42 protein-coding genes, 7 tRNA genes, 3 rRNA genes and 1 riboswitch (2 of these 53 running past the window's edge) are annotated in these 57,671 nt (G+C 38.0%); of the genes, 44 read left to right on the top strand and 8 right to left on the bottom strand.

From position 1 onward, the window contains the following. The 20 genes from NST98_RS11165 to NST98_RS11070 all read left to right on the top strand — a co-directional run. A protein-coding gene (locus tag NST98_RS11165; RefSeq protein ID WP_340715130.1) for a Tex family protein crosses the window boundary here: on the top strand, positions 1-1,419 show its 3' portion. It extends 771 nt beyond the left edge of the window; only the last 1,419 of its 2,190 coding nucleotides appear in the window; its start codon lies off the left edge, out of view; the stop codon is at positions 1,417-1,419. 156 nt (positions 1,420-1,575) lie between these two features. Then, on the top strand, positions 1,576-2,031 hold the full coding sequence (locus tag NST98_RS11160) for a SprT family protein (protein ID WP_340715728.1): 456 nt from the start codon (positions 1,576-1,578) through the stop codon (positions 2,029-2,031). 195 nt (positions 2,032-2,226) lie between these two features. Further along, positions 2,227-2,301: transfer RNA gene (locus NST98_RS11155), tRNA-Asn, on the top strand. 1 nt (position 2,302) lies between these two features. Then, positions 2,303-2,374 (top strand) — tRNA-Glu (locus NST98_RS11150). Between the two features lie 9 nt (positions 2,375-2,383). Next, positions 2,384-2,459, top strand: a tRNA-Asp gene (locus NST98_RS11145). A gap of 4 nt (positions 2,460-2,463) precedes the next feature. Continuing rightward, a tRNA-Gln gene (locus NST98_RS11140) sits at positions 2,464-2,538 on the top strand. Between the two features lie 9 nt (positions 2,539-2,547). Then, positions 2,548-2,619, top strand: a tRNA-Lys gene (locus tag NST98_RS11135). A gap of 67 nt (positions 2,620-2,686) precedes the next feature. Beyond that, positions 2,687-2,772, top strand: a tRNA-Leu gene (locus NST98_RS11130). A gap of 39 nt (positions 2,773-2,811) precedes the next feature. Continuing rightward, positions 2,812-2,885 (top strand) — tRNA-Gly (locus NST98_RS11125). A gap of 132 nt (positions 2,886-3,017) precedes the next feature. Continuing rightward, a 16S ribosomal RNA gene (locus NST98_RS11120) occupies positions 3,018-4,570 on the top strand. A gap of 303 nt (positions 4,571-4,873) precedes the next feature. After that, positions 4,874-7,800, top strand: a 23S ribosomal RNA gene (locus NST98_RS11115). Between the two features lie 69 nt (positions 7,801-7,869). Next, positions 7,870-7,985: ribosomal RNA gene (rrf, locus tag NST98_RS11110) — 5S ribosomal RNA — on the top strand. Together the 16S, 23S and 5S rRNA genes with 7 tRNA genes alongside form the textbook arrangement of a ribosomal RNA operon. A gap of 158 nt (positions 7,986-8,143) precedes the next feature. Continuing rightward, on the top strand, positions 8,144-8,341 hold the full coding sequence (locus NST98_RS11105) for a hypothetical protein (RefSeq protein ID WP_096550383.1): 198 nt from the start codon (positions 8,144-8,146) through the stop codon (positions 8,339-8,341). Further along, entirely contained in the window at positions 8,331-8,684 is a 354-nt protein-coding gene (tnpB, locus tag NST98_RS11100; RefSeq protein WP_222837117.1) for an IS66 family insertion sequence element accessory protein TnpB, read from the top strand. Before NST98_RS11105 ends, tnpB begins: the two co-directional genes overlap by 11 nt. Before the next feature lie 48 nt (positions 8,685-8,732). Then, the gene (gene tnpC / locus NST98_RS11095; protein WP_445684030.1) at positions 8,733-10,307 is read left to right on the top strand and encodes an IS66 family transposase; all 1,575 of its coding nucleotides are present in this window, start codon (positions 8,733-8,735) and stop codon (positions 10,305-10,307) included. A gap of 1,545 nt (positions 10,308-11,852) precedes the next feature. Further along, positions 11,853-12,302 (top strand): tRNA (adenosine(37)-N6)-threonylcarbamoyltransferase complex ATPase subunit type 1 TsaE, encoded by a 450-nt coding sequence (gene tsaE / locus NST98_RS11090; protein ID WP_096549783.1) that lies wholly within the window; start codon positions 11,853-11,855, stop codon positions 12,300-12,302. After that, positions 12,299-13,006: a tRNA (adenosine(37)-N6)-threonylcarbamoyltransferase complex dimerization subunit type 1 TsaB gene (gene tsaB, locus NST98_RS11085; protein WP_096549782.1), complete on the top strand. Its 708-nt coding sequence runs from the start codon at positions 12,299-12,301 to the stop codon at positions 13,004-13,006. The genes tsaE and tsaB overlap by 4 nt, the downstream gene beginning before the upstream one ends. Then, the gene (gene rimI / locus NST98_RS11080; RefSeq protein ID WP_096549781.1) at positions 13,003-13,446 is read left to right on the top strand and encodes a ribosomal protein S18-alanine N-acetyltransferase; all 444 of its coding nucleotides are present in this window, start codon (positions 13,003-13,005) and stop codon (positions 13,444-13,446) included. The genes tsaB and rimI overlap by 4 nt, the downstream gene beginning before the upstream one ends. Further along, positions 13,446-14,477 (top strand): tRNA (adenosine(37)-N6)-threonylcarbamoyltransferase complex transferase subunit TsaD, encoded by a 1,032-nt coding sequence (gene tsaD, locus NST98_RS11075; protein WP_016839628.1) that lies wholly within the window; start codon positions 13,446-13,448, stop codon positions 14,475-14,477. The genes rimI and tsaD overlap by 1 nt, the downstream gene beginning before the upstream one ends. A gap of 240 nt (positions 14,478-14,717) precedes the next feature. Then, positions 14,718-15,992, top strand: coding sequence for an ISL3 family transposase (locus NST98_RS11070; RefSeq protein ID WP_340715043.1), 1,275 nt, complete (start codon positions 14,718-14,720; stop codon positions 15,990-15,992). A 440-nt stretch (positions 15,993-16,432) separates the two neighbouring features. Here the strand turns inward: NST98_RS11070 and NST98_RS11065 are convergent, their stop codons facing one another. After that, complete coding sequence (locus tag NST98_RS11065) at positions 16,433-18,376, bottom strand: ABC-F family ATP-binding cassette domain-containing protein (RefSeq protein WP_340715129.1); 1,944 nt, start codon at positions 18,374-18,376, stop codon at positions 16,433-16,435. Between the two features lie 130 nt (positions 18,377-18,506). Between NST98_RS11065 and NST98_RS11060 the strand changes: the two genes are divergently transcribed. The 3 genes from NST98_RS11060 (at position 18,507) to tatC (ending at position 20,338) form a co-directional block, all read left to right on the top strand. Then, positions 18,507-19,139 carry a redox-sensing transcriptional repressor Rex gene (locus NST98_RS11060; RefSeq protein WP_340715128.1) on the top strand — a complete coding sequence of 211 codons (633 nt, stop codon included), beginning with the start codon at positions 18,507-18,509 and terminating at the stop codon, positions 19,137-19,139. Between the two features lie 90 nt (positions 19,140-19,229). Then, positions 19,230-19,484 carry a twin-arginine translocase TatA/TatE family subunit gene (gene tatA / locus NST98_RS11055; RefSeq protein WP_016839631.1) on the top strand — a complete coding sequence of 85 codons (255 nt, stop codon included), beginning with the start codon at positions 19,230-19,232 and terminating at the stop codon, positions 19,482-19,484. 23 nt (positions 19,485-19,507) lie between these two features. Continuing rightward, the gene (gene tatC, locus NST98_RS11050; RefSeq protein ID WP_340715727.1) at positions 19,508-20,338 is read left to right on the top strand and encodes a twin-arginine translocase subunit TatC; all 831 of its coding nucleotides are present in this window, start codon (positions 19,508-19,510) and stop codon (positions 20,336-20,338) included. Between the two features lie 68 nt (positions 20,339-20,406). Here the strand turns inward: tatC and NST98_RS11045 are convergent, their stop codons facing one another. Then, positions 20,407-21,168, bottom strand: a complete 762-nt coding sequence (locus NST98_RS11045) for a CPBP family glutamic-type intramembrane protease (RefSeq protein WP_168412398.1) — start codon at positions 21,166-21,168, stop codon at positions 20,407-20,409. 218 nt (positions 21,169-21,386) lie between these two features. On the opposite strand from NST98_RS11045, the gene groES reads away from it, so the two are divergent. From groES to NST98_RS11025, 4 genes are all read left to right on the top strand, one after another. Further along, the gene (gene groES, locus NST98_RS11040; protein WP_016839634.1) at positions 21,387-21,668 is read left to right on the top strand and encodes a co-chaperone GroES; all 282 of its coding nucleotides are present in this window, start codon (positions 21,387-21,389) and stop codon (positions 21,666-21,668) included. A 104-nt stretch (positions 21,669-21,772) separates the two neighbouring features. Beyond that, the gene (groL, locus tag NST98_RS11035) at positions 21,773-23,392 is read left to right on the top strand and encodes a chaperonin GroEL (RefSeq protein ID WP_016839635.1); all 1,620 of its coding nucleotides are present in this window, start codon (positions 21,773-21,775) and stop codon (positions 23,390-23,392) included. Between the two features lie 510 nt (positions 23,393-23,902). Beyond that, complete coding sequence (locus tag NST98_RS11030) at positions 23,903-24,052, top strand: hypothetical protein (protein WP_172597782.1); 150 nt, start codon at positions 23,903-23,905, stop codon at positions 24,050-24,052. Between the two features lie 232 nt (positions 24,053-24,284). Continuing rightward, the gene (locus tag NST98_RS11025; protein WP_340715127.1) at positions 24,285-25,742 is read left to right on the top strand and encodes a DHA2 family efflux MFS transporter permease subunit; all 1,458 of its coding nucleotides are present in this window, start codon (positions 24,285-24,287) and stop codon (positions 25,740-25,742) included. A gap of 97 nt (positions 25,743-25,839) precedes the next feature. On the opposite strand, the gene NST98_RS11020 is transcribed toward NST98_RS11025, so the two are convergent. After that, positions 25,840-27,201 carry an IS4 family transposase gene (locus NST98_RS11020; RefSeq protein ID WP_096550514.1) on the bottom strand — a complete coding sequence of 454 codons (1,362 nt, stop codon included), beginning with the start codon at positions 27,199-27,201 and terminating at the stop codon, positions 25,840-25,842. Positions 27,202-27,603: 402 nt separating this feature from the next. Between NST98_RS11020 and NST98_RS11015 the strand changes: the two genes are divergently transcribed. The 4 genes from NST98_RS11015 to NST98_RS11000 all read left to right on the top strand — a co-directional run bounded on the left by NST98_RS11015 (position 27,604) and on the right by NST98_RS11000 (position 34,076). Next, entirely contained in the window at positions 27,604-28,809 is a 1,206-nt protein-coding gene (locus tag NST98_RS11015; RefSeq protein ID WP_340715126.1) for an EAL-associated domain-containing protein, read from the top strand. Between the two features lie 756 nt (positions 28,810-29,565). Next, positions 29,566-30,855, top strand: coding sequence for a glycoside hydrolase family 18 protein (locus tag NST98_RS11010; protein WP_340715726.1), 1,290 nt, complete (start codon positions 29,566-29,568; stop codon positions 30,853-30,855). A gap of 374 nt (positions 30,856-31,229) precedes the next feature. Next, positions 31,230-33,464, top strand: coding sequence for an S-layer homology domain-containing protein (locus tag NST98_RS11005; RefSeq protein ID WP_340715125.1), 2,235 nt, complete (start codon positions 31,230-31,232; stop codon positions 33,462-33,464). 468 nt (positions 33,465-33,932) lie between these two features. Next, a complete protein-coding gene (locus tag NST98_RS11000; protein ID WP_340714232.1) occupies positions 33,933-34,076 on the top strand; it encodes a hypothetical protein in 144 nt (47 codons plus the stop codon). Between the two features lie 73 nt (positions 34,077-34,149). Here the strand turns inward: NST98_RS11000 and NST98_RS10995 are convergent, their stop codons facing one another. Genes NST98_RS10995 through NST98_RS10985 form a run of 3 tightly spaced genes read right to left on the bottom strand, consistent with a single transcriptional unit; the run spans position 34,150 to position 37,614 of the window. Next, entirely contained in the window at positions 34,150-36,156 is a 2,007-nt protein-coding gene (locus tag NST98_RS10995) for a TRAP transporter permease (protein WP_340715124.1), read from the bottom strand. After that, positions 36,153-36,644, bottom strand: coding sequence for a DUF1850 domain-containing protein (locus tag NST98_RS10990; RefSeq protein ID WP_340715123.1), 492 nt, complete (start codon positions 36,642-36,644; stop codon positions 36,153-36,155). The genes NST98_RS10995 and NST98_RS10990 overlap by 4 nt, the downstream gene beginning before the upstream one ends. Next, entirely contained in the window at positions 36,625-37,614 is a 990-nt protein-coding gene (locus NST98_RS10985) for a TAXI family TRAP transporter solute-binding subunit (protein ID WP_340715122.1), read from the bottom strand. The genes NST98_RS10990 and NST98_RS10985 overlap by 20 nt, the downstream gene beginning before the upstream one ends. Before the next feature lie 170 nt (positions 37,615-37,784). On the opposite strand from NST98_RS10985, the gene NST98_RS10980 reads away from it, so the two are divergent. From NST98_RS10980 to NST98_RS10970, 3 genes are all read left to right on the top strand, one after another. After that, positions 37,785-39,218: a DDE-type integrase/transposase/recombinase gene (locus NST98_RS10980; protein WP_340714442.1), complete on the top strand. Its 1,434-nt coding sequence runs from the start codon at positions 37,785-37,787 to the stop codon at positions 39,216-39,218. Between the two features lie 506 nt (positions 39,219-39,724). Then, positions 39,725-40,063 carry an ArsR/SmtB family transcription factor gene (locus tag NST98_RS10975; RefSeq protein ID WP_340715121.1) on the top strand — a complete coding sequence of 113 codons (339 nt, stop codon included), beginning with the start codon at positions 39,725-39,727 and terminating at the stop codon, positions 40,061-40,063. A gap of 49 nt (positions 40,064-40,112) precedes the next feature. Then, on the top strand, positions 40,113-41,072 hold the full coding sequence (locus NST98_RS10970) for a cation diffusion facilitator family transporter (RefSeq protein WP_096549770.1): 960 nt from the start codon (positions 40,113-40,115) through the stop codon (positions 41,070-41,072). A 33-nt stretch (positions 41,073-41,105) separates the two neighbouring features. Here NST98_RS10970 and NST98_RS10965 read toward each other — a convergent pair whose 3' ends face one another. Further along, positions 41,106-42,941, bottom strand: coding sequence for a DNA ligase D (locus NST98_RS10965; RefSeq protein ID WP_340715120.1), 1,836 nt, complete (start codon positions 42,939-42,941; stop codon positions 41,106-41,108). 97 nt (positions 42,942-43,038) lie between these two features. Here NST98_RS10965 and ku point away from each other — a divergent pair, with 97 nt between their 5' ends. Beyond that, positions 43,039-43,863, top strand: a complete 825-nt coding sequence (ku, locus tag NST98_RS10960) for a non-homologous end joining protein Ku (RefSeq protein WP_096549768.1) — start codon at positions 43,039-43,041, stop codon at positions 43,861-43,863. Positions 43,864-44,046: 183 nt separating this feature from the next. Next, on the top strand, positions 44,047-45,207 hold the full coding sequence (locus NST98_RS10955) for an endonuclease Q family protein (RefSeq protein WP_340715119.1): 1,161 nt from the start codon (positions 44,047-44,049) through the stop codon (positions 45,205-45,207). Between the two features lie 182 nt (positions 45,208-45,389). Here the strand turns inward: NST98_RS10955 and NST98_RS10950 are convergent, their stop codons facing one another. Then, positions 45,390-46,136 (bottom strand): alpha/beta hydrolase, encoded by a 747-nt coding sequence (locus NST98_RS10950; protein WP_016838941.1) that lies wholly within the window; start codon positions 46,134-46,136, stop codon positions 45,390-45,392. Between the two features lie 193 nt (positions 46,137-46,329). Between NST98_RS10950 and NST98_RS10945 the strand changes: the two genes are divergently transcribed. The 8 genes from NST98_RS10945 to NST98_RS10910 form a co-directional block, all read left to right on the top strand. Then, positions 46,330-47,211 carry a LysR family transcriptional regulator gene (locus NST98_RS10945; RefSeq protein WP_016838942.1) on the top strand — a complete coding sequence of 294 codons (882 nt, stop codon included), beginning with the start codon at positions 46,330-46,332 and terminating at the stop codon, positions 47,209-47,211. A 13-nt stretch (positions 47,212-47,224) separates the two neighbouring features. Further along, positions 47,225-48,112 carry a tetratricopeptide repeat protein gene (locus NST98_RS10940; RefSeq protein ID WP_340715725.1) on the top strand — a complete coding sequence of 296 codons (888 nt, stop codon included), beginning with the start codon at positions 47,225-47,227 and terminating at the stop codon, positions 48,110-48,112. A 350-nt stretch (positions 48,113-48,462) separates the two neighbouring features. Next, on the top strand, positions 48,463-49,863 hold the full coding sequence (hemG, locus tag NST98_RS10935) for a protoporphyrinogen oxidase (RefSeq protein ID WP_340715118.1): 1,401 nt from the start codon (positions 48,463-48,465) through the stop codon (positions 49,861-49,863). 69 nt (positions 49,864-49,932) lie between these two features. After that, positions 49,933-50,037: riboswitch (SAM riboswitch) on the top strand. 102 nt (positions 50,038-50,139) lie between these two features. After that, on the top strand, positions 50,140-51,987 hold the full coding sequence (locus NST98_RS10930; protein WP_340709684.1) for a bifunctional homocysteine S-methyltransferase/methylenetetrahydrofolate reductase: 1,848 nt from the start codon (positions 50,140-50,142) through the stop codon (positions 51,985-51,987). Then, on the top strand, positions 51,980-55,411 hold the full coding sequence (gene metH, locus NST98_RS10925; RefSeq protein WP_340715117.1) for a methionine synthase: 3,432 nt from the start codon (positions 51,980-51,982) through the stop codon (positions 55,409-55,411). Before NST98_RS10930 ends, metH begins: the two co-directional genes overlap by 8 nt. Positions 55,412-55,670: 259 nt before the next feature. Then, positions 55,671-56,162 (top strand): GNAT family N-acetyltransferase, encoded by a 492-nt coding sequence (locus tag NST98_RS10920; RefSeq protein WP_340715116.1) that lies wholly within the window; start codon positions 55,671-55,673, stop codon positions 56,160-56,162. Between the two features lie 165 nt (positions 56,163-56,327). Beyond that, positions 56,328-57,359 carry a fatty acid desaturase gene (locus tag NST98_RS10915; RefSeq protein ID WP_340715115.1) on the top strand — a complete coding sequence of 344 codons (1,032 nt, stop codon included), beginning with the start codon at positions 56,328-56,330 and terminating at the stop codon, positions 57,357-57,359. A gap of 238 nt (positions 57,360-57,597) precedes the next feature. Further along, positions 57,598-57,671, top strand: partial view of a sensor histidine kinase gene (locus NST98_RS10910; RefSeq protein WP_445684042.1) — the 5' portion only. Its footprint extends 1,054 nt past the window's final position; the window shows 74 of its 1,128 coding nt (coding positions 1-74); it begins with the start codon at positions 57,598-57,600; its stop codon lies off the right edge, out of view.

Raw genomic sequence — 57,671 nt, 5'->3', positions numbered from 1 at the left:
AAATCGAACTCACCTTCAATAACACCGGTGAAAGAAGCAATTGAAGATAGTTACAAACGCCTGATTCAACCTTCAATTGAAAGAGAAATTCGAAACGAATTAACTGAAAAGGCAGAAATTCAAGCAATTCATATTTTCTCAGAAAATTTAAGAAGCTTACTTTTACAACCGCCAATGCGCGGCATTATGGTTCTTGGAATAGACCCTGCATATCGAACGGGTTGCAAATTAGCGGTTGTTGACGAAACCGGAAAAATGTTAGAAGTTTCAGCCATTTACCCACATCCGCCACTTTCGAAAACAGAAGAATCGAAAAAGATAATCAAAGCGTTATTGAATAAATATCCAATTGATATTATTGCAATTGGTAATGGTACGGCATCTAGAGAAACTGAACAATTTATTGCGGATGTTCTAAAAGAAGTGGAACGAAAAGTATCTTATGTCATCGTTAATGAAGCAGGAGCATCCGTATATTCTGCTTCTGAAATTGCTAGGGAAGAATTTCCTGACTTACAAGTAGAACAACGAAGTGCTGTTTCAATCGCAAGACGCCTACAAGATCCATTATCAGAACTCGTAAAAATTGATCCTAAAGCAGTAGGTGTTGGTCAATACCAACATGATGTATCCCAAAAGAAATTAGCAGAATCGTTAACGTTTATTGTAGAGACGGCCGTGAACCAAGTAGGGGTTGATGTAAATACTGCTTCAAGTTCGTTATTGCAATATGTTTCAGGCCTTTCTAAAACTGTAGCGGAAAATATTGTAAAAATGAGAAGTGAAAATGGAAAGTTTACATCACGCACTCAATTGAAAAAAGTTCCTCGACTAGGCGCCAAAACTTATGAACAAGCAATCGGATTCCTGCGGATACCAGATGCAGAAAATCCATTCGATGCAACGGGTATTCACCCAGAAAGCTATTCAATAGCGGAAAGAATACTTGAAATGTGTGGACTAACTCAACAATATATTGGTACTGAAAAATGTGAAAAGACGCTAAGCGAAGTGAACTTGGTAGAACTAAGCGAGAAATTAGGTGTTGGTGAAATCACAATTAAAGATATTGTAGATAGTTTAATGAAGCCGATGAGAGATCCTCGCGATGAGTTCCCGCAACCGTTGTTAAAAACCGATGTTTTAAAAATGGAAGATTTACAAGTGGGAATGGAATTACAAGGTACTGTTCGAAATGTTGTAGACTTTGGAGCTTTTGTTGATATCGGGGTTAAACAAGATGGACTTGTGCACATTTCAAAATTGAAAAAAAGAAGAGTGAAACATCCGCTTGATGTCGTTTCATTAGGTGATATTGTAACGGTTTGGGTGGAAAAAGTAGAAATTGAAAAAGGTAGAATTTCTTTAACGATGATTCCACCGGAAAAAGAAAATGTTGCTAACGAAATGGAAAAGTGAAAACTTAATAATAGTTGTCATGTTTTAAATGATAAATTATCAGTTCTATTATATTAGAAGTGCTAAGGGTGTCTAAACAACCAGACACCTCTTTTATTATTATGATAAACTTGTGTTGAAAAGGGATAAAATATTGTAATGAAGAACGGTGGGAAAATGACTGATCAAGAGTTACAACAACTAGTGGAACAATTGTCTTTAGAGTATTTCGGTCGACAGTTTATACATAAAGCTTATTTTAATCCTAGGTTAAGAACAACAGGAGGACGATACTTGCTTAAAAGTCACAATATTGAAATCAATAAAAAGTCATATGAGCTTTTTGGGATTGATGAATTACGGGGGATTATACTTCACGAACTTTGCCATTATCATTTACATATTCAAGGGAAAGGATATAAGCATCGCGATAAAGATTTTCGAGATTTATTAACTAAAGTTGGAGCACCTAGATATTGTTCTAGAATCGAAGAAAACTTTAGAAAACATAATAAGATGATTCATTTATATGAATGCTTATCTTGTAAACAACAATATCCTAGAAAGCGAAGAATAAATGTTAGCAAATATCGTTGTGGTAAATGTTACGGCTTATTAAAAAAATTAATATAACTATGAAAAAATATCTTTACATTATTAATGATTTATGTTAGATTATTAAAGTCGCTAAATTACTTAGTTAGACCGATGAATCCTCGAAAGTTACACATATTCATGAAAATAAAAAAATGAAAAAAAGTGTTGACTTTTCGACTGACCGTCTTTATAATAATAAAAGTCGGTAGGATGACTCGACAAAATAATTATTCCGAAGTAGCTCAGTGGTAGAGCAATCGGCTGTTAACCGATTGGTCGTAGGTTCGAATCCTACCTTCGGAGCCATGGCCCCTTGGTCAAGTGGTTAAGACACCGCCCTTTCACGGCGGTAACACGGGTTCGAATCCCGTAGGGGTCATTATAATTAGGTCCCGTGGTGTAGCGGTTAACATGCCTGCCTGTCACGCAGGAGATCGCCGGTTCGATCCCGGTCGGGACCGCCATTATTGGGGTATAGCCAAGTGGTAAGGCAACGGATTTTGATTCCGTCATGCCCAGGTTCGAATCCTGGTACCCCAGCCATTCCCTTATGAGCCATTAGCTCAGTGGTAGAGCATCTGACTTTTAATCAGAGGGTCGAAGGTTCGAGTCCTTCATGGCTCACTTCTTTTATTACAAACGCTTGACAAATCAAATCGAAAGTGTATAATTAATAAAGCCACCGATAAATGCGGTCGTGGCGGAATGGCAGACGCGCTAGGTTGAGGGCCTAGTGGGGGCAACCCCGTGGAGGTTCAAGTCCTCTCGGCCGCACCAAGTGCTAATGCGAGATCTATAACAACTTTTAATAATAACGCGGGTGTAGTTTAATGGTAAAACCTCAGCCTTCCAAGCTGATGTCGTGGGTTCGATTCCCATCACCCGCTCCAATTTTATGTATTAAATAAGAATGAACCTTGAAAACTGAACAATAAAACGTTAATGTAACAAATTATCTAGTTGTTAACCCTCGTTAACAAACTAGATTCGGACATTCAATTTTTGAGCAAATCAAATTTTCTTTTATGGAGAGTTTGATCCTGGCTCAGGACGAACGCTGGCGGCGTGCCTAATACATGCAAGTCGAGCGAACCAATTGAAAGCCTAGCTTTCATGAGGTTAGCGGCGGACGGGTGAGTAACACGTGGGTAACCTGCCCTATAGACTGGGATAACTCGCGGAAACGCGTGCTAATACCGGATAACACATCAGAGTGCATGCTTTGGTGTTGAAAGATGGTTCTGCTATCACTATAGGATGGGCCCGCGGCGCATTAGCTTGTTGGTGGGGTAACGGCCTACCAAGGCGACGATGCGTAGCCGACCTGAGAGGGTGATCGGCCACACTGGGACTGAGACACGGCCCAGACTCCTACGGGAGGCAGCAGTAGGGAATCTTCCACAATGGGCGAAAGCCTGATGGAGCAACGCCGCGTGAGCGAAGAAGGTCTTCGGATCGTAAAGCTCTGTTGTAAGGGAAGAACAAGTGCAGTAGTAACTGGCTGCACCTTGACGGTACCTTACTAGAAAGCCACGGCTAACTACGTGCCAGCAGCCGCGGTAATACGTAGGTGGCAAGCGTTGTCCGGAATTATTGGGCGTAAAGCGCGCGCAGGCGGTTTCTTAAGTCTGATGTGAAAGCCCCCGGCTTAACCGGGGAGGGTCATTGGAAACTGGGAGACTTGAGTGCAGGAGAGGGAAGCGGAATTCCATGTGTAGCGGTGAAATGCGTAGAGATATGGAGGAACACCAGTGGCGAAGGCGGCTTCCTGGCCTGTAACTGACGCTGAGGCGCGAAAGCGTGGGGAGCAAACAGGATTAGATACCCTGGTAGTCCACGCCGTAAACGATGAGTGCTAAGTGTTAGGGGGTTTCCACCCCTTAGTGCTGCAGCTAACGCATTAAGCACTCCGCCTGGGGAGTACGGTCGCAAGACTGAAACTCAAAGGAATTGACGGGGGCCCGCACAAGCGGTGGAGCATGTGGTTTAATTCGAAGCAACGCGAAGAACCTTACCAGGTCTTGACATCCCGCTGACCGCTATGGAGACATAGCCTTCCCTTCGGGGACAGCGGTGACAGGTGGTGCATGGTTGTCGTCAGCTCGTGTCGTGAGATGTTGGGTTAAGTCCCGCAACGAGCGCAACCCTTGTCCTTAGTTGCCATCATTCAGTTGGGCACTCTAAGGAGACTGCCGTACAAATACGGAGGAAGGTGGGGATGACGTCAAATCATCATGCCCCTTATGACCTGGGCTACACACGTGCTACAATGGACGGTACAAACGGTCGCGAAGTCGCGAGACGGAGCCAATCCGAAAAAACCGTTCTCAGTTCGGATTGCAGGCTGCAACTCGCCTGCATGAAGCCGGAATCGCTAGTAATCGCGGATCAGCATGCCGCGGTGAATACGTTCCCGGGCCTTGTACACACCGCCCGTCACACCACGAGAGTCTGTAACACCCGAAGTCGGTGAGGTAACCCTTTCGGGAGCCAGCCGCCGAAGGTGGGACAGATGATTGGGGTGAAGTCGTAACAAGGTAGCCGTATCGGAAGGTGCGGCTGGATCACCTCCTTTCTAAGGATATTTACGGAAGCATTAGCGTTTTGTGTTCAGTTTTGAAGGTTTATGACCTTCAAAGTTATAGTGTTGTTCTTTGAAAACTGGATAAACGACATTGAAAGCAAGCAATTTACTGTAAAGCGCAAACAACTAGGCTAACACGACGCAAATGCGACGTGGATTAAAGCCGTAAGGGTTGCGAGACGCAAGCAAGACAAGGAAATGAGCGAGTGAGAACCGGAGTGTACTACATGTGTACATGAGGATTCGAACGAGCGAAATTGACGAAGTATTGCGCAGCGTATCGAAAACCGTAAAGGTTAAGTTGTTAAGGGCGCACGGTGGATGCCTTGGCACTAGGAGCCGATGAAGGACGGGACTAACACCGATATGCTTCGGGGAGCTGTAAGTAAGCTTTGATCCGGAGATTTCCGAATGGGGGAACCCACTGTTCGTAATGGAACAGTATCTTAACGTGAATCCATAGCGTTAAGAAGGCACACCCAGGGAACTGAAACATCTAAGTACCTGGAGGAGAAGAAAGAAAAATCGATTCCCTGAGTAGCGGCGAGCGAAACGGGAACAGCCCAAACCAAGAGGCTTGCCTCTTGGGGTTGTAGGACACTCTATACGGAGTTACAAAAGGATGGATTAGATGAACCGTTCTGGAAAGGACGGCCAGAGAAGGTAAAAGCCCTGTAGTCGAAAATCCATCCTCTCCTGAGTGGATCCTGAGTACGGCGGAACACGTGAAATTCCGTCGGAATCCGGGAGGACCATCTCCCAAGGCTAAATACTCCCTAGTGACCGATAGTGAACCAGTACCGTGAGGGAAAGGTGAAAAGCACCCCGGGAGGGGAGTGAAAGAGAACCTGAAACCGTGTGCCTACAAGTAGTCAGAGCCCGTTAACGGGTGATGGCGTGCCTTTTGTAGAATGAACCGGCGAGTTACGATTACGTGCAAGGTTAAGCAGAAAATGCGGAGCCGCAGCGAAAGCGAGTCTGAATAGGGCGTTTTGAGTACGTGGTCGTAGACCCGAAACCAGGTGATCTACCCATGTCCAGGGTGAAGGTGAGGTAACACTCACTGGAGGCCCGAACCCACGCACGTTGAAAAGTGCGGGGATGAGGTGTGGGTAGCGGAGAAATTCCAATCGAACTTGGAGATAGCTGGTTCTCTCCGAAATAGCTTTAGGGCTAGCCTCGTGTGAAGAATACTGGAGGTAGAGCACTGTTTGGACTAGGGGCCCACCTCGGGTTACCGAATTCAGACAAACTCCGAATGCCAGCTATTTATACACGGGAGTCAGACTACGAGTGATAAGATCCGTGGTCAAAAGGGAAACAGCCCAGACCACCAGCTAAGGTCCCAAAGTAATCGTTAAGTGGAAAAGGATGTGGCGTTGCTTAGACAACCAGGATGTTGGCTTAGAAGCAGCCATCATTTAAAGAGTGCGTAATAGCTCACTGGTCGAGTGACGCTGCGCCGAAAATGTAACGGGGCTAAACGATTCACCGAAGCTGTGGATTCGTGCGTTGCACGAGTGGTAGGAGAGCGTTCTAAGTGCGTCGAAGTCAGACCGGAAGGACTGGTGGAGCGCTTAGAAGTGAGAATGCCGGTATGAGTAGCGAAAGATGGGTGAGAATCCCATCCACCGAATGACTAAGGTTTCCTGAGGAAGGCTCGTCCGCTCAGGGTTAGTCGGGACCTAAGTCGAGGCCGAAAGGCGTAGACGATGGACAACAGGTTGATATTCCTGTACCACCTCCCCGCCGTTTGAGTGATGGGGGGACGCAGGAGGATAGGGAATGCACGCCGTTGGTCGAGCGTGTCCAAGCAGCAAGGCGTGGAAGTAGGCAAATCCGCTTCCTAATACGCTGAGCTGTGATGGGGAGCGCGTTACGCGCGAAGTTCCTGATTTCACACTGCCAAGAAAAGCCTCTAGCGAGGCGGGAGGTGCCCGTACCGCAAACCGACACAGGTAGTCGAGGAGAGAATCCTAAGGTGAGCGAGAGAACTCTCGTTAAGGAACTCGGCAAAATGACCCCGTAACTTCGGGAGAAGGGGTGCTCATTGGGGTGCAAGCCCTGATGAGCCGCAGTGAATAGGCCCAGGCGACTGTTTAGCAAAAACACAGGTCTCTGCAAAACCGTAAGGTGAAGTATAGGGGCTGACGCCTGCCCGGTGCTGGAAGGTTAAGAGGAGGAGTTAGCGCAAGCGAAGCTCCGAATTGAAGCCCCAGTAAACGGCGGCCGTAACTATAACGGTCCTAAGGTAGCGAAATTCCTTGTCGGGTAAGTTCCGACCCGCACGAAAGGCGTAACGATCTGGGCACTGTCTCAACGAGAGACTCGGTGAAATTATAGTACCTGTGAAGATGCAGGTTACCCGCGACAGGACGGAAAGACCCCGTGGAGCTTTACTGTAACCTGATATTGAATTTCGGTGCAACTTGTACAGGATAGGTAGGAGCCGTAGAAGGGGGAGCGCCAGCTTCCCTGGAGGCGCCCTTGGGATACTACCCTGGTTGTACTGAAATTCTAACCCGCAAGCCTGATCGGCTTGGGAGACAGTGTCAGGTGGACAGTTTGACTGGGGCGGTCGCCTCCTAAAAGGTAACGGAGGCGCCCAAAGGTTCCCTCAGAATGGTTGGAAATCATTCGCAGAGTGTAAAGGCATAAGGGAGCTTGACTGCGAGACCTACAAGTCGAGCAGGGTCGAAAGACGGGCTTAGTGATCCGGTGGTTCCGCATGGAAGGGCCATCGCTCAACGGATAAAAGCTACCCCGGGGATAACAGGCTTATCTCCCCCAAGAGTCCACATCGACGGGGAGGTTTGGCACCTCGATGTCGGCTCATCGCATCCTGGGGCTGTAGTCGGTCCCAAGGGTTGGGCTGTTCGCCCATTAAAGCGGTACGCGAGCTGGGTTCAGAACGTCGTGAGACAGTTCGGTCCCTATCCGTCGTGGGCGTAGGAAATTTGAGAGGAGCTGTCCTTAGTACGAGAGGACCGGGATGGACACACCGCTGGTGTACCAGTTGTCTTGCCAAAGGCACCGCTGGGTAGCTATGTGTGGACGGGATAAGTGCTGAAAGCATCTAAGCATGAAGCCCCCCTCAAGATGAGATTTCCCATTGCATAAGCAAGTAAGATCCCTCAAAGACGATGAGGTAGATAGGTCCGAGGTGGAAGCACGGTGACGTGTGGAGCTGACGGATACTAATCGATCGAGGACTTAACCAATCATTTTCAATGTCGTTATCCAGTTTTGAGAGAACACCCTCTCTGTAATTACATACATAATCAAATGAGTCTAGTGACGATGGCGAAGAGGTCACACCCGTTCCCATACCGAACACGGAAGTTAAGCTCTTTAGCGCCGATGGTAGTAAGGGGCTTCCCCTTGTGAGAGTAGGACGTTGCTAGGCTCAAAAAGCTATTACTGACGGAAGGTCGGTAGTGGCTTTTTTTATGCCCCTTACTACCAAGGACTGAAAGTCCGTAAGCCCGAATTCAAACGACGCATATCAATCGATCGTACCTCCCTGTAAGATAGAGTTATCGATTACAGAGGAGGTGTTTTTGTTTGGCAGTTGAAAAATTAAATATCGTCCCTGTCAATTTGGAATCCGATTCTGATTCAACTTCACCCTCAACGAGTCGTGGTCCTCTCAAACCTGTATGCGTTATTCAAGCAACAAATTTTAAAATCTCCTTTTACCCCGGTGTAAAACCTCACATCATTCAAACGGTCATCAAGGAGTTGAATAGCAGTGATTCATGATTTTACTAAGTGTAAAAATATCTATATCATTTGTGGTCGTACGGATATGAGAAAAGGAATTGATGGTCTTGCCACCTTAATTCAGGATTCTTTCGAACTGGATCCATATAGCAACGCCATTTTCTTATTTTGTGGACGGAAGAAAGACCGCTATAAATGTTTGTATTTTGATGGAGATGGCTTCGCCATGTTATACAAACGAATCGATAACGGCAAACTCCAATGGCCCAGAAATGAAAATGAGGTTCGAAATTTGACTCAACAGGAGCTTCGATGGTTACTCGAAGGGCTCTCGATTCAACAACCTAAAGCCATCCAAAAATCGAAAAAAGGTGTCTTCTAAATACCGATTCATGATATAATCAACTCTATATAGAATCAGTACGGAAAAGTGGTGGATGTTGTGAACAATGATTCATACGAAAAGTTAATTCAGTCATTAGAAGAGCAACTAGCTCATGCCAATCAAAAAAATGATGAATTGTTGAAACAAATTGAATTATTGTCACAACAAGTTCGTTATTTAACTAAACGGCTTTATGGCTCAAAATCTGAAAAATCAAAGTATCAAGCTCCAGACGGACAGTATTCTTTGTTTGATGACGACTCTTTTTTTAATGAACCTGAGCACACAGGAGAAAAAAGCACGGACACTGTGACATACACAGTTGTTCGTAAACGACATAACAAGAAAAAACGAAATGATTCTTTTATGGATGGTTTAGAAATTGAAGAAATTCATCATCATCCAGAAAACTTACAATGCGAGTGTTGTCAATCACCTATGACAGAGATTGGCAGCACGATTGTACGAGAAGAAGCAAAATTCATACCAGCTACTATGAAGCGTGTTCAGCATATTGAACACGCTTATGAGTGCAGGTCTTGTAAAAAAGATTCGAATAAAGACTCACAAATCAAACGTGGAAAAGCACCGCAACCTGCCATTCTGCGAAGTATCGCAGGACCAACGGTCTTAGCAAAACTCATCTATGATAAATTTATTCTTTATTTACCCTTATATAGGCAGGTAAAGGAATGGCATCGTTATGGTTTACTAACCAATGATAAGAACCTATCCAACTGGGTGATTCGCACGGCAGAAGATTGGCTTCTTCCATTATATAATCGAATGAAAGAAACCCTCATGAAAAAATCAATTCTTCATGTCGATGAAACCTATGCCCAAGTATTGAACCGCTCAGATGGAAAGCCAGCTCAATCTAAAGCTTACAACTGGGTGTTCCGTAGCGTAGGATCTCAAGGTCCAGCAATTGTTCTGTTCCATAGTGCTTTATCCCGAAGTCGGGAAATTTTGACTGACTTTATGAAAGGCTTTAAAGGGACGATTATCTGCGATGGATATTCTGCATACCATGATGTGCCAAATATTCATTTTGCCAACTGCTGGGCTCATGTTCGTCGATACTGGTTAAAAGCCGAAAGTAAAAATGGACGGATTGGTGTCGATTATTGTGATCGACTTTACCGCCTAGAACGGAAATTTAAGAAACTTCGGCCGAGCGAACGGAGAAAAGCTAGACAAAAAGAGTCCAAACCTATCGTTGAGGCATTTTTCAAATGGATTGACGAATCTCCTTTCTATGGGAAGAATGCCCTTGCCAAAGCTGCGGAATATACATTGAAGCACGCCGAAGGTTTAAAAGCTTTTCTGTATGATGGACGCATTGAAATGGACAACAACCCAGCTGAAAATGCGATTCGGCCGAATGTCATTGGACGAAAAAACTGGCTGTTTTCCGTGAGTGAATCGGGAGCCGATGCAAACGCCATCTGTTTAAGCTTGGCTGAAACGGCAAAAGCTAATGGAATTGATTTTTATCAATACTTAGTGAAAGTATTGTCGGAACTCCCAAGTTTACCAATCCATCAACAGCCAGAAATATTAGATCGCTATTTGCCATGGTCGAAAACAATTTGTGAATCATGTGCAATGGCAAAATAGCCCTTAATCCGAAAAAATATTGGATTGAAGGGCTATTCGTCGTGCGTACCAGAGGGTGCGCATTTTTTTATTTATCTCACATATTTCGGGCTTACGAAAGTCCGATCGGTGCGATAGAGGAGCGGCATTTAAAACGAAAGCAAAACAATTATTTGGAGAAGACGAGAAGCACGGAGACCAAGAAGTTCAAGGAAGCGAGGCAGCCCGGAGCGGAGCGTACTGTGTACGTGAGCACCGGACTGCCGAAGGTGACGCAGAAATTCGCCGGTCAACGTGCTTCGGAGTTAGCGCCGATGGTAGAAAGGGGTCCCCCTTGTGAGAGTAGGACGTTGCTAGGCTCAAAAAGCTATTACTGACGGAAGGTCGGTAGTGGCTTTTTTTTATGCCCCTTACTACCAAGGACTGAAAGTCCAATCGGTGCGATAGAGGAGCGGCATTTAAAACGAAAGCAAAACAATTATTTGGAGAAGACGAGAAGCACGGAGACCAAGAAGTTCAAGGAAGCGAGGCAGCCCGGAGCGGAGCGTACTGTGTACGTGAGCACCGGACTGCCGAAGGTGACGCAGAAATTCGCCGGTCAACGTGCTTCGGAGTTAGCGCCGATGGTAGAAAGGGTCCCCCTTGTGAGAGTAGGACGTTGTTTTTTAATATGACACTGTAAATTGCAAATTTTACAAGTGAAAACCCAACGGTTTAAAAAAACAATAAATAGTTAATATTTACAGCATTTAATTGAAAATAACAACAAGGACAAAAAGTCCACTCGAGTTCGATAAACCGCAGTACATCTAAAGAAACACTACAAAAGAAAAAGCATATATAACATTTAATTTCAATAAAAAGAGAAGATACAGTGTACGTGAGCACCGGACTGCCGAAGCTGACACAGAAATTCGCCGGTCAACGTGCTTCGGAGTTAGTGCCGATGGTAGAAAGGGGTCCCCTTGCGAGAGTAGGACATTGCTTTTCCATAATATCACGCAAAGTGGTGCTTATTTCACAAGTGAAAATCTAACGGTTTAAAAGTTGAAATCAAATGTGACGATGAATTTGAACCATAATTTGTAATACATTACAGTAGCTTTTTTGTAAAGCCCCCTCTATTTTATTGCTAGAAATTGTTATTGCAAGCCGCATATTTTACACATATAAATAAAAATACACTCCACCTAATCTGATTCGAAACAAACGGTCATGACATCATCGAATCAACACCATGTCATAAAAGCAAGTAAAGAATAAATATATTAGTAATATCCCTTTTTGAGGTGGAAAAATGAGACGGTTAAGAAGAAATATAATGGTGATAATTTTTATATTAATTGCAAGTCTTATTCATTTTATCTTTCATTATTTTCTTCAATAAGTGGATAGGGAAACGCATCTCTCTATAAAATGAAAACAATTTATTTCTAGATAAGAAATGAATGAGTTACTATATAGAGAGATGTTTTTTTTTTGGATTTATAAATGATACATTTTGAATTAATGAATTCTTTTAGATAAACTATTGTTAATGTTAGGGTGAGAGGATACGTGAAGACGATGTACGAAAAGGAAGTGCATTCTTTAGAAGAAACAAATCAACTTGGAATTCGTTTAGCGAATTTACTTGAGCCGGGAGATAATCTAACATTTGAAGGGGATTTAGGTGCCGGGAAAACAACATTTATTCAAGCTTTAGCGAAAGGACTGGGTATTTCCCGAACAGTGAATAGCCCTACTTTTACAATCATGAAACAATATGAAGGGAAGTTGCCGCTTAATCACTTAGATGTGTATCGTTTAGAAAATAGTGATGAAGATTTAGGATGGGATGAAATATTTTATGGTGATGCGGTAACGGTAATTGAATGGGCACATTTAATTGAGGAAAATCTACCGGATGAAAGATTAGATATTGAAATTCAACGAATTGATGAAAATAAAAGAAAATTTATATTTAGACCAATAGGAAAACGGTATGAACGATTATGTGAGGAGTTATTTACATGATTTGGTTAGGAATTGAAACATCAAACGCTCCACTTTCCGTCGCTATCGTAAGAGACGGAGAAGTGCTTTCAGAAATAGTACAAAATACAAAATCAACACATTCTGTTACTTGTATGCCAACAATAGAAGAGGTATTTCGAAAAACTAACTTAAAACCTGTTGATATTGATGCCGTAGCGGTTTCCGAAGGTCCTGGTTCGTATACTGGGCTAAGAATCGGGGTAACGATTGCAAAAACGTTATCTTGGACTTTAAAGAAACCATTAGTTGGCATATCAAGTCTAAAAGTGCTTGCAAGTAATGTTGAATTGTTTGATGGCATTATTTGCACGATGTTTGATGCTAGAAGAAAGAATGTATACGCTGCAGTATATAAAGGGAAAGAATTGAAAACGATTATTCCAGAACATCATGGATCTTTGGAAGAACTGTTGCAACAGTTAAAAGAGTATCAAGAAACAATTATGTTTGTTGGTTCAGATGTGAAAAAATTTAAGGAAGAGATTCAATCCGTTTTAGGTGAACAGGCTAAATTTGCACCGCCTTCACTTAACTTACCGAGAGCTTCAAAATTAATCGAATTAGCTGAAAAAGAACCATTGCCAACATTAGAAATGGTTCATTCCTTTGTGCCAAAATATCATCGTTTAGCTGAAGCAGAGGCAAATTGGTTAAAAGCACATCAAAAGGAGCAAAAAGGATGATTCACTATCGAAAAATGACGGCACAAGATGTGGAGGCAGTGCATGCGATAGAGGTTGAATCGTTTCCAACTCCTTGGACCGAGGATTCTTTTCATTACGAAATGAGAGAAAATCCCTTTGCTCATTACATTGTAGCAGAAGATGACCATGGAACAATTGTTGGATATTGCGGTATCTGGATTGTCGTTGATTCTGCTCAAATTACCAATGTGGCGGTTACTGAAAAATCAAGAGGACAAGGCATTGGTGAAGGGCTTATGCGAGAGGCAATGAGAGTAGCGAAAGAACACAATGCGGAAACGATGAGTTTAGAAGTACGTGTATCAAACATAGTGGCACAAAATTTATACCGAAAGCTCGGATTCCAAGATGGCGGAATTCGGAAAGGATATTATACAGATAACCAGGAAGATGCTCTAGTAATGTGGGTGAATTTATAATGGAAAACTTAATTTTAGCAATTGAAACAAGCTGTGATGAGACAGCTGCTAGCGTAATTAGAAATGGAAATGAAATTCTTTCAAACGTAGTAGCTTCACAAATCGATAGTCAAAAAAGATTTGGGGGGGTCGTACCAGAAATTGCGTCTCGCCACCATGTTGAACAAATAACGGTTGTAATTGAAGAAGCATTGGAAAAGGCAAGCATTGTACCATCAGATTTAGACGCAGTGGCAGTGACGGAAGGCCCAGGACTAGTTGGTGCATTGCTTATCGGCATTAATGCAGCAAAAGCCTTTGCCTTTGCTCACGGATTACCGATTATTGGGGTGCACCATATTGCCGGTCACATATATGCAAGTGCGCTTGTTGAACCAATGAAATTTCCTTTATTAGCACTTGTTGTATCTGGAGGGCATACGGAATTAATCTATATGAAAGAACATGGATCTTTTGAAGTCATTGGAGAAACTCGCGATGATGCGGCCGGGGAAGCTTATGATAAAGTGGCACGGGTGTTAAATTTACCTTATCCCGGTGGTCCGCATATTGATCGAATGGCTCATGAAGCTAAAAAAGGTGTAGATTTTCCACGAGCGTGGTTAGAAGATACGTATGATTTTAGTTTTAGTGGATTAAAATCAGCTGTTATTAATTATAAACATAATTTGGAGCAAAGAGGACAATCAATTGTGCCTGAAGAAGTCGCAAAAGGCTTCCAAGACAGTGTTGTAGAAGTATTGACAACTAAAACGATAAAAGCAGCTAAGGAATTAGGGGTTAAACAAGTAATAGTAGCTGGTGGTGTTTCTGCAAATCGTGGATTGCGAGAAAGTTTAAGTAAAGCGCTTGAACAGGAAGGGATACCATTTACGGCTCCACCACTTTCTTTATGCACAGATAATGCAGCAATGATTGGCGCCTGTGCGGCTTACATGTTTGAAGCGGGAGTAAGATCCGATTTATCGATGAATGGTTTGCCAGGGAAAGAATTGAAAAGTTGGAGTAATACAGACGACAAACTTCGATAAAAGTATAATATTTTCTTCAGAAAAAGATGGGGTATGACATGAAGTCATATCCTTTTTATTTATACACAAAATTATACACAGAATTAAAATATTGAATATTTTTCTTAAAACGGCTCTATAATATTTGGTGTTGGTGAGTATAAACCAGCACCAATTTTTTTGAACAAAAAAAATGAGACAGTGACAAAACTCTGGTAAAATGTAATCGCCAAAACACATTTTCCAAAGGAGTTGTGTCACATGTCTCACCATCATTCTATACGAAACCTACTCAATATAAAAGACAAAAATATCACATTTGATGAAAATTTTTGTTCTACCGAAACAATCAAAAAAGTAAAAGCGAAAGTCTTTCATGGGACGTTAACGTATCAACCAAAAGCTTGTTATGCTTGTGGACATGTCTTCGATGATCAAATCATTAAACACGGTTTTAAAACGTCTCTCATTAAAATGCCTAGCATTTCAGGTTTTCATACCTACTTAAAATTGCGTAAACAGCGTTATTTCTGTAAACATTGTCATTCCACGTTTACTTTAAAAACGAGCGTCGTGGCTAAAAACTGTTGTATTTCCAACAATACCAAAGTATCGATTGCTTTAAACGCCAAAGATAAAATATCCGAAAAAGATATTGCGATGAAACATAATGTTTCTCATGCCACTGTCAGTCGTGTCATTGACAGCTTTTATAGCTACTATCAACCAAATGTTCACTACCTTCCAAAGCATTTGTGTTTTGATGAGTTTAAATCAGTGAAATCCGCAGCTGGAGCGATGTCCTTTATTTTCTGCGACTCTGAAACGGGGGAGATTGTGGATATCGTGGAGGACCGGAGATTATCTGTCCTCAAAGAGTATTTCTTACGGTATTCCAAGAAGGCGAGAGATGCGGTAAAAACGATTGTCATCGATATGTATAGCCCTTATATTTCCTTAATCCAAGAAGTTTTCCCTAAAGCGGAAATCGTACTCGACAAATTCCATATCCTCCAACTATTTAGCAGAGCTTTAAACAAAACGCGCATCAACGTCATGAATCGGGATAAAAAGAATTACAATAAATTGAAAAAATACTGGAAGCTCCTTCTGAAAGATCAAACAAAACTTGATTATAAGAACTATACATATCATCGTTGCTTTAAAAAGCATATGTGTGAGGTGGAGATTCTCCACTATCTCATTGATTTAGATTCTGAATTAAAAGCGTCCTATGAGTTATACCAATACGTTCGACATTACATCAAAACCAAAGACTTTGAGCTCCTAAAGAAAACATTAGAGAATAAACAAAATATCGTTTCCAGCTATATGAAAACCGCCATCAAGACAATCAACAAATACATCAATTATGTCGAGAATACGCTAAAGTACGATTATAATAACGGCATTTTAGAGGGGATTAATAACAAAATCAAAGTGATTAAACGCATTTCTTTCGGTTATCGATCCTTCTATCACTTTAGAAACCGAATATTCATTACCCAAAACTTAGCGAAAATAAAAACAGCTTAGGGGAACCTCGAATTTCCCCTAAGCCATCCGATTACATATTACCAAATAATGTCACTAAAATTTATTCACCAACACCATTTGACAAAGAACCCTTAAAACTTATTCGCAAGTTTGTGAATAGTTTTCTTTTTTGTCAAGACGAACATTCGTACTTATGCACAATCTGTGTATAACTTGTGGATAACCTGTGATAAAGCTGTGAAAAATCAATATATTGTGTGTATTTTTCCAGAACGAAGTGTGGATTTTTTTTTCTGGTGATGTGGATAATGTGGAAAAGGCTGTTGATATGTTGGTATCACTGAGTTTTTATTGTGAATAAAACTGTGGGGAAAATTTATCGAAATTTGTCTATTGACCAAGGTATATGTAATATTCGAAAACAAGATTCATGTTTTCCATATATAAATGAAAAGCTACCTGAATATTATTCAGGTAGCTTAAATTTTCAGGTTTTCCAATTCTTCTTGTAGTTCAAGCCATTGAGTTTCGAGCTCGCTGTGAGATTGCTTTAACGAATCCAGTTTATTTTGGAGCTCTAATGCCTTTTCGTAATCACTAAAAATCTCTGGTTCACAAAGCTTCAGTTCAATATTGTTAATTTCCTCTTCATAATTGGACATTTCTTTTTCAAGCTCTTCAATTTTTCTTCGAATTTGGCGCTCTCGTTTTTTGACTTCTTTGCTTACTGAAGATGGATGTTGGATTTTGATTTCTTCTTGTTTTGCTTCATGTTTTGTTTCATTCAGTTTAGCTAATTCCATTAATTCTTGTTTTTTCTCTACATAATAATCATAATCACCTAAATACTCAAACGTGCCTGTGGCGGATAGTTCAACGACTTTTGTAGCAATTTTATTCATGAAATAACGGTCATGGGAAACGAATAGTATCGTTCCGGGATAGTCCATCAACGCATTTTCTAAAACTTCTTTACTGTCTAAATCAAGATGGTTTGTTGGTTCATCTAATACAAGGAAATTTGCTTTTTGCAACATGAGTTTTGCTAAGGCAAGGCGTGCTTTTTCCCCACCGGATAATGTATTAACAAGTTTTAGTACATCATCGCCACTAAATAAAAATTGACCTAAAACGGAACGAATTTCTTTTTCATTCATTAACGGCCATTCATCCCAAAGTTCATTTAAAACGGTTTTATTACTATCGAGTTTTGCTTGTTCTTGATCGTAATAGCCAATTTTAACGTTCGTTCCATAACGAATGCTTCCAGACAGTGGAGATAAATCTTTGACAATGGTTTTTAATAGAGTGGATTTTCCGACTCCGTTCGGTCCTACTATCGCAACTCGATCTTGTCGGAAGATGCGCAAATAGATATTTTCAGAAATCGTTTGATTTTGCTCATATCCAATTGATAAATCATCGATTGATAGTACATCATTTCCGCTTTGTCTTTCGATATCAAATCCGAATTTTGCTGATTTTTCATCGCCTATGGGGGCATCCATCCATTGGATACGTTCCAACATTTTTCTTCGGCTTTTTGCAAGTTTTGCTGTAGAAGCACGTGCAATATTTTTTTGAATAAAGGCTTCAAGTTTCGCTTTTTCATCTTGCTGTTGCTCATACATTTTTAAATCGCGTTCATATTGTTTTGCTTTTTGGTCCAAATAATCGCTATAATTTCCTATATACTTTGTTACGCGAGTTCTTGATACTTCATAAACGATATTGACGATTTGATCGAGAAAATAACGATCGTGAGAAACGATTAAAATGGCACCTGTATAAGCTTTTAAATAATTTTCAAGCCAACTTAATGTTTCGATATCTAAATGGTTCGTAGGCTCGTCTAAAATCAGTAAATCCGGTTTACTTAGTAGCAATTTTGCAAGGGCAAGTCGTGTTCGTTGACCACCCGATAAGGAAGAAACAGGTTTATCATACATGTCGGGGAAGAATTTTATACCATGGAGTACGGAACGTGTATCTGCTTCATATTGATAGCCACCTGCTTCTTTAAAAGAATGTTGTAGTTGATCATATTCTGCCATAATACGAGAGTAATTCGTTGGACTCTCATACACGGATGGGTCAGCCATTTGTTGTTCTAATTCGCGAAGTCGCATTTCTTGTTTTTTTAACGGTTCAAATACTGTCATTATTTCTTCCCAAATTGTACGTTTGGATTCAAGACCAGCATGTTGTTCTATATACCCAATTGTTATATCTTTAGGAATAATGATTTCGCCAGAATCGTAAGACAATTGTCCAGCGATGATTTTTAATAACGTAGATTTACCCGCACCGTTGCGACCTACTAATGCGACACGGTCACGGTGTTGAACTTCTAATTTTACATCCTTTAATATTTCATCAGATAAGAATGATTTTGTTAATTGATTTACTTGAAGTATGATCATGTTTACACCTCTGTTCACTACTATTAGTGTAATAGAAGACAGGAATTCAAGCAATGTGAACGCTTTACTTATTTAGCTATGTTTAGTAATATAAAATCAATTTCGAGTTGAAGTTAACAGGGGGATTATTGTGAAAAGAGATATAAAAATTCCACAGGCGACAACAAAAAGACTTCCTCTTTATTATCGGTTTTTACAGAACTTTGCAAATGATGGAAAACAGAGAGTTTCATCTCAAGAATTAAGTGAGGCAATGAAGATTGACTCCGCTACAATTCGAAGAGATTTTTCTTATTTTGGCGCCTTAGGTAAAAAAGGATATGGATATGATGTTTTGTATTTGTTGGAATTTTTTAGACAAATTCTAGATCAAGATGAAGGCGCGAATGTCGCTCTTATTGGCGTGGGGAATTTAGGAAATGCCCTTTTGAAATATAATTTCCAAAAAAATCATAATACGAGAATCGTTGTTGCGTTCGATACAAAGGCGCCAATGGAAGGGCATGAAGTAAATGGAATCCCAGTTTATCATCCCGATCGATTAGAAGAAATGTATCAAAAATATAATGCAGAACTTGCAATATTAACTGTATCTTCACGCTCTGCCCAAGTCATTGCCGATCGCTTATCAGCAATCAACGCAAAAGGAATATTGAATTTTACTCCTGTTCGTTTAAATGTTCCGGAAACGATGAAAGTAATGAATATCGATTTAGCAGTTGAACTAGAGGCTTTAATTTATTTAATTCGCAATAGTGATTGATAAAAAGTTTTCACAATCTATTTCCGTTATGTAATGCAAAATATGTCGAATTGGGGTAAAATAAATACATAAACTGAGGAGGTGTCATCGATGGTTGTGCATTTAAGTGCAATTACACCAACTGCCCTTATTATTATCGGGATTGTTGCATTGATTATTTTCGGACCGAAAAAATTACCTGAATTTGGACGAGCAATGGGAACGACTTTGCGTGAGTTCAAAAAGGGTACGCAAGGTTTAATAGATGATAGCGATGTTACTGATAAAAAGAACATCATAGAGATAGATCAGCAACAAAAATCCATTGAGAAAGTTGAAACGAAAGAACAAGAACACAATAAGTAATAATAAGGATGTCTAAAAGAAAAATGGATCCAAAAGAACTTCCTATTATAGAACATATAGAGGAATTAAGAAAGCGCTTAATTATTTGTGCTGTTTTTTTCGTTATCGCATTAATAGCTGGATTCTATGTTGCAGAACCAATCATTAAATTCATTCAGCATGATAATGAAGAATTAGAGGCATTAACATTAAATGCATTCAAAGTAAGCGACCCGCTTACTGTATATTTAGAAGTATCCTTCTTTGTAGCATTAATTTTGACATCTCCGGTGATTTTGTACCAACTTTGGGCATTTATTACACCGGGCTTGTATGAATCTGAGAGGAAAGCAACATTAAAATATATACCGTATTCCTTTGTTTTGTTTTTAGTTGGATTATTGTTTTCTTACTTTATTCTTTTCCCAAACGTTATGAATTTCATGATGAACTTGTCGGAGCGGTTAGATATTCAGCAAACAATCGGCATTAACGAATATTTCTCTTTTTTATTTAAATTAGTGATTCCATTTGGCTTTTTATTTCAACTTCCAGTCATTACATTGTTTTTATCCCGTCTCGGGGTATTGAATCCAAACTTAATGTCAAAGTTTAGAAAGTATTCTTACTTTGTATTATTTGTTATTGCCGTATTAATTTCGCCACCTGACTTAATTTCATATATTCTAATGTCCATTCCGTTATTTGTTTTGTATGAAATTAGCATTGCTATTGCAAAAATCGGATATAAGAAATATTTAAAAGCGGAAGAACAGCGTATGCAAGAAGAAAAGGAAGCGGAACAAAGACAACAAGTGGAAGCTGCGTTAGCAGAACAAAGACGTCTAATTGAACAAATGAAGGAACAAAATTAAAGCCTATTTTCTATGAAATTCATGGAAAATAGGCTTTTTCTTTATTCATGCTTATAAAGCAGGCTATCTTAATGAAAAAATTGTTGAATTTTTTCAATGTTCAATTGTAAGTATGTAACAAAACCATTTAGCATCATGTGCGCGATAATTGGAGTGATTAAACGTTTTGTCTTATTATATAGGAAGGCAAAAATAAAACCAGTTATGGTATAAAGAATGATATGACTAAAATCTAAATGAATAATCGCAAAGACGATTGCACTTATGAAGGCAGCTAACCAAAAGTTATTTTGTGCTTGCATAATCGATCCAAATATTACGCGGCGAAACACAAGTTCTTCTAAAATTGGTCCAAAAATAACGGAAGCTAGAATCATGATTGGTGCGATTTTTGTAATGTTTATAATGGCTTCAGTATTTTCAGAGCCAAGCTCAATGCCTAATGCCGATTCAATTTGAATACCAATCACTTGACCTAAATAAATCATGAAAAAACCGATAATTCCCCAACCAATTGCTACCGACAATGGCATTTTTTCTCCTTTTAAACAATTCCAAAAGTTTTTATTTTTGGAGATCAAGATAAAAGAAATAATTAATGCTATTCCTGCGGTAATGGATGACCACCAGCCTGCTAATGCAATATACGCTGAACGCCCCTCTAAATCAATAAAGCCTAAAAAGAAACTTTTTAGCGGGGGAATCCATAGTAAAAAAGAAGAAAGTTGAAAACAGATATAAGTGATTAATACATAAAAAGCGGTCTTTTGAGTTTGAATATTTTGCGAATTAGCCAATCGTATATTTCCCTCTTTCTTATGCAAATTCATTAAAATGTAATCATAAAATTAATCTTTCCGATCCAAACTAAGGAATGGTGTTTTTACTAATCATATTCTATTGTAGAGGAAGATAGAAAGAAAAGAAATTTTTTATACTTCTCACTTGCAAAAAAAAGGATGATTCATTATTATATAATTGTTAGCACTCGGGTGATAAGAGTGCTAATAATGGAAGATAAAATACGAAATGTAGGAGGTTGTTTCACTTGCTAAGACCATTAGGAGATCGCGTGATTATCGAATTAGTTGAGGTAGAAGAAAAAACTGCTTCTGGACTTGTACTACCTGATTCAGCAAAAGAAAAGCCACAAGAAGGAAAAGTGGTTGCTGTAGGTTCTGGTCGTGTATTAGACAACGGCACTCGCGTTGAGCCTGAAGTAAAAGAAGGCGATGTGATTATCTTCTCTAAATATGCCGGAACAGAAGTGAAATATGAAGGTAAAGAATATTTAATTTTAAGAGAAAGCGATATTTTAGCTGTTTTATAATCATATAGAAAGCAAAATTGCGCCTCTTTCATTGTATGAAATGTCAGGCGTATTTATACCGATTTTGATTACCGATAGATAAAAATAAATGGAGGTAAGGCAAAATGGCAAAAGATATTAAATTTGCAGAAGAAGCTCGTTCGTTAATGTTACAAGGTGTAGATAAATTAGCAAACGCTGTAAAAGTAACATTAGGTCCTAAAGGTCGTAACGTTGTACTTGAAAAGAAATTTGGTTCACCTTTAATTACTAATGACGGTGTAACAATTGCGAAAGAAATCGAACTTGAAAATCCTTATGAAAACATGGGTGCAAAATTAGTTGCAGAAGTTGCTTCTAAAACAAACGAAGTAGCAGGTGACGGTACAACAACTGCAACAGTTTTAGCACAAGCAATGATTCGTGAAGGTTTGAAAAACGTAACAAGCGGTGCAAACCCTGTAGGAATTCGCAAAGGTATTGATAAAGCAGTAGCCGCTGCAATTGAAGAATTGAAAAACATTTCTCGTCAAGTTCAAAATAAAGAAGAAATCGCACAAGTTGCTTCTATCTCTGCAGCCGATGAAGAAGTAGGTAAATTCATCTCTGAAGCGATGGAACGTGTTGGAACTGACGGTGTAATCACAATCGAAGAATCAAAAGGTTTCAATACTGAATTAGATGTAGTAGAAGGTATGCAATTTGACCGCGGTTACGTATCTCACTACATGGTAACAGATACTGATAAAATGGAAGCAGTGCTTGAAAATCCTTACATTTTAATTACTGATAAGAAAATCTCTAGCATTCAAGATATTCTTCCATTATTAGAGCAAGTAGTACAACAAGGCAAACCATTATTAATTATCGCTGAAGATATCGAAGGTGAAGCTCTTGCAACATTAGTATTGAACAAATTACGCGGTACATTCCAAGTAGTTGCTGTAAAAGCACCTGGATTCGGTGACCGCCGTAAAGCAATGCTTGAAGATATTGCCATTTTAACAGGTGGACAAGTTATCACTTCTGACCTTGGCTTAGACTTAAAAACAGCTGATATCACATCTTTAGGACGCGCTGGTAAAGTAGTTGTAAATAAAGAAAACACTACTATCGTTGAAGGTGCTGGAGATCAAGCTGCTATTGAATCACGTGTAAATCAAATCCGTGCTCAAATTGAAGAAACAACTTCAGAATTTGATAAAGAAAAATTACAAGAACGCTTAGCAAAATTAGCTGGCGGTGTAGCAGTAATTAAAGTAGGTGCTGCTACTGAAACAGAATTAAAAGAGCGTAAACTTCGCATCGAAGACGCATTAAACGCTACTCGTGCAGCGGTTGAAGAAGGAATCGTTGCAGGTGGTGGTACTGCATTAGTAAATGTTTATAAAGCAGTAGAAAAAGTATTAGATGAAGTAGATGGCGATGTAGCAACTGGTGTGAAAATTGTGTTACGTGCTCTAGAAGAACCAGTTCGTCAAATCGCAGAAAATGCTGGTTTAGAAGGATCAATCATTGTTGATCGCTTAAAACGTGAAGAAGTTGGCGTTGGTTTCAATGCTGCAACTGGTGAATGGGTAAACATGATTGATGCAGGTATTGTTGACCCAGCTAAAGTAACTCGTTCAGCATTACAAAATGCTGCTAGTGTAGCTGCATTATTCTTAACAACTGAAGCAGTGGTAGCTGATATCCCAGAGCCACCAGCTCAAAATCCAGGAATGCCAGATATGGGCATGATGTAATAACGTTATAAATAAAGACGCCATCCTTTTGGCAGTGTTGAATAGAAAAGGGTTCTTTCCGAAGCAATGGAAAGAACCTTTTTTCTTTGTGCGCCCGGCATGTACATGAACTATAGGGTGTAAGTCCCGAACCCCGAAGACAGAAGTAGAGGTTAGCCAAGAGCAAGGGTGTCCGTGGTGACGCGGAATCTGAAGGAAGCTGGAGGCAAAACACCGGTCCGAGGAACACGAACCTCATATAAGGCTAGGTATGATTGAGTGAGTTTGCAAAACAAAACAAAGCTCTTTCTGTCGAAGGTCATATCGAGTAAATGAGGCGGATAGATGGTGTGAAAGTGCATGTACTTACCCGGGGAGGTCTGGCGGATATGTGAAGTACGCTTCATAACCTACTTAGTGATAAGTAGCTGAACCGTCAGAAGTCAGCAGAGGTCATAGTATTAGTTGGTTTAGAACTACTAAGAAGGACCGAACAATTAAGAGAGAATAGCCCTTGGCATTCAGTGAGTCATGATGAACACAGAAAACGTAGTACCTCACTTGAGGAAGGAAGCGGTGAATCCCGTGGGGGACCTCTTGGAGGGTGGAGTGACCACTGGCATAAAGAGAACAGCTATTCACGGAAGTTATATAAAGACTTGCGTCAATCATCTTAATTGAACCGCCGTATACGGAACCGTACGTACGGTGGGGTGAGAGGACGGGAGTTAATCGCTCCCTCCTACTCGATTCGCTTACATCTTCATCTATAACAATATTGAACTGCTAGTATAAATTCAAAATTACTAAATTTAAAGTAAAATAAAAAGGTAATATTTTTTTCTTGATAAATTTGAACTGTAGGTATAGAATAGATTTCGCTTAAAAATTGTTACAGAGAGTGTGAATAGATATGACTAAAGAACTGTCAGCACAAAGGCCTCCTTATTTAATGATCGCTGTATTGTTTATAGGAGCCTTTATTTCGTTTTTAAATAATACCTTAATGAATGTTGCATTACCTACCATCATGCAAGATTTTCAAATTAGTTATGCAACTGTACAGTGGCTTTCTAACGGCTATATGTTAGTTAGCGGTGTATTAATCCCTGCCTCTGCTTTTTTCATCACGAGATTTAACACAAAACCTTTATTTGTAGTGGCTACTAGTATTTTTACTTTAGGTACGCTACTTGCAGCCTTCTCTCCTAACTTTGGAACATTGCTTGCCGGAAGAATGGTTCAAGCTGCAGGTTCATCCGTTATGGCTCCGCTCTTAATGAATGTGATGTTAGTTAGTTTCCCAATTGAAAAACGTGGGACAGCAATGGGCTTCTTCGGGCTTATTATGATGGCTGCACCAGCAATCGGTCCAACATTATCGGGCTATATTGTAGAACATTATAATTGGCGAATTCTATTTACGATGATTTTGCCTTTTGCAGTTATTAGTGTTTTATTAGGTTTATGGAAATTAGAGAATGTCATACCAACGAAAAAAAAATCATTGGATTATTTTTCAATTGTGTTAAGTACAATTGGGTTCGGTTCTCTTTTATACGGATTTAGTACAGCTGGTAATAAAGGATGGTCCGACCCTGTAATTATTACAACCATCATCATTGGTATAATTGGCATCGTTTTATTTGTATTGAGACAATTAAAACTTGAATCTCCGTTTTTAAGTATGGAAATCTTTAAGGCTCCTTCCTATACCCTTTCCGCAATTTTTAGTTCCGTGCTTGGAATGGGGTTAACAGGGGGAATGATTTTAACTCCAGCTTATTTACAAAGTGTGCGGCATATCGAACCGATGGAGTCAGGGTTAATGATGTTACCGGGAGCGCTTGTTATGGCTGCAATGTCACCTATTACTGGTCGCTTGTTTGACAAGTTTGGACCACGCGTATTGGCGATAATTGGTATGAGTATTATGACGGTTACAACATATCTACTGTCTCATTTAGAAATTGACACTTCAATTATTTATATCATTTCCGTATATACTGTTCGAACAATCGGGATATCTTTAGTGATGATGCCTGTCATGACAAATGGATTAAATTCTCTAGCACCTCGATTGAATCCACATGGTACTGCAGCAAATAACACCATTCAACAAATTGCTGGTTCCATTGGCACAGCAGTCTTGATTGCGGTGATGAACACAAAGGCTACATCCGTTGGAGAAAAAATGGCAGCGGAAGCGATGCAAGCTGGCACATTTTCGGAGGAAGTAATGGCAAGCATTACCCAACAGGCCCTTTTAGAAGGAATTGAATTAGCATTCTTTGTAGCAACTTGCTCTACTCTTATTCCACTACTTTTATCATTCTTCTTAAAACGTGTAACACAGCCTCAAATTAAATAAAAATGAAACGAACAAAAACCACCATTTTCAATATTGAAAAATGGTGATTTTATTTTCCAATATTCTTTATAAAATTTATAAGAATTATATGATTTACTCAACTTTCGCACACAGATATTGTCAGACATCTCTTGATGTAATTGGGTAAAGACGCAATCCATTCTTGTACTTTACTTTTAAATAATTCCATGTTCAAACAAACATTAGCTTCTGCTAATGTTTGGAAGATCGCTAATAATTGATTCAATGCACTCTCTAGATTCATATCTTTTACATCTTCACATAATAGAAAAAAGAGATTTCCAATCGTTTTAGGATCGTTGTTTTGTCTACGCTCCCACTCTAAGAGTATAAAGCGAGTAAACACAATCGTTGTATGACTAATCAACAGATCATACGAACGACCTTGAAATTCTTTTGCTAGGTTAAGCAATGATTTGGTACACTTGAAAAATGTTTCGATGTCCCAGCGCATCCCGTAAATACGCACAATTTCTTCATCTGAAAGTGTGGTATCTGTACTCAAAATGGCTAACCATTCACTCTTTTTATTGCGGTTACGCACGAATACAATCTTGACTTGTCGTCCTTTTGCAAGATGAACATGGATCGAACCGAGTAGGTCTTTCTTTTCCATGGTACGCTTTGCTTTTTTAAAGAGTTCATCCAGAGTATGGGCTTCACCATCTATGAAATAACGTTGTTTTAGCTGCTTGACCATACCAATGACAAATAAACCTTTATCCGTGATTTTTTCAATCAAAGGCTCATGCGTAAACCAAGTATCCATTAACACATAATCAGCTGTAATTCCTGCATTTAAGGCATGATCCAATAAAGCAGAGACAACGCTTGGCTTATCTTGTTGTGCTTCAAGACGACGCTTGTAGCCGGAAGTGCGTTTATCAATGGATTCATCGACCCCGTTAAGTTGATTTTCCTTTTTCGCTGAACTCAATAAAGCAAAGTCTACAGGTAGAAAAGAATATCCATCAGACCAACCAAGAGTAAGCAACTGAAACCCCTTATAGAATCGTTTCTCTGTATGATCAAATACTCGTGAAAGAAGTTCAACAGACTTGCTTCGGTTGCGTGAAAAGAGTGAATCATCAACAATAAACACCTTCACTCTGTTGTTTGATGTAAGCTTTTTTATACGTCCAGTAAGATCTTGACATAAGGAAAGTAAAAAAGTTCGCCAAGCATAAGTAGATGAATTTAGAAAACGGTAGATCGTATCTTTTTTAGGTAAGTCCACGGCTTTCTTACTTTGAAGTGCTTGAAACCAATTTTTATATTGGAAAACAAGCAAAAAAATAAGACGGAAAATAGATAAGCATGAATAACCAAATCCCTTAGTAATTCTCGCTTTTCTCAAATGTTTGCCTATATTTAATTCAGAAAATCTTCGTTCAAGTTCTTTTGGTAGTTGTGCAAAAGTATCTTTTTTCGTTATCATAATGGTGACACCTTCTTTGGTATTTGGTTTGTTCACCATAATTTTACCAAAAGATAGGTGTCTTTTTCTTTTAAAAAAATAAAATCAATAAAAAACAAGAGAAATAATGAAAGACGATATAAAACAGTCATATCAAGAGTTGCAATAAGATATTACTCTGCGAAAGTTGAGTGATTTATTTTATTATAAAATTATTTTATAATAATTAATGGTCTGATTTGAAATGATATTAAATAAAATTTGAGGAATGTTTAGAATTAGGGAAAGGGGAAGTAGCTCTTTTTTCAGTTATATGAATATTAGAAATGAATGTTCTATTTAAGTTGCTTTTTAATGCATTATTTCATGTATAATACAGTTAGCATAGCAAGTTTGAACATAATTTGTGTGTGGAGGTTTCTTATGGAAGTACTAGATATTTTAGATAGAATAAATGAAATAGAAGTGTTTTATGAGCCAATTTTTAGTGCGGATTCGCATTCGATTGTTGCTTATGAAGTTTCTGGAAAGCTTTCAATAAATGATAAAACAATCGATATTGTTAATTTAACTTATGATTCAACGATACTCGAAGATTTGCGGAAAGAAGCAGAACTTACTCTCATAAAAAAAGCTGTTACAGAAGTAAAGGATTCGTTGAATGATTTCTATGTTTATTTACCATGTAATCCAAATTTGTTTATGACAGATGTTGGAGATGCTTATTTTCAAGCAATAAAACAAACAATTGGTGAATCGTTATTATCCAAAATATTTCTAGTAATTCCAGCGCATAAATATGAAGGGGAAGCAGATGAATTACAGCATCCAATTCGGTATATGAAAACGTTTGGTGTCAAAATCGCTTTAGACGAAATTGGTAAAGAAAGCAAGTTGGATCAAATACTAATGTTGGAGCCAACTGTATTAAAAATCAACATTAATCAATTGAATTACAATGCTTGGGGATCCCAAAGTCATGTGTTTACAACGATTCAAAGTTTGGCAATCAAAATGGGTGCCGCTTTAATGTTTAATGATATAAAAACGGATTATCAATTACATCACGCTTGGAAGCATGGTGCTCGATATTTTAAAGGAGAATATTTACAGAAACCTTCTACACATTTAAATCCGAAAGACTCATTAAAAGAGCGATTCCGCAATGATTGTAAACAATTTATTGCAACTGAAAGAAAGCAGTTGGAATTAAAATATGAAGAAATGAAAAAATTGAAAAAGGATATTGCTACAATTGTTGATCAATCAAAACTACAAAGTCATGATGAGGAGTCACTCTTAGCATTAGCAAACAAATTAACAAAATATGCTTTCCGATTTTATATTTGCAATGAAGAAGGATTTCAAATATCCCCAAATATCGTGCGTAGAAATGGAAATTGGATAGTGGAAAAAGAAGCTATCGGTAAAAATTGGAGTTGGCGACCTTACTTTCTCTTAAATATCATCAAATTAAAAGATGATGTGAAAGGTGAACTTTCAAATATATATAGTGACATCAAAACCGGCGAATTAACTCGTACGTTCTCCATGGCATTAGCTGATAATGAATATTTATTTGTTGATATTTCGTACGATTACTTATATGAACACAATCTGTTACATTAGTAATGAATTTGTATTCGATAAATGAAAGGAAAAGTAAATTTTTGGAGGCTATCTAGAAATTTCTAGATAGCCTTAATTGTTTGATGGAGAAGAATAACTGGAAGGGGGGGCTATCTACATAAGTTGAGAGATTATCTACAAAAGCTAGAGATTTATCCGCACGAGTAGAGAAATTATCTACACAAGCTGGGGAGTTATCCTCACGAGTAGAAGAATTATCTACACAAGCTGAAGATTTATCCGCACGAGTAGAGGAATTATCTACACAAGCTGAAGATTTATCCGCACGAGTAGAGGAATTATCTACACAAGCTGAAGATTTATCCGCACGAGTAGAGAAATTATCTACACAAGCTGGGGAGTTATCCTCACGAGTAGAAGAATTATCTACACAAGCTGAAGATTTATCCGCACGAGTAGAGGAATTATCTACACAAGCTGAAGATTTATCCGCACGAGTAGAAGAATTATCTGCACAAGCTGGAGATTTATCCGCACGAGTAGAGGAATTATCTACACAAGCTGGAGATCTATCTGCACAAGCTGAAGAATTAACTGCACAAGTAGAAGAATTAACTGCACAAGTTCAGGCGTTATCCGCACGATTCAAGGGAATCTTCTCACAAGAAATGCTCTATTCACATTCAAACCTCCATATAAACTCCTTAGAATGTTTATCAATTACAATTGTTATTTTCTTTCAAAACACATCATAAAATCTATTGATTGTCATAAGTGCGAAAAGGAGGATGCACCATTCAAATACACGTTGTTCGGCCGGGAGAAACGATTTGGGAGATTGCGCAAAGCTACAATGTCAATCCTCAAACAATCATCCAAACGAATCAAATTGAATTACCAAATGAATTAGTGGTGGGGCAAGCAATTGTGATTCCGATTGTTGGAAGTTTTTACTGGGTTCAGCCGGGGGATACGTTATTTACCATTGCACAGCGTTTTGGAATGAACTATCTCACCCTTGCACAAATTAACGGACTAAATCCCAATCAGCCATTGCTGCCAGGACTAAGATTATATATTCCACCGAGGGCGAAAACGAGAGCAGAAGTTAATATTTATATTGAACCATCCGGGGATACAGTTAGTGAACAATTATTGAATAGTGCCCGTGAAGTAGGAACTTATCTCACATACTTAGCGCCATTCAGTTATGAAGCAAGAAGAGATGGTAGTCTCGTACCAATGCCAATACAGGGAATACCTGAAGTGGCTCAGAATAGTGGGGCTTCTTTGATGCTTGTTGTGACGAATTTAGAAAATGGTCAGTTTAGTGGGGAACTTGGTAGAGATATATTGCAAAGCTCAGCAGTTCAGGATGTTCTTCTAGATAACATTATTGATGAGGCAAAACGTATTGGGACGGTATCAGACATTCATTTTGACTTTGAATTTTTGCCTCCAGATCAAAGAGAAGCGTACAATAATTTTTTAAGGAAAGCAGCAGATCGACTTCATGAGGAAGGATTGTTAATTTCCAGTGCATTAGCTCCAAAACTATCCCGTGAACAAACAGGTCAATGGTATGAAGCTCATGATTATCGTGCACATGGAGAAATAGTGGACTTTGTTGTATTAATGACCTATGAATGGGGCTATTCAGGAGGACCACCAATGGCAGTATCTCCAATTAGTGAAGTGGAGAAAGTGTTAAACTATGCTTTAACAGAGATGCCGCCAAGCAAAATTATGATGGGACAAAATTTATATGGTTACGATTGGACCCTTCCTTATGTTGAAGGAGGACAATATGCAAGAGCTATAAGCCCTCAACAAGCGATTACTCTTGCCCGTGAACATAGTGCAGAAATTCAATTTGACCCAATTGCTCAAGCTCCTTATTTTTATTATGTAGATGATGAGGGTAAAAATCATGAAGTTTGGTTTGAAGATGCTAGGTCGATTCAAGCGAAGTTTAATTTAATGAAAAGGTTGAATTTGCGGGGGATTAGTTATTGGAAGTTAAGCTTTGCTTTTCCTCAAAATTGGTTGTTAATTCAAGACAATTTTAATATTGTTAAAAGATGAAATGGCAATGCAATTATTAAACGGTTGATGGAGATTTCATTAATAGCGAATTGCACAAATTGCATGATTATAAAAAAGAATCCTCAAAATTTAGGAAACTAGCCCGAGTCTCGAGATATAGAAAACTTTTTCATCAGTAAGCTCGAGCCGGGCATTAATTTGTTCACAGAATGACATATCAAATATATTTTTCTAATACATAAAAGTACGGATTATTAGCAATATGTAAAATTGATAAATTTAAAATTACTAAAAAATGCTAATTTTGTTATAGAAGTATTAATTTCAGAGTTAAATACAGGGGTAATTTCCTATTTAAACCAATATAGAAATGTCTTAAAATTAAAATTAGTAAATAAAAAGGAGGACTATTGGTGAAATTTAAAAAAATAGGAACGATTGCAACTGCTGCTACATTGTCAGTTGGATTACTTGCAACACCAGCTTTAGCTGAAACGCCTTTGGACGTATATGAAAAACCTCAACAATTGGAAATTCTTATTGCATCTACTGAAACTACTGTATCAAAAAGCGAATTAATTAAAAAGTTTAAAGATGTTTTCCCAAATAAATATGATTTTTTATCAGAATCTGACTTCCATTTAAGAAGTGGACACTATCCAAATGATAATACCGTTCGTTACAATTTAAGCTTCCACAAAAAAATAAGCGGCAATCGATACGTTTATGGTGATATTACTTTTGCTGGGGAAAACTTAGAGATTGAATCTTTATATTTAGATCCAATTGATACAAAAGATGCTATGTTCCCTGCGAAAGTATCAAAAGATGAAGCAAAGGAAATTGCAAAAAAATTTATTGAACAATTTACAGCAGGCAAAAAATATAAACTTTCTGAAGAAGACGATGTATATTATTATCCAGGACCAAAACAATTATTAACTGAACCAGTTCAATATTCATTTTCATTTGTACGTACAGAAAACGGTATTGCAATTCCAGATCAAAGAATTTCAATATCAGTTTTAGGGAATGGAGAAGTAACTCATTTATATCGCAGTGAATTTTTATCAGCAACATTTGATGATGTAAATAAAGTAATAAATAAAGAAGAAATAATGAAAAAAATAAAAGACAATTTATCTGTTCAATTACGATATCAATTAGATTACAACTACTATACGGGAGAACAAAAAGCAGAGTTAGTATATGTGCCATCCATTAAAGAGGGAATTCACGCCTTAACTGGAAATTGGTTGGTAGGAAATAAATTTCAATCTAATCCACCAGAAAACAAAAATGTGGACCAATTAACGAATCAACCCCTTTCACCAAAATATAAAGGGATGACTGTTGAACAAGCAAAACAATTAGCAGAACAAATTTTAAAGATTAATTCTAATAAAGTACGTTTAACGATTGATAGCGTGGAAGAGACAGAGAACTATTATGGAAATGAAATTATTTACGTTTCATATAGCTATGAATATGACCGTGGTGGATATGGGACAAACATTACATTTGATAAACAGACTGGAGATTTAATCGAGTACTATGATATTAAATCTGACGTATTAGCTCAGATTGGAGAAAAGCCAAAAAATCAAAGAAAAATAACGGAGGAACAAGCTCTTTCTAAAGCGATTGGCTATTTAAAACAATATGCACCATCAAAACTTCACCATTATTCAAAACCAATCGAGCAAAGTTTAGAACATTATAATGGATTGTATTTCTTTACATTCCCAAGAATAGTAAATGGAATTCCAGTGATTGGCGATGAATTACATGTAGCTATAAGTGATACTGGTGAATTGATTAATTTACATGTCGGATATCATGAAAACAGTGAATGGCCGGCAATAAATAATGCAATTTCAGCAGAAGAAGCAAAAAATATTATAATGAACAGTACAGATGTGGAGCTTAGCTATATACAACCAGATGAAAATCCTCATTATGCTTTAGTGTACTCGCCAATTTATAATGGAAATATTTATAGTTATTTAGATGCGATAAGTGGGGAATGGAAAACTTCGAGCTATTTGCAAAATCCAGAAATAAGTGAAGAGCAAAAGGTTTCTCATCCAACTGCGGAAAAAGAATTGAATTTCTTTATTGAGAACGGCTATTTAGAAATAGGGGATATTGATAGCTTTAATGCGGATGCTCCAATTACGAAAGGAGAAGTATTAAAAGGTTTAGTTAAATCTTTAACTTACTTCTATGAAGACTATTATTACAATAGCGAAGAAATGAAAAAACAAACATACGAAAATATTGGACCAGATCATCCGTATTTCCATATCGTAGAAAAAGCTGTTTCTATGGGCATTCTTGATCCGAAAAATAAAGGCTTTAACCCAGATACAAACATTACGAGAGAACAATTAGCTGTTTGGTACATTAGAGCATTAGGATTAGAAGAAGCTGCGAAGCATTCAGAAATATATAAAAGCAATGTGAAAGATGTGGATTTAGTAAATAGTCATTATATTGGCTATGTATCGTTAGCCAATTCTCTTGGATTAATTCCTGCAGAAAATAACCTATTTGAACCAAAACGACCTGTCACATATGCTGAATTTGTTACATCTGCAGTACGACTTGCCCAGAAAGCAAATGATATGAATTTGTATTTTAACTAATAATGGTTGAAAGGCTGTCTAGAGAATGTACTAGACAGCCTTTTTCGTGCGCCCGGCATGTACATGAACTATAGGGTGTAAGTCCCGAACCCCGAAGACAGAAGTAGAGGTTAGCCAAGAGCAAGGGTGTCCGTGGTGACGCGGAATCTGAAGGAAGCTGGAGGCAAAACACCGGTCCGAGGAACACGAACCTCATATAAGGCTAGGTATGATTGAGTGAGTTTGCGAAACAAAACAAAGCTCTTTCTGTCGAAGGTCATATCGAGTAAATGAGGCGGATAGATGGTGTGAAAGTGCATGTACTTACCCGGGGAGGTCTGGCGGATAGGTGAAGTTCGCTTCATAACCTACTTAGTGATAAGTAGCTGAACCGTCAGAAGTCAGCAGAGGTCATAGTATTAGTTGGTTTAGAACTACTAAGAAGGACCGAACAATTAAGAGAGAATAGCCCTTGGCATTCAGTGAGTCATGATGAACACAGAAAACATAGTACCTCACTTGAGGAAGGAAGCGGTGAATCCCGTGGGAGTCCTCTTGGAGGGTGGAGTGACCACTGGCATAAAGAGAACAGCTATTCACGGAAGTTATGAAAACTTGCGTCAATTATCTTAATTGAACCGCCGTATACGGAACCGTACGTACGGTGGTGTGAGAGGACGGGAGCTAATCACTCCCTCCTACTCGATTATGCATTTTTAAGTTGTTTTTTTGCTAGAAGTGTATTAAATGAGAAGATTCCTAACACAGTGATTATACCAATTATATCTGTGTAAAATTCAGGAATAATTAATAACAATGATCCTACAGTGAGTACAAGACGAAGGACTATGTTGAGATTAGTTTTAAAGTACCCTTCAATCGCAGCCCCAATGCCTATTACACCTATTATGGAAGAAACCGTCACCTTAATAATATCAAGTGGAGAAGCAAATGGAAATTCTGTTGCATTCATTGGAAGACCTGTTGGATCGATTAATAACATCTCTGGTGCATAGACAAAAATATACGGAACGATGAAGCCTGCAAGTGCTAGACGTACGGAAATAAAACCGGTCTTCATTGGGCTTCCACCTGAAAGACCTGCTCCAGCAAAGGAAGCCAGTGCCACAGGAGGTGTGATGTTTGCGAAAATACCAAAGTAGAAAACAAACATATGTGCAACTAAAACTGGTACTCCAAAATCCGCTAATGCAGGTGCAACCATCGTTGCAGTAATAATATAAGCAGGAATACTTGGTAAGCCCATTCCCAAGATAATCGAAGCAATCATCGTTAAGAATAATGTTAAAAATAAACTATTGCCTCCAAGAGTTGTAATCGCAGATGTTAACGTAGCACCGAAACTAGTCAAGTTGACTACCCCAATAATAATTCCAACTACACCACATGCTATAACTGTCGATAATGACTGGCGTGTCCCGTCTTCGAGAGCAAGCAAAATGTCTTTAAAGGACATTCGTGTATTTTTGCGAAGGGCAGAGACAACGATTGTCATGATAATTGTCCAAAAGGCAGCATGGGCAACAGGCATACCTGAACCGAGTAATACTATAAGCCCGATAAGAGGAAGGATTAAATGTCCGCCTTCTTTAAATACTTCCTTTACCCGTGGTAAATCAGGTTTTGGAATCCCTTTTAAATTGGAACGACCGGCCCGGAAGTGAACTTGCATAATAACACCTAAGAAGTATAAAAGCGCTGGTATAATTGCCGCAAGGGCGATTGTGCCATAGCTGATTCCTGTGGTCTCCGCCATAATAAATGCACTGGCTCCCATTACTGGAGGCAAAATTTGCCCTCCAATCGAAGCGCTGGCTTCAACGGCACCTGCAAAGTTTTTCTCGTAACCGATTTTTTTCATTAATGGTATAGTAAATGCGCCTGTTCCAACGACATTGGCAACCGCAGAACCATTGATACTTCCCATAAAGGCGCTCGAAATTACTGCAACTTTTGCAGGACCACCTTGTCTATGTCCTGCAAGAGCAAGAGCCAAGTCGTTGAAAAACTGTCCCATTCCAGATTTGGCTAAAAATGAACCAAATAAAATAAAAAGGAAAATATATTGCACAGAGGCACCAATTGCAGTAGAAAATAATCCTTCCGTTTTTAAGTACAATTGCCCAAAAATGTCTCCCAAATCAAAGGGACGTGTCATCATGATACGAGGCAGCCAAGCTTGATGACTGAAGAATGGATAACTTAAAAATGCCAGTGCTAACAGCGGTAAAATCCAACCTGTTACACGTCTTGCAGTTTCAAGTACCAATAAAACAGTCATAATGGCGACTGCGATATCGAATGTATTTGGAATGCCTCCTCTAGCAGTCATAATTTCTTCGTATTCCATAAATAGATAGCCGCAAGAAACAAGACATAAACCAAACAAGAGCCAATCGTAAACTGGAATTTTATCTCGTCCTTGTTTTCCGTATGTAGGATAAAGGAGGAAAACAAGTCCCATCGCAAATAATAAGTGAATGGATCGCATGAGAAGTGTAGGGAGCGGGTTGAAAGTTGTATACAAATGAAATAATGAATATAAAATGCCAAGAATACTAACAAAAATAATTAATTTTTTTGAATTGTATTTTCTCACTTTCGAATCGGCATCGTATTTTTCCAAAACCTCTTGTATTTTTTCGTCCGAAATATTTTCTGAAATGACTGGTTCTTTGATTGTTTGTGTCATAGACATTCCCCCTTCAATAACATGTCCCAAAGAGAAATTGTTTGTATGGAAATTGTTACGGGTTCGTAGTCTCCCGCCAGTTCATATAATAAAATTTCTTTATCATCGATAATTAAGGTACTCTTTACATTTTCAGATACGACTAGTTGAATGGATGGAAAGGAACGATTAATTTCCAATTCTACAAATCCATCTATTAATGCTGCTTGTTTACTCTCTTTTGAGGTGCTTGGAACCCCGGCACCGAAAGTTTTAAATTTTGTTTTTGTTAATAACAAAGCGTCTTCTTTTATTTCATAGAACTCCACCCATTCTTCCTTTTCTACAGAATGAATCCATTTGATTGCGAAATGTTTATTGGTTGACCAAAGTAGGTGGTCCTTAATTTCAAAAGTTAAGAGAGGAAACTTGATCAAGTGGGATAAGAAAAGGAGGACGAGAAAACCCGTACCTCCCATGAGAAGTGTTTTACTGACGTTGTTCATCATAGAAGCGTTTAGCACCTGGGTGAAGCGGTGCAACAATATTTTGTTGTGCACCTTCTAATGTGATATTATTTGCTGCTTGGTGAGCATTTTGTAATGTTGGCAAACTTTCGAAGAATTGTTTTGTTAATTTATATACATCATCTTCACTCATATCTGCACGAACTACTAGTGCATTCGGAACTGCTGCTGTAGGAATCGCTTCTTTGTTTCCGTAAGTATCTGCTGGAATGTCGTAAGCAACAAAGTACGGATGTTCTTTTGCAATTTCTGCAACTTTGTCAGGATTGATTGAAACTAATTGTAAATCGATTGATTCGGCTAATTCTAATACTGAAGCATTAGGAAGACCACTTGTTAAGAAGGCGGCATCAATTGTACCAGCTTTTAATCCATCAGCTGCTTCTGCATAACCCAAATAATCCACTTTCAAATCATCGTAAGTAATGCCATGTCCCTTTAATAACACACGTGCATTGATTTCAACCCCTGAATTTTGGTCACCTACAGCAACGCGTTTACCTTTTAAATCTTCAATCGTATTAATACCAGATCCTTTTTTTGTAATAATTTGTACAACATTTGGATATAAAGTTGCGACATGAGATATATTTTTCACTGGCTCATTGAAACTTACTTCACCGTTAATAGCTTGGGATAAAGCATCACTCATGACAAATGCAATTTCTGCTTTACCTTGTTCTAATAAATTAATATTTTCAACAGAAGCACCTGTTGTTTGAGTGCGGGAGTTCACATCAAATGTTTTGGTATATTGGTCGGCAAGTGTTGAACCAATAATATTGTAAGGACCACTTGCTCCTCCTGTTGCGATTGTTACAATGTTCGTATCTAAACCATCAGTTGCAGCTGATTTATCATTGTCGCTGGCTTGATTATTTCCGCTGCTGTTACATGCCGCAAGCATCAATGATAATGATAGTACAAAAGCAAAAAATAGTACCCTATTCATAAATTTACCTCCAAAGGATTTTTCGTATTGTCAAAACTTTATATAGAAATAGGTTATAGAATCCTATATTAGAGGGCTTTATAAGCAAAAAACTTGCCACCCCCTAAATTCTAGGGTATTAGTGAGGTAACCACACCAACACAAAATCCCTAGAAAGGAGAAGTGGCAAGTTGTTACCTCAAATTATAACCTATTTACTTACTTTTATAAACTTTCAAGAACAAATTATTCGAACTCTACTTACCCTACTAATTGGAAGAAGCATGTTCGATAAACCCAAAGAAGCTCCTGTTAATCAGCCTTATCGAAAGCTTCAAATTGATGATTTACCTATCATTGAAAAGGTAGAAAAGCTCGATTATCAGCTTTTATTAACGGAATATCTTCAATCCAAAGGAAAACCGTTAAAACCAGTACGCCGTCGAGCCAATTCTACGCCCGTACCGTCTACCTTATGTTGTCCGAAGTGTGGTGCTCCTTCTGCGTATTTGTACGCAAATAACGGAGGAAAAGGACAATATCAGTGTAAGGTGTGTGCGTGTGTTTTCAATAAAAAAAGTCGTTATCAGAAAGAGGCCATTCTTAAGTGTCCTCACTGCCTTAAAACGCTTGAAAAAATTAAAGAACGAAAAGATTTTCACGTGTTTAAGTGCAAAAATGATATGTGTACCTATTATCAAAAAAACTTGAGCGCCATGACTAAAAAAGAGAAAAAACAGTTTAAAGAAGATCCACAATCGCTGAAAGTTCGCTACATTTACCGGAAGTTCCACATCGACTATCAACCGTTATCCAAACAATCACCAAAGCAGCCAAAAGTCGATTTATCAAGATTGTATGTTTCACCGCATACACTTGGGCTCATCTTGACGTACCATGTCAATTACGGATTATCGGCCCGTAAAACGGCAGCGATCATGAAGGATATTCACGGCGTGTCTGTCTCCCATCAAAGTATCCTAAACTACGAAAACAGCGTCGCATTATGGCTCAAGCCTTATATTGACTACTTTCCGTATGAGCTGTCGGATCAATTCTGTGGGGATGAAACGTACATCCGGGTCAACGGTCGTTGGCATTATCTGTTTTTCTTTTTTGATGCGGTCAAGAAAGTCATTCTTTCGTATCCAGTGTCACCAAATCGCGACACCGCAACAGCAATACGAGCGATTGATGAAGTACTAGTGAAGCTGAAAGAAATACCCGAAAACCTACAATTTGTAGTAGATGGTAACCCTATTTACTTGTTGGCACAGCATTTCTTCGCAGAAAACCACATATCGTTTGACGTAAAACAGGTCATCGGGCTAACAAATGAAGATGATGTCTCCAGAGAGTATCGACCTCTCAAGCAAATCATCGAGAGACTAAATCGCACGTTTAAAGGAAATTATCGATCGACACACGGCTTTGGTTCTGAACAAGGTTCTGTTTCTTTTGTGACATTGTTTGTGGCTTACTTTAACTTCTTGCGCCCACATTCTTCACTTGAAGGTAAAGTGCCAGTAACAATTCCAGAATTAGAAAAGCTACCAACCATGCCAGCGAGATGGACAGCCCTTATTGGGTTAGCTCAAGACTGGATTCAACAACAGTCAGCCTAACTTTTGTTTAGCTGAGCCCTATTCAGCTATCGGCGAAGCGAACTCTTGACAAACCGAACTTACCAATGGTTTAAAATGGAAAAAGTCAAGGGTTTATTTAGCATGCCTTCTTTTGTTCCCTTCGCCCTTGATTGACCTCTGAATAAACCATTGGTGTGTTTGTCAAGAGCGATAGCGTGGCATTTCCACCTAATAAATGGTAGGTAGTATGAACCGTGCTAGTTTTTCATAGAACTTTTGACACTACCGGATTTTTTTGAAACTATAGTTTTTAGTGTACATATAATAAAAGAAAAATTGAATACATCAAAAAACAGATTTTTCCGACAATTTACGACAAATCACTTATATAGATGTCAAAATTTCACGAATACTTTCTTTTTTAACATTAATTAGTCGATATTTATTTAGAGTAAATTATATTCTTTCACTACTTCCCATAGAGAAATCTATGATTTATAATATATTTATATGAACAAATGTTCATATAAGAAATTATTCGAGGTGTGTTAAACATGGAAAACGAATTCATTCATCAAGAAGAAAATTCGGAACATAATGATTTAGATGATGAAACATTATTTTTAGTTTCTCAAACGTTTAAAGCGTTAAGCGACCCAACTCGAATACGAATCTTATATTTACTTTCACACAATGAGTATTCGGTTAATGAGATTGCAAAAAAATTAAATTTAAGTCAACCTACCGTTTCTCATCAGTTACGATTTTTAAAAAACTTAAGGCTTGTCAAATATCGCAGAGAAGGTACAACACTTTACTATTCTCACGATGATGACCACGTGATGCATATGTTACATCAAACAATAGAGCATTCTAAACATTAAGAACATTTATTTTTATATGAATATATACTAATATAAAGGGGGTTTACTGATGGGGCATGGCCATAATCATGCACACCATGATCATACTCATGGTGCTAACAAAAAAACATTAACTATTGCATTTTTCATTATTGCCACATATATGATTGTAGAAGCGATCGGCGGCTTATTAACAAACAGTCTTGCACTTCTTTCGGATGCTGGACATATGTTGAGTGACGCAGTATCGCTAGGAGTTGGTGTGCTTGCCTTCAAGTTTGGTGAAAAGATTGCAGATTATTCAAGAACTTATGGATATCGACGTTTTGAAATATTAGCGGCGGTTTTTAATGGTGTTACATTAATTCTTATTTCAATTTTTATTGTTATTGAAGCAATTGAACGTTTCATTTCCCCTCCGGAAATTGCATCTGTTGGTATGCTTGGAATTGCAATTGTCGGGTTGGCAGTGAATGTGCTTGTGGCTTGGATATTAATGCGCGGTGGCGATACTCACGATAATTTAAATATGAGAGCTGCTTTTCTTCATGTTATTGGAGATATGTTAGGTTCAGTTGCAGCAATTGTAGCAGCACTATCCATCATGTTCCTTGGCTGGGGATGGATGGATCCAGTGGCAAGTATTATTGTGGCAATAATTATTTTAAATAGCGGCTATCGAGTAACGAAAGATGCCATTCATGTTTTAATGGAAGGTGTACCAAGCAACGTCAATATAGATGAAATTATTTCATTATTTAGCAATACGCCTGGTATTATCGGTATCCATGATTTACATGTATGGAGTATTACAAGTGGACAAAACGCACTATCCTGTCATGCAGTGGTAGATGAACATTTAACGTTAAAAGAAACTCAGAAGATATTAAGAAAAATTGAGCATGAACTGCTGCATTTAGGAATTGCACATATGACCGTACAAATAGAAGATGCTGATCATGTACATGAAGATTCTGTATTATGTAAAATTCAAGGTAATCAACACCATCATCACCATCATCATCATTAATATGGACCTCCATCAACTTTGATGGAGGATTTTTTATTTTAATATATTTTTTAATTCTTCAATGACTTCTTTAAAATTCTGTTTTTCTCCAGCCTCAAAATAATTGTTAAATGGGTTGCCTAACGTATTCAGTCGTTCAACCACTTTTGGAATCGTAAAGTTATTTGGATGCAATCCTTCTTTCACCTCTTCCCAGTAAAGAGGTGTTGCGACACAGCCTAATTCATTTCCACGGGGAGAATATGGTGCAATAATTGTTTTTCCTTCTGCATGTTGCACATAATCTAAATACAACTTATTTCCTCTTTTCTTTTTTAACCGCTCTAATGTAAAAATATTCGGCTCCTGATTTACTAAAAATTTACAAATGAATTCAGTAAAGATGCGAGTTTCATCATAGGTGAATTGATTTTTTGGCAACGGTATATAGAGTTGCAAACCTTTTCCGCCAGACGTTTTGACAAATGATTGCAGCTGAAATCGATCAAAAATTGCTTTCATTCTTAGAGCTGCTTCAATGGCATATGGAAATTCGCTGACGGAAGGTGGATCTAAGTCAAACACGATTTCTGTTGGATAGGTTGTGTCAATCGTTTGGAAAGGAATATGAAATTCCAATACCAATTGATTGCCTAGCCATAATAATGTGGGTATGTCGTTGCAAACAATATAATCAATAGAATCGATCCGCATAGTTTGAACGAAATCAGGTGCGTAGTCTGGTACATTTTTTTGATAAAAGTTTTCGCCAGGAACGCCATGTGGATAACGAATCGCCGTTAGAGCTCGGTTTTGTAAAAAGGGAAGCAAATAGGGAGCAATCATGTCTAAATAAAGAATATAATCATCTTTCAATAAATTAAGTTTCGGCCAGACTGGTTTTTCAGGATGAGTAACTTGTACATGTTCGGGTATGGGATGAAGTTGTTTTAAAAATGTTTTCCAATTACATTCTTCTGGTAGTAAATCGAAACGAAAAGAATGGAAACGAGGTTCTCTTAATGTTTTTCCATCAAAATCGATACATGCAATGTCAACGCAAATGGAAGGAGGTAAAGTCCAAATTGAACTGGAGATTTTTTCTCCTTTCGTCTCAAAAAACGATCCCAATGTGTTAAATTCTTCATCGGACAAACCATGTTTAAAAGTTGTTACTTCTATTAATTGATGCTCTTTAAAAATTGCACCTGTAAAATAGCCGTTTGCTTTGTTGAAGGAATGGACAACAACGGATACAAGTCGCCAGTTTTTTATTTTTAACCAGTCCGTTGAACGCTTTCCACTAATCCATAGGCTTGTTTTTCGTTTTGCAACCATTCCTTCACCATTATGCTCTTTAATGATTTTCCAAAGAACATCCCTCTGTTGGAAGCTTTCAATACATTGTATTTGTCCACGGCAGAAAAATTGTATATTTTTTGGGAGGTTCGCCTTTGAAAAAAGCTGACTTAAATGTTCTTTTCTTTTGGATAGAGGAAAGAAATGCATTTCTTTTCCTTTGAATTGCAGTAAATCAAAAGCGATATATTGGCAAGGAAATTTTTGGCTAGCTTGTTGAATTTTTTGTTTTGTTTTTGTTTTTCCCCGGGATTGAACGATAGAAAAATTACTTCGAAAATTGTTTTCTAAGTATACAATTTCCCCATCTAAAGTTAGTGGAAGAAAAGATTTAACGAACGAAAAATACCGCTTACAAAATTCAATTAATTCAGGGAAAAGTGGTGTTAATTCGTTGCCATTTCTGCTGATAATGGTAGGAATTTCATTTTCCCATACCAAGATCGCTCGATAACCATCATATTTAGCTTCATAAATCCACTCGTCACCTACAGGTAACTCCTCTACTGAAGTTAATAACATTGGCTTCATGACGAAAACCTCTTTTTTCATTATTGTTGAACAGAGGTTAAAGGTTATACATAGTTATTTTTCATTTAAGCATAATAAGAAAAAAGTAGGTGACGCTATGCATACGATATGGAAAGGTAGCATCAGTTTTGGGTTAGTGAATATACCTGTTAAACTCCACGCAGCTACAGAAAATAAAGATGTAAAACTTAGACAGCTTCACAAAGAATGTCATAGTCCCATTAATTATAAAAAGGTATGTCCCGTTTGCGACAGAGAAGTGAAAAGTGAAGAGATTGTCAAAGCTTATGAATACGCAAAGAATAAATTTGTCGTGTTGGATGAGGAAGATTTGGAAGAATTGAGGAAAGAAAATGAAGAAAAGGCTGTAGAAATTATAGAATTTGTCAAGCTAGAAGAAATCGATCCAATTTATTTTGAAAAAAGCTATTTTTTATCACCTGATACAGGTGGATTGAAAGCATATGCTTTGCTACGTCAAGCGTTGAAAGAATCAGGAAAAATCGGAGTTGCTAAAATTACTATACGTTCAAAAGAACAATTAGCAGTTGTTCGGGTATATGAAGATACATTGTTAATGGAAACAATTTATTTTCCAGATGAAGTTAGAAATGCTAAAGATGTTCCGAATATCCCGAGTGATGAAAAGGTTGTACAAAAAGAATTAGAAACTGCATTGATGTTAATTGATCAACTGACGGTAAAATTTGAACCAGAGAAATATCATGATGAGTATCGTACAGCACTTCTCGAACTGATTGAGCAGAAAAAAGCGGGAGAAACCGTAACAGCTGCGGAGAAAAATCCAGCCATTCCACCTGATATGACCGATTTAATGAGTGCTCTAGAAGCATCATTAAATAAAACGAAAAAGAAACCTGCCACAAGAAAGAAAAAAACAAAAGAGAAAAAAGAAGCATAATGTTGCACTATTTAATTTTTTGATTGATGAATGAAACACTTCATTAGAATAAAAAATTTGATAAATACATTTTGAGTAAAGGGACATTCCAAAGATTACTTCCTTTGTAATGTCCTTTTTTATACGAAAAATTTACGAAAAAAATATGCTAAAATAAAATTTAAGTTACAAGGACGTGAAAAGATGAAGAATTATTATGTTGATTTACATATACATATCGGAAGAACTGAGAGTGGGCGAGCAGTAAAAATAACAGGGAGTAAAAATTTAACGCTAAAAAATATATTACAAACCGCCTCAAGTCAAAAAGGACTTGATATCGTAGGGATAATCGATTGCCATTCACCTGAAGTCATAAAGGAAATCGAACAACTGGTAGAAGAACAAAGAATTGAGCTTCTTCCGGAAGGGGGATTGCGATTTGATAAGACGACACTCATTCCAGGCTCGGAAATCGAGATTTTTGATGAACACTGTAAGGGGCCGATTCATGTTCTCTCCTTCTTTCCAACTCTTGAGTACATGAAGAAATTTTCCGAATGGATGCGTCCACTTTTGAAAAATATTCATTTAAGTTCACAACGCATCTATTGTGATGGGAGGACTTTACAACAAAAAGTACAAGAATTAGAAGGGCTATTTATTCCAGCCCATGTGTTTACACCTTTTAAAAGCCTCTATGGAAAGGGAGTAGAAAAAAGTTTATCGGAAGTGTTTGATCCTGAACGAATTGATGCCATTGAACTTGGATTGAGCTCTGATACATACATGGTGCAAGGAATTAGTGAACTTGAAAAATATCCTTTCGTCACAAACTCAGATGCTCATTCTTTAGGGAAACTGGCAAGAGAATATCAAAAAGTTCAATTGGAGGATGCAAATTTTAAAGAGCTTGTTTACGCTTTACAAGAAAAAGGCGGCCGAAAGATTTTAGCGAATTATGGATTAAATCCTCTATTAGGAAAGTATCACTCCACTGTTTGTCAAGAATGTGGTGAACATGTTGAATCGGAAGAATCATGTTCAGCATGCGGAAGCAGCCATTTGGTAAAGGGCGTTTCTAAAAGAATAAACGAATTGAAGGATCATAAACCCCCTACTCGTCATCGACCACCATATATCCATCAAGTTCCGTTAGATTTTATCCCGGGAGTTGGAGCAAAGACGATTCGTCGATTGATTGAAGCTTTCGGTACGGAAATGGCTATTTTACATGAAGTGTCGGTAGAACAATTGGAGCAAGTGGTTCCAAAGAAAATTGCTAATCTAATTGATTTAGCAAGAAGAGGAAAATTAAATATTGAGGTTGGCGGAGGCGGTATGTATGGGAAAGTAATTGAGTAAAAAAACATGCTTAACTTATTTAAGCTTCTCCTATATATAAATTAAAAACAAGCTACGAAGTTAGACGGGGATCTATTTCGTAGCTTGCCAAAGGGATGTATGTCTCAAGGACATATATTTTATAGCAAATTGGGGAATTTGCTAGGGGATACATTATTTATTATGTTGAGAAGATTCAAATATTATTCTTCCCATTTTAAACTTTCAAAGAAGCGATATACTTCTTCAAATACAAGGTCACGTTCTTTATCTACAGTTAAAATGTGACCTGAATTAATAAAGCTTTTAACAGATTTAATGCGCGATTTTACAGAGTTATAAATGTAATCTGCGCTTTGGCAGTAGTATTCATCATCATTTAACCCACGTAAAATATGAACAGGTTTATCTATTTGATTTAATTTCGCGCTTGTATCATTAATAATGCCTTGCAAGTATTCTAGCTTCGGCATTCGATATGTTTTCGCTAAGTTTTCTGGTTTATCTACATCTTCATTATATGTGCCAGTTAATTTTTTGTAATTAATTGTGTAGCTAATAATACGTTGTTGTAAGCTGTCAACACTTTTAGATAACGCTGGTGCTGACATTGTTACGATTGCTTTAATTGGTCGTTCTTCACCTAGGCGTAGTGAGAAAATGCCGCCTAAAGAAACACCAGCAACCGCAATTTCTTTATACCCTCTTCTGCGAAGTTCATCGTAACCTTCAACAGCGCTATTCCACCATTCGATTGGGTCTGTGTTAATAAGGGTTAAAGGGTCACTTCCATGCCCTTTATATAAAGGAGCATGAACCGTATAATTGCGATCTGCTAAATAACGACCTAAACGCTTCACATCATTAGTGTTGCCTGTAAAACCATGTAGTAATAAGACAGCGCGTTTTCCCGTCTCAATAGTAAATGGTTTTGGCGAAACGATTTTCATTATGAAGTACTCCTTTTATAAATAATGTTACAATAAAATGAAAAAAAATGAAAATATCTTGTTTTTTAAAATGAATTTTGTTATGCAAATCAATCTTGTAAACTTATTATAGATACAGCCTTACATAAATACAATTTATTATTTTTATCAAAACCATTCTAAATGGTTATCAATTAACAAAAGGGGTATGTAAATGGAAATACAACAATTGGAATATTTCAAAGTTGTTGCTGAAATAGAACATATGACTCACGCTGCTGAATTGTTAAACATTTCTCAGCCGGCATTAAGTAAGTCGATTTCAAATATCGAACAAGAAATTGGAGTACCTCTTTTTGATAGGCAAGGCCGTTCCATTGTATTGAATCGCTATGGAAAACTTTTTTTGGAAAGAGTGAATACGATTTTAGAAGAATATAATCGAGCGAAACAGGAAATCAATGGATTGATTATGCCAGGATATGGAGAGGTATCATTAGGATTTATCCACACTTTAGGGATGGAGATTGTGCCTGAATTGATGGCTCATGTTCACGAAAAATATCCGAATATCAAGTTTACTTTAACTCAAGCTTCTTCATTGAATTTATTAGAATTGTTGGAAGAAGGGGATATCGATTTATGTTTATCCCAACGTATTGAATCAAAAATAGTTGATATTGAATGGATTGAATTATGGAAGGAAGAATTGTTTGTTATCGTTCCAGAAAATCATCGGTTTGCAAATAAAGAATTTATCAATTTGTCTGAAATAAAAGATGAACCTTTTGTATCTATAAAAAAAGGGAATGCATTACGTCATATTGTAGACCAATTATTAAAAGATGTGGGAATTGCTAAAACGAATATTACATTTGAAGGAGAAGATCCACATACAGTAGCAGGATTTGTTAGTGCTGGCCATGGTATTTCGATTATTCCAGACATTAAAGGATTGAATGAGTATAATGTAAGAAAAATATCGGTTAAAGAACCCATTTGTGAGCGGAAAATCGGTGTATCATGGGTTAAAGGCCGTTATATGTCTCCTGCTGCAACGAAATTTAAAAATTATTTAGTCGAATATTTTAAATGAAGATAAGGTGTCGATGGTGATGGAATTAGAGATGCAGGAAAGATTTGAAGAGCGTTTACAACAATTGCGTCATTTGCTTACAGAAGAACAAATGCTAGAAGCGAAAAATATATACCAACTTGCCCATGAAAAGAACGTAGAAGCGATGGTTGAATTAGCGGATATATACAGGATCATGGAGGAATATTCTCTTTCTGTTTACTGGTTGCAAAAAGCGAGTAAAGCGGGAAATAGTGAAGCACAATATCAGTTGGCTAATTGCTATTACGAAGGACTTGGCGTTGAAGAAGATATTGAAATGGCTTTTTCATTATATAAAAAGGCAGCAAAAAACGGAAATCCTGATGCAGCTAATAACTTAGCAGACATGTATTTAAACGGTGAAGTAGGAAATGTAAATTATAAGGAAGCTTTAAAATGGTTTGAAGTGGCTGCAAAACAGAATGTTGTAGAAGCAATGTTTACATTAGGAATTATGTATGAGCAAGGAATTGGGGTAAATAGAGATGACGAAAAAGCATTTCAATATTATTTGAAGGCAGCTGAAGGCGGGGATCTCGATGCCCAATATCGAATGGGTTCCATCTATTTTGAGGGTCTATTGGGCAGGGAGAGGAATGTCCCTCTTGCTATTGAGTGGTTTGAAAAAGCAGCGGAATACCATCACATTGATTCAATTTATAATTTAGGGTTTCTATATGAGAATGGAATCGGTGTTGAAAGAAACGGAAAGAAAGCACTTTATTATTATAAGAGAGCTTCGTTGCTAGGAGATTATCAAGCAAAGTTAAATATCGCATACATTTACAAAAATGGGATTGATGTTGAAGTAGATAAAAAAGCGGCAGCCCGCTGGCGAGAACTGGCAAAACAACAAAAGCAAAATGAGTATAATGAATAATAAGCACACTAAAAAGTATTGCATTACTACATTCCATAATTCCGTAATGTAATGGGGATGACAGAAAATTACATGCTATGAAGAACAGACGGAAACGACTTACATTTGCAGATTTTATGAAAAACTAGATGAATAAAGTGAAACAGTCCTTTGTAGTGTAGTGGAAAGGGCTGTTTTTTATTGTTTAATAAATTGAATAAATTATCAAAATTCCTTTTGAAATAAATTCAACAGTCAAAAGCATATTTGTTGTTTACTATATTGAAATTTACTAAAGCCGACACAGAAAGAGTTATAAAAAAAGTTTATACTAAAAGTACGGTAAAATGATCTTATAGGAGTTGTAACGAATGAAAACGGTAACAGTTATCGGTGGAGGAATTACAGGACTTTGCACGATGTATTATTTACAAAAACAATTAAAGGAAAACGAAATTCCTGCCCGTTTAGTACTTGTGGAAAAAAATCCGTACCTTGGCGGAAAAATGCACACAGCGCGTGAAAAAGGATTCATCATGGAAACGGGAGCAGATTCCATTGTAGCACGATATCCAAGCGTAATTGAACTTGTAAAGGAACTAGATTTTGAATCGGAAGTCGTATATAACGAAACAGGAATTTCTTATATTCACACCAATAATGAATTACATGCGATTCCAAAGGACTCTGTATTTGGCATTCCTATGACTCTCGAATCCCTAAAGGCGAGCACATTAATTTCAGAAGAAGGGAAACAACGAGTGTTAAAAGATGAGGAAATACCGAATACGAAATTTACGAAGGAAAGTTCTATCGGAGATTTCTTAGAATACTTTTTAGGAAAAGAAATTGTGAAGAAACAAATAGCTCCTGTATTAGCTGGTGTTTACTCAGGGGACATTTATAAATTGTCCATTGCCTCTACGCTTCCATACTTAGTTGATTACAAAAATGAATATGGAAGTATAATGAAAGGTTTGCAAGCAAATCGGGAAAAGTTTGAACGGGAAGCGAATAAAAAATTCCTTTCTTTTAAAAACGGACTATCTCAACTAATTGATCGAATGGAAGAACTGCTTGTGGATGTAGAAATATATAAAGATACTGAAATAGTACTTGTTGAGAAAAAAGAACAACGTTATGAAATTTCCTTCGCTAACGAAGAAAAATTGGAATCGGATGTTATTGTGTTAGCATTGCCCAACCAAGTCGTGAAGCAAGTTTTAAATAATGGTGAATTAAATCCTTATTTTAACAAATTTAAAAATGCATCAGCCATTACGATGTATGTAGGCTTCGATCTACCAGATTCTATTTTGCCTAAGGATGGCACTGGATTTATCGTTTCCTACAACAGCGACTTATTATGTAATGCCTCTACTTGGACAAGCCGTAAATGGAAGCATACTTCAACAGAAGGAAATCTACTTGTTCGACTGTTTTATAAAGAAAGTAATCCTCGCTACCAAGAATTAGTGAAAATGAGTGATGAAGAGTTAACAAAGGTTGCTTTGAACGATATTCAACTCAGTTTGAATATAGAAGCACAACCTACCATTGTAAATATTACAAAATGGATCGATGCCATGCCAACTTATGATTTAGCTCATCATGAAGCTTTGCAAGAAATAATTACAAAATTAGATAACCTTTATCCGAATATTTACATTGCTGGTTGCTCTTATTTCGGCGTAGGAATTGGTGCATGCATTGATAACGGGAAAGAAACAGCAAACCAAATTATAAACAACTTTTTAAATAATTCCGACTAATTAACTTGACAAAATGAAGTATTGATTTTATGATGTAACTTATTATATTGATATTTTAAAATCGAATATGACTTATCAAGAGAAGTGGAGGGAACTGGCCCGGTGAAGCTTCAGCAACCACTAAAAATGTTTAGTAAGGTGCTAAATCCAGCGGCAATTGCCGAAAGATAAGGTGAATTCTAAAGGAAATGACAAGCCTTCTTTCGCAAGAAGGCTTTTTCTATTAGATGAATTGACAGAAAATTTATGAAGTAAAGAAAAGTGAGGGAATTTCGGATGGGGCTACTAGATGCGTTAAAACATAAAGTGTTAGTTGCAGATGGTGCTATGGGAACGCTGTTATATTCATATGGACTTGAAAATTGTCACGAAGAAATGAATATTGAAAAACCGGAAATCATTAAAAAAATTCATAAGGAATACATACAAGCTGGCGCAGATGTTATTCAAACGAATACATATGGCGCTAATCGAATCAAGCTCACTCGTTATGGTTTGGAGTCAAAAGTAGTGGAAATTAACGAAGGTGCGATAGGTGTTGCCAAACAAGCAGCCAAGAACAGTGAAGTGTTTATTTTAGGTTCGATTGGTGGTATCCGTGGTGTTCGCAAAGTAGATTATACATTAGATGAAATTCTCGCAGCAGTTCGTGAACAAGCAGAAGTGCTAATTGCGGGGCAGTTAGATGGTTTGTTGTTAGAAACTTATTATGATTTTGAAGAGCTATGCGAGACGTTAAAAATGTTACGAGCCATGACGGATATGCCCATCATTGCTCAAGTTTCAATGCAAGAGCCGGGCGTATTAATGAATGGCATGAAATTGAATGAAGCATTAAAGCAGTTAGAAAAATTAGGTGCAGATATTGTAGGGGTGAACTGTCGACTTGGTCCATACCACACAATACAGGCTTTTGAACAGGTAGAAATTCCTGAACGAGCGTATTTATCTGTTTATCCGAACGCTTCTTTATTAGATATTGAAGAGGGGCGTGTCGTTTACGAATCAGAAGTAGATTATTTTGCAAGGGCAGCGGTTGAATTATGCAATGAAGGAGTAAGGCTCATTGGAGGATGTTGCGGTACAACACCGAAACATATTGAAGCGATGAAAAAGAAGCTTGCTCATTTTCAGCCGGTTGAAAAGAAAGAGGCAAAACCTCAGAGGGAAATAATCATTCGCGAGGCTGAACCGCATAGTTTTGAACCTCTCCACGAAAAAGCAAAAAGAGCACGTTCTGTCATTGTAGAATTGGATACGCCGAAGCATCTTGAAATTGAACAGTTTGTTGAAGGAGCAAAAGCTCTTTACAATGCAGGGGCAGATCTTATCATGATGGCAGACAATTCACTAGCATCTCCAAGGGTTAGCAACTTGGCAATGGGGGCCATTTTAAAACTGCAATATGGCATACGCACAATGCCACATATTACTTGCCGAGATCGAAACTTAATTGGGCTGCAATCCCATTTAATGGGGCTCAATGCTCTTGGCCTTCATGATGTGTTGGCTGTAACTGGTGATCCAACAAAGGTAGGGGATTTTCCGGGTGCAACAAGTGTTTATGACGTTTCATCGATGGAATTGATATCATTAATTAAACAGTTAAATGAAGGGATTTCTTTTTCTGGCAAAGCACTAAGAAAAAAAGCGAATTTCTCAGTAGCAGCGGCTTTCAATCCTAACGTGAGAGTGTTAGATCGTGCTGTCAGCCGTCTAGAGAAAAAAATTGAACATGGTGCGGATTATTTCATTACGCAACCAGTCTATTCGAAGGAAAAAATTGTGGAAATTCATGAGGCGACAAAACATTTAGATACACCAATTTATATAGGAATTATGCCGCTTACTAGCTTTAAAAATGCGGAATTTTTGCATCATGAAGTACCGGGAATTAAATTATCTGATGATGTGTTAGAAAGAATGCAACAAGTAAGCGGAAATAAAGAACAAGAAACAAAAGTAGGACTAGAAATTGCAAAAGAATTGTTAGATACAGCAACGAAATACTTCAACGGCATTTATCTAATTACGCCGTTTATGCGATATGAAATCACTTTACAACTATTGCAATATATTCAACAACTTGACGAGCAAAATAAAGGAGTTAAAGCAAATGGTTAACCATCCAATAGAGGAACAATTGCAAAAAAGAATATTGATTATCGATGGTGCAATGGGAACAATGCTCCAGCAGGAAAATTTAACACCGGAAGATTTTGGTGGGGAAGAATTTGATGGATGTAATGAACACCTTGTATTAACTAGACCTGATGTCATTTCTAAAATCCATCGAGCGTACTTAGAAGCTGGAGCAGATATTATTTCTACAAATACATTTGGAGGAACCCCACTCGTATTAAATGAATATGGATTAGGTTATAAAGCAGAAGAAATTAATAAGAGGGCTGTAGAACTTGCAAAAGCAGAAGCTGAAAAATATTCAACAAGCGACTGGCCTCGCTTCGTTGCAGGATCCATAGGTCCAACGACGAAAACATTGTCTGTAACGGGCGGTATTACATTTGATGAGCTATCTGAAAACTTCTATATCCAAGCAAAAGCGCTAATTGAAGGCGGCGCAGATTTATTGTTACTTGAGACAAGCCAAGATATGTTAAACGTGAAAGCGGCAACCCTTGGTCTGAAGCGTGCGTTTGAAGAAACTGGAAAAGAGCTTCCGATTATGGTTTCTGCGACGATTGAGCCAATGGGAACAACACTTGCTGGGCAATCTATAGAAGCTTTCTATGTTTCTATTGAACATATTAATCCCATTTCAATCGGACTTAACTGTGCGACAGGGCCAGAATTTATGACAGATCATATTCGCTCGCTTTCCGAATTATCTACAAGCTATATAAGCTGTTATCCGAACGCTGGATTACCAGATGAAGAGGGACATTATCATGAAACACCCGAATCTTTATCGAAGAAATTGCAAGGATTTGCTGAAAAAGGTTGGTTAAACATTGTCGGTGGATGCTGCGGTACAACTCCTGCCCACATAAAGGCAATCCGTGAAGCAGTAGAAGGCTATAAACCTCGAAAGAAGAAGGAAAAATCCCATGGACATGCAGTATCAGGCATTGAACCGCTGCTTTATGATGATTCAATGCGTCCGTTGTTTATTGGTGAAAGAACAAACGTTATTGGATCTCGTAAATTTAAGCAGTTAATTATTGATGGAAAATATGAGGAAGCGGCTGAAATTGCTCGAGCCCAAGTGAAAAACGGGGCGCATGTGATTGATATCTGTTTAGCGAACCCTGACCGAGATGAGCTAGAAGATATGCGCCGATTTATGCAAGAAGTGGTAAAGAAAGTGAAAGTACCTTTAGTCATAGACTCAACTGACGAGCGAGTGATAGAGGAAGCATTGAAATATTCTCAAGGAAAAGCAATCATCAACTCCATCAACTTAGAAGATGGAGAAGAACGGTTTGATAAAGTGCTGCCAATCGTGAAGAGATATGGTGCCTCAGTTGTTGTAGGCACAATTGATGAAGAGGGAATGGCCGTCACTCGCGAGAGAAAATTGGCGATAGCAGAACGCTCTTATAAAATTTTAACGGAAAAATGGGGCATTGCGCCGGAAGATATTATTTTTGACCCATTAGTTTTCCCCGTAGGTACTGGGGATGAGCAATACATTGGCGCTGCAGAAGAAACAATCGAAGGAATTCGACTCATAAAGGAAAAATTTCCGAGAGCTTTAACGGTTCTTGGGATTAGCAACGTTTCCTTTGGTCTCCCACCAGTTGGCAGGGAAGTATTAAATGCAGTATTTTTATATCACTGCACGCAAGCTGGCTTAGATTATGCCATTGTTAATACAGAAAAATTGGAGCGTTATGCCTCTCTACCGGAAGAAGAAATACAATTAGCTAATGATTTAATCTTCAATACAAACGATGAAACATTGGCGAAGTTTACGGCATTTTATCGCGATAAAAAGAAAGAAGAAAAAGTGATTGCTCTTCCTGAAACGGTGGAAGAACGGCTTAAATACTACATCGTGGAAGGTACAAAAGAGGGCTTAATTGAAGATTTAGAAGAAGCAAGAAAAATCTTTGATACACCATTAGATATCATAAATGGACCGTTGATGGACGGAATGGCAGAAGTAGGCCGATTATTTAATGATAACCAATTAATCGTTGCGGAAGTATTGCAAAGTGCCGGAGTCATGAAAGCGGCGGTTGCTCACCTTGAACAGTATATGGAGAAAGTGGAAGACAGTTCTGGAAAAGGAAAAGTGATTTTGGCAACGGTAAAAGGTGACGTCCATGATATTGGAAAAAATTTAGTGGATATTATATTAAGCAATAATGGGTATCAAGTGATTGATTTGGGTATTAAAGTGGCGCCTGCCGAATTAATTGAAGCCATTCGTAAAGCAAAGCCAGATATAGTTGGATTGTCAGGATTGTTGGTGAAGTCTGCACAACAAATGGTATTAACCGCTCAAGACTTTAAAGCAGCAGGAATCAATATCCCGATTCTCGTAGGTGGTGCAGCTTTAACGAAACGTTTTACTGAAACAAAAATTGCTGCAGAATATGATGGACCAGTTATTTATGCTAAGGATGCAATGCAAGGATTAGAGCATGCCAATCGTTTAATGGATCCGAATGAACGTGAAGTATTTTTACAAGAAATTCGAGAGTCACGTGAAAAACGATTAGAAGCAGATGCGAAACGGGCAAGGCGGCCAGTCAAAGAAGTTCCGAAACGACAAGCACGCACTGTTGAGGATGCACCCGTTTTTGTTCCGAAAGATTTAAAAGTGCACATCATGAAAAATTATTCCGTCAAACATTTACAGCCTTATATTAATATGCGGACACTCCTCGGCCACCACCTCGGCTTGAAAGGCAACGTGGAGAAATTGTTGGCGGAGCGCGACGAGCGGGCAACGGAATTATATGATTTAGTAACCAATATATTAAATTCCGAATTGCTCCAACCATCAGGAATGTATCAATTCTTCCCTGCACAAAGCGATGGGGACGATGTGGTCATTTACAGTCCGCTGGATTGTAAAACGGAAATTGAGCGATTCCATTTCCCACGCCAACAAGAGGAACCATATCTTTGTCTAGCTGATTTCTTAAAGCCGGTTGATAGCGGTGAAATGGATTATGTAGCGTTAATGGTCGTGACGGCAGGACACGGAGCGAAAGAGAAAGCAGATCAACTAAAAGAAGAAGGCAAATTTTTAGAAAGCCATGCCCTCCTTTCAACAGCACTCGAGCTTGCAGAAGGATTTGCAGAACGTCTTCACCAAGAAATCCGCGACGTTTGGGGATTCCCAGATCCGACAGACTTTACGATGAAGGAACGTTTTGCCGCAAAATACCAAGGTCAACGTTTCTCCTTTGGTTACCCGGCATGTCCAAATTTAGAGGACCAAGAAAAGCTGTTTAAATTGCTGAAGCCAGAAAAAATTGGAGTGCATTTGACAGAAGGGTATATGATGGAACCGGAGGCAAGCGTTTCAGCAATCGTCTTTGCACACCCAAGCGCTAGATATTTCAATGTTTAAAATGAGCATCCCCTAACAACAGGGGATATTTTTATTAGCAAATGGATTTATGAAAATCCCGAACATATCAACCCGCTCGATTTTTATCAACAAGATTTGTGAACATATCGGATGATTTTGTGACAATATTGGCGGATTTTGTGAAAATATCAACGTGCTTGATTTTTATCAACAGGATTTGTGAACATATCGACGGATTTTGTGAAGATTTTCACCATCTCATATTTTTCAATTAGCAACCATGAGGAGGAGATGCAGTATGATTCGTCCAATGACAATGGAAGATCTCGATAGTGTACTTGAAATCTATAACGATGCCATTTTGAACACGACATCGCTATATCGCACAGAGCCGGAAACGTTGGAAGGAAAACAAAGATGGTTTTTAGAAATTGAAAAGGAAAATAATCCAATGTTCGTGTATGAAGAGGATGGGGAAGTCGTTGGATTTGCCGCATTTAAACGATTTGTTTCTAACGAAGGGTACAAATATTCCATGGAACATTCTGTTTATGTCTCAGCAAAACATCGTGGAAAAGGAATCGGAAAAAAACTCTTGCAAAAATTAATCGAAGAAGCGAAAAAGAGAGAAGTAAGAACGTTAATTGCGGTCATAGATTCTGACAATATCGCAAGCATCAAGTTGCACGAGCAGTTTGGTTTTCATTTTGCCGGCAGATTACAACATGTTGGATATAAATTTGGCAAATGGTTGGATATTGTCTATTATCAATTGGAATTATATGAATGACTAATAAAGATTTGATTCATCTCAAATATGGATGGGATGAATCATTTTTTGCATCGAAGTCTATATGACATTTGTAATGTGAAAAACATGATATTTGATTCTACTGGAAACCCTTATGCAATTGTACGATGATCATAACAAATTATAGGAACAGGTGAAAACAAGATGTCATTGACAGATGCTGAAAAGACGAAAAAGCTTCGTAAGGATGTTGCTCCTTTTGCAAAATCGGAAACAAAGATAAGTATAATTCAGATAATGAATACGATTATTCCCCTCCTTATCATTTGGGGAATTGGATATGGTTTCGCGAATACAAATCCATGGATTGGCGCTTTTTGCGGATTGCTTGCTTCTGGATTTGTTGTGCGCACGTTTATAATTTTTCATGATTGCACTCATGGCTCATTTTTCAAAAGTAAAAAAGCGAATGATCTCGTTGGTAACATCACGGGAATACTCACTTCCTTCCCTTATGCAAAATGGAGGAGGGAACATTTAATTCACCATGCAACAAGTGGCAATTTAGATAAGCGCGGCATTGGTGATATCGATATGTTAACGGTAGATGAATATTTGGCTCTTTCGAAAATGAAACGAATGGCTTATCGTTTATACCGCAATCCATTTGTAATGTTCGGATTAGGGCCTTTGTATTTAGTGTTGGTGTTGAATCGCTTTAATCGTAAAGACGCTAAAGAAAAAGAGCGATTAAACACATATTTTTCAAATGTAATGGTGCTATGTATTATTCTCTCTTTGATTATGGCATTTGGTTGGCAGGCAGTATTGCTAGTACATGGTACCACGATGTTTATTGCAGGAGCTCTTGGGATTTGGTTATTCTATATTCAACATACGTATGAAGATTCTTATTTTGAATATGACCCGGAATGGAATTATGTAAAGGCGGCAGTAGAAGGAAGTTCATTTTATAAACTCCCAAAGGTACTTCAATGGATTACTGGGAACATTGGATATCATCATGTCCATCATTTAGCGCCAAGAGTACCAAATTATTATTTAGAAGCCGCTCATAATTCTGTACCACCACTTCAAAAAGCGACAACTATTACAATTAGAACGAGCCTTCAATCGATACGTTATAAATTGTACGACCCAAAAAAGAAAAAGTTTGTAACTTTTAAAGAGGTTGAAAAAGTGTATGCTGGAAAAGTAAAGTCGGTTGAGGCTTAAATGAGAAGGGGCTGTCCAGAAAGTCGAACACTTTCTGAACAGCCTTACTTCTTATAGTAATATTCTCTTAAAAACTTTGCTAATGCGGTGGTCATATCAAACGCGCCTACTCGTCGCAATTAATCTGCGGCTAAGCTTGTGCGACAGCCGCGAAGGGGGAGTCTCAAAATGACTTTTCAGACGCCCCCTTTTTAATTTATCCATGTATAATGAATAGAAAAAGGACTTGATGAAAGCAATGCGTAGTTGGTACATGATTTTTCCAAAAAGTAAATGGATCAATATATATATATGGATTATATTCTGTATTTT

The sequence above is a fragment of the Ureibacillus sp. FSL W8-0352 genome (assembly GCF_038004345.1).
GTDB lineage: Bacteria > Bacillota > Bacilli > Bacillales_A > Planococcaceae > Ureibacillus > Ureibacillus thermosphaericus.
The sequence above is the reverse complement of the archived record's forward strand: the minus strand, read 5'-3'. Positions and strand labels throughout refer to the sequence as shown.

What these genes read in the sequence shown, in the direction of transcription:
- NST98_RS11160 (WP_340715728.1), top strand. Translation starts at nt 1,576, where the DNA reads ATGACTGATCAAGAGTTACAACAACTAGTGGAACAATTGTCTTTAGAG.
- tsaE (WP_096549783.1), top strand. Translation starts at nt 11,853, where the DNA reads ATGTACGAAAAGGAAGTGCATTCTTTAGAAGAAACAAATCAACTTGGA.
- tsaB (WP_096549782.1), top strand. Translation starts at nt 12,299, where the DNA reads ATGATTTGGTTAGGAATTGAAACATCAAACGCTCCACTTTCCGTCGCT.
- rimI (WP_096549781.1), top strand. Translation starts at nt 13,003, where the DNA reads ATGATTCACTATCGAAAAATGACGGCACAAGATGTGGAGGCAGTGCAT.
- tsaD (WP_016839628.1), top strand. Translation starts at nt 13,446, where the DNA reads ATGGAAAACTTAATTTTAGCAATTGAAACAAGCTGTGATGAGACAGCT.
- NST98_RS11070 (WP_340715043.1), top strand. Translation starts at nt 14,718, where the DNA reads ATGTCTCACCATCATTCTATACGAAACCTACTCAATATAAAAGACAAA.
- NST98_RS11065 (WP_340715129.1), bottom strand. Translation starts at nt 18,376, where the DNA reads ATGATCATACTTCAAGTAAATCAATTAACAAAATCATTCTTATCTGAT.
- tatA (WP_016839631.1), top strand. Translation starts at nt 19,230, where the DNA reads ATGGTTGTGCATTTAAGTGCAATTACACCAACTGCCCTTATTATTATC.
- tatC (WP_340715727.1), top strand. Translation starts at nt 19,508, where the DNA reads ATGGATCCAAAAGAACTTCCTATTATAGAACATATAGAGGAATTAAGA.
- NST98_RS11045 (WP_168412398.1), bottom strand. Translation starts at nt 21,168, where the DNA reads ATGAATTTGCATAAGAAAGAGGGAAATATACGATTGGCTAATTCGCAA.
- groL (WP_016839635.1), top strand. Translation starts at nt 21,773, where the DNA reads ATGGCAAAAGATATTAAATTTGCAGAAGAAGCTCGTTCGTTAATGTTA.
- NST98_RS11030 (WP_172597782.1), top strand. Translation starts at nt 23,903, where the DNA reads ATGATGAACACAGAAAACGTAGTACCTCACTTGAGGAAGGAAGCGGTG.
- NST98_RS11025 (WP_340715127.1), top strand. Translation starts at nt 24,285, where the DNA reads ATGACTAAAGAACTGTCAGCACAAAGGCCTCCTTATTTAATGATCGCT.
- NST98_RS11020 (WP_096550514.1), bottom strand. Translation starts at nt 27,201, where the DNA reads ATGATAACGAAAAAAGATACTTTTGCACAACTACCAAAAGAACTTGAA.
- NST98_RS11015 (WP_340715126.1), top strand. Translation starts at nt 27,604, where the DNA reads ATGGAAGTACTAGATATTTTAGATAGAATAAATGAAATAGAAGTGTTT.
- NST98_RS11000 (WP_340714232.1), top strand. Translation starts at nt 33,933, where the DNA reads ATGATGAACACAGAAAACATAGTACCTCACTTGAGGAAGGAAGCGGTG.
- NST98_RS10995 (WP_340715124.1), bottom strand. Translation starts at nt 36,156, where the DNA reads ATGACACAAACAATCAAAGAACCAGTCATTTCAGAAAATATTTCGGAC.
- NST98_RS10990 (WP_340715123.1), bottom strand. Translation starts at nt 36,644, where the DNA reads ATGATGAACAACGTCAGTAAAACACTTCTCATGGGAGGTACGGGTTTT.
- NST98_RS10985 (WP_340715122.1), bottom strand. Translation starts at nt 37,614, where the DNA reads ATGAATAGGGTACTATTTTTTGCTTTTGTACTATCATTATCATTGATG.
- NST98_RS10970 (WP_096549770.1), top strand. Translation starts at nt 40,113, where the DNA reads ATGGGGCATGGCCATAATCATGCACACCATGATCATACTCATGGTGCT.
- NST98_RS10965 (WP_340715120.1), bottom strand. Translation starts at nt 42,941, where the DNA reads ATGAAGCCAATGTTATTAACTTCAGTAGAGGAGTTACCTGTAGGTGAC.
- ku (WP_096549768.1), top strand. Translation starts at nt 43,039, where the DNA reads ATGCATACGATATGGAAAGGTAGCATCAGTTTTGGGTTAGTGAATATA.
- NST98_RS10955 (WP_340715119.1), top strand. Translation starts at nt 44,047, where the DNA reads ATGAAGAATTATTATGTTGATTTACATATACATATCGGAAGAACTGAG.
- NST98_RS10950 (WP_016838941.1), bottom strand. Translation starts at nt 46,136, where the DNA reads ATGAAAATCGTTTCGCCAAAACCATTTACTATTGAGACGGGAAAACGC.
- NST98_RS10945 (WP_016838942.1), top strand. Translation starts at nt 46,330, where the DNA reads ATGGAAATACAACAATTGGAATATTTCAAAGTTGTTGCTGAAATAGAA.
- NST98_RS10940 (WP_340715725.1), top strand. Translation starts at nt 47,225, where the DNA reads ATGGTGATGGAATTAGAGATGCAGGAAAGATTTGAAGAGCGTTTACAA.
- hemG (WP_340715118.1), top strand. Translation starts at nt 48,463, where the DNA reads ATGAAAACGGTAACAGTTATCGGTGGAGGAATTACAGGACTTTGCACG.
- NST98_RS10930 (WP_340709684.1), top strand. Translation starts at nt 50,140, where the DNA reads ATGGGGCTACTAGATGCGTTAAAACATAAAGTGTTAGTTGCAGATGGT.
- metH (WP_340715117.1), top strand. Translation starts at nt 51,980, where the DNA reads ATGGTTAACCATCCAATAGAGGAACAATTGCAAAAAAGAATATTGATT.
- NST98_RS10920 (WP_340715116.1), top strand. Translation starts at nt 55,671, where the DNA reads ATGATTCGTCCAATGACAATGGAAGATCTCGATAGTGTACTTGAAATC.
- NST98_RS10915 (WP_340715115.1), top strand. Translation starts at nt 56,328, where the DNA reads ATGTCATTGACAGATGCTGAAAAGACGAAAAAGCTTCGTAAGGATGTT.